The 57,380-nt window shown below is 53.2% G+C and carries 54 protein-coding genes and 1 riboswitch (1 of these 55 only partly in view); of the genes, 26 read left to right on the top strand and 28 right to left on the bottom strand.

Annotated features, from left to right (window positions below):
* Positions 1-396 precede the first annotated feature (396 nt).
* Positions 397-1,248 (bottom strand): glutamate racemase, encoded by an 852-nt coding sequence (gene murI / locus C7433_RS21525; protein ID WP_054632891.1) that lies wholly within the window; start codon positions 1,246-1,248, stop codon positions 397-399.
* Positions 1,193-3,079, bottom strand: a complete 1,887-nt coding sequence (gene btuB / locus C7433_RS21520) for a TonB-dependent vitamin B12 receptor BtuB (RefSeq protein WP_110268869.1) — start codon at positions 3,077-3,079, stop codon at positions 1,193-1,195. The genes murI and btuB overlap by 56 nt, the downstream gene beginning before the upstream one ends.
* A gap of 65 nt (positions 3,080-3,144) precedes the next feature.
* Positions 3,145-3,328, bottom strand: a riboswitch (cobalamin riboswitch).
* Between the two features lie 121 nt (positions 3,329-3,449).
* On the opposite strand from btuB, the gene trmA reads away from it, so the two are divergent.
* Positions 3,450-4,553 (top strand): tRNA (uridine(54)-C5)-methyltransferase TrmA, encoded by a 1,104-nt coding sequence (gene trmA / locus C7433_RS21515; protein ID WP_110268865.1) that lies wholly within the window; start codon positions 3,450-3,452, stop codon positions 4,551-4,553.
* Positions 4,554-4,587: 34 nt separating this feature from the next.
* Here trmA and C7433_RS21510 read toward each other — a convergent pair whose 3' ends face one another.
* Together C7433_RS21510 and fabR are read right to left on the bottom strand one after the other, a co-directional pair.
* On the bottom strand, positions 4,588-4,941 hold the full coding sequence (locus C7433_RS21510; RefSeq protein ID WP_006121168.1) for a YijD family membrane protein: 354 nt from the start codon (positions 4,939-4,941) through the stop codon (positions 4,588-4,590).
* Between the two features lie 14 nt (positions 4,942-4,955).
* Complete coding sequence (gene fabR, locus C7433_RS21505; RefSeq protein WP_006121169.1) at positions 4,956-5,603, bottom strand: HTH-type transcriptional repressor FabR; 648 nt, start codon at positions 5,601-5,603, stop codon at positions 4,956-4,958.
* 193 nt (positions 5,604-5,796) lie between these two features.
* On the opposite strand from fabR, the gene sthA reads away from it, so the two are divergent.
* Positions 5,797-7,197 (top strand): Si-specific NAD(P)(+) transhydrogenase, encoded by a 1,401-nt coding sequence (gene sthA, locus C7433_RS21500; protein WP_033738119.1) that lies wholly within the window; start codon positions 5,797-5,799, stop codon positions 7,195-7,197.
* Here the strand turns inward: sthA and oxyR are convergent.
* The 5 genes from oxyR to argC form a co-directional block, all read right to left on the bottom strand.
* Complete coding sequence (gene oxyR, locus C7433_RS21495) at positions 7,180-8,097, bottom strand: DNA-binding transcriptional regulator OxyR (protein WP_006121171.1); 918 nt, start codon at positions 8,095-8,097, stop codon at positions 7,180-7,182. The genes sthA and oxyR overlap by 18 nt on opposite strands.
* 352 nt (positions 8,098-8,449) lie before the next feature.
* Positions 8,450-9,823: an argininosuccinate lyase gene (gene argH / locus C7433_RS21490; RefSeq protein ID WP_054632888.1), complete on the bottom strand. Its 1,374-nt coding sequence runs from the start codon at positions 9,821-9,823 to the stop codon at positions 8,450-8,452.
* An 88-nt stretch (positions 9,824-9,911) separates the two neighbouring features.
* Positions 9,912-11,129, bottom strand: coding sequence for an argininosuccinate synthase (locus tag C7433_RS21485; protein ID WP_033738115.1), 1,218 nt, complete (start codon positions 11,127-11,129; stop codon positions 9,912-9,914).
* Between the two features lie 24 nt (positions 11,130-11,153).
* Positions 11,154-11,930 carry an acetylglutamate kinase gene (gene argB / locus C7433_RS21480; protein WP_110268864.1) on the bottom strand — a complete coding sequence of 259 codons (777 nt, stop codon included), beginning with the start codon at positions 11,928-11,930 and terminating at the stop codon, positions 11,154-11,156.
* A gap of 14 nt (positions 11,931-11,944) precedes the next feature.
* On the bottom strand, positions 11,945-12,949 hold the full coding sequence (argC, locus tag C7433_RS21475; RefSeq protein ID WP_039342537.1) for an N-acetyl-gamma-glutamyl-phosphate reductase: 1,005 nt from the start codon (positions 12,947-12,949) through the stop codon (positions 11,945-11,947).
* A 168-nt stretch (positions 12,950-13,117) separates the two neighbouring features.
* Here argC and argE point away from each other — a divergent pair, with 168 nt between their 5' ends.
* Both argE and ppc read left to right on the top strand, forming a co-directional pair.
* Positions 13,118-14,266, top strand: a complete 1,149-nt coding sequence (gene argE, locus C7433_RS21470; RefSeq protein ID WP_110268863.1) for an acetylornithine deacetylase — start codon at positions 13,118-13,120, stop codon at positions 14,264-14,266.
* A 350-nt stretch (positions 14,267-14,616) separates the two neighbouring features.
* Complete coding sequence (gene ppc / locus C7433_RS21465) at positions 14,617-17,265, top strand: phosphoenolpyruvate carboxylase (RefSeq protein ID WP_110268862.1); 2,649 nt, start codon at positions 14,617-14,619, stop codon at positions 17,263-17,265.
* 473 nt (positions 17,266-17,738) lie between these two features.
* On the opposite strand, the gene C7433_RS21460 is transcribed toward ppc, so the two are convergent.
* Positions 17,739-20,171: a bifunctional aspartate kinase/homoserine dehydrogenase II gene (locus tag C7433_RS21460; protein WP_054632886.1), complete on the bottom strand. Its 2,433-nt coding sequence runs from the start codon at positions 20,169-20,171 to the stop codon at positions 17,739-17,741.
* Positions 20,172-20,173: 2 nt separating this feature from the next.
* Complete coding sequence (metB, locus tag C7433_RS21455; protein ID WP_006121311.1) at positions 20,174-21,334, bottom strand: cystathionine gamma-synthase; 1,161 nt, start codon at positions 21,332-21,334, stop codon at positions 20,174-20,176.
* Between the two features lie 269 nt (positions 21,335-21,603).
* On the opposite strand from metB, the gene metJ reads away from it, so the two are divergent.
* Positions 21,604-21,921 (top strand): met regulon transcriptional regulator MetJ, encoded by a 318-nt coding sequence (gene metJ / locus C7433_RS21450; protein WP_006121309.1) that lies wholly within the window; start codon positions 21,604-21,606, stop codon positions 21,919-21,921.
* Positions 21,922-21,995: 74 nt separating this feature from the next.
* On the opposite strand, the gene rpmE is transcribed toward metJ, so the two are convergent.
* A complete protein-coding gene (gene rpmE / locus C7433_RS21445) occupies positions 21,996-22,211 on the bottom strand; it encodes a 50S ribosomal protein L31 (RefSeq protein WP_006121308.1) in 216 nt (71 codons plus the stop codon).
* Positions 22,212-22,435: 224 nt separating this feature from the next.
* Between rpmE and priA the strand changes: the two genes are divergently transcribed.
* From priA to rraA, 6 genes are all read left to right on the top strand, one after another.
* A complete protein-coding gene (gene priA / locus C7433_RS21440; RefSeq protein WP_110268861.1) occupies positions 22,436-24,631 on the top strand; it encodes a primosomal protein N' in 2,196 nt (731 codons plus the stop codon).
* Between the two features lie 164 nt (positions 24,632-24,795).
* The gene (gene cytR, locus C7433_RS21435; protein WP_006121306.1) at positions 24,796-25,830 is read left to right on the top strand and encodes a DNA-binding transcriptional regulator CytR; all 1,035 of its coding nucleotides are present in this window, start codon (positions 24,796-24,798) and stop codon (positions 25,828-25,830) included.
* A 156-nt stretch (positions 25,831-25,986) separates the two neighbouring features.
* Positions 25,987-26,928 carry a cell division protein FtsN gene (ftsN, locus tag C7433_RS21430; RefSeq protein WP_110268860.1) on the top strand — a complete coding sequence of 314 codons (942 nt, stop codon included), beginning with the start codon at positions 25,987-25,989 and terminating at the stop codon, positions 26,926-26,928.
* 88 nt (positions 26,929-27,016) lie between these two features.
* Complete coding sequence (gene hslV, locus C7433_RS21425) at positions 27,017-27,547, top strand: ATP-dependent protease subunit HslV (protein ID WP_006121303.1); 531 nt, start codon at positions 27,017-27,019, stop codon at positions 27,545-27,547.
* A gap of 10 nt (positions 27,548-27,557) precedes the next feature.
* Positions 27,558-28,895, top strand: a complete 1,338-nt coding sequence (hslU, locus tag C7433_RS21420) for an HslU--HslV peptidase ATPase subunit (protein ID WP_006121302.1) — start codon at positions 27,558-27,560, stop codon at positions 28,893-28,895.
* 160 nt (positions 28,896-29,055) lie between these two features.
* Positions 29,056-29,541, top strand: a complete 486-nt coding sequence (rraA, locus tag C7433_RS21415; protein WP_006121301.1) for a ribonuclease E activity regulator RraA — start codon at positions 29,056-29,058, stop codon at positions 29,539-29,541.
* Between the two features lie 54 nt (positions 29,542-29,595).
* Here rraA and zapB read toward each other — a convergent pair whose 3' ends face one another.
* A complete protein-coding gene (zapB, locus tag C7433_RS21410) occupies positions 29,596-29,835 on the bottom strand; it encodes a cell division protein ZapB (protein ID WP_006121300.1) in 240 nt (79 codons plus the stop codon).
* 418 nt (positions 29,836-30,253) lie between these two features.
* Here zapB and C7433_RS21405 point away from each other — a divergent pair, with 418 nt between their 5' ends.
* The 3 genes from C7433_RS21405 to glpX all read left to right on the top strand — a co-directional run bounded on the left by C7433_RS21405 (position 30,254) and on the right by glpX (position 33,748).
* Complete coding sequence (locus tag C7433_RS21405) at positions 30,254-31,102, top strand: MIP/aquaporin family protein (protein ID WP_033738104.1); 849 nt, start codon at positions 30,254-30,256, stop codon at positions 31,100-31,102.
* Between the two features lie 29 nt (positions 31,103-31,131).
* Complete coding sequence (glpK, locus tag C7433_RS21400) at positions 31,132-32,643, top strand: glycerol kinase GlpK (RefSeq protein ID WP_039342527.1); 1,512 nt, start codon at positions 31,132-31,134, stop codon at positions 32,641-32,643.
* A 94-nt stretch (positions 32,644-32,737) separates the two neighbouring features.
* Entirely contained in the window at positions 32,738-33,748 is a 1,011-nt protein-coding gene (glpX, locus tag C7433_RS21395) for a class II fructose-bisphosphatase (protein WP_110268859.1), read from the top strand.
* Here glpX and emrD read toward each other — a convergent pair.
* Positions 33,738-34,931: a multidrug efflux MFS transporter EmrD gene (emrD, locus tag C7433_RS21390; RefSeq protein WP_304593123.1), complete on the bottom strand. Its 1,194-nt coding sequence runs from the start codon at positions 34,929-34,931 to the stop codon at positions 33,738-33,740. The genes glpX and emrD overlap by 11 nt on opposite strands.
* A 270-nt stretch (positions 34,932-35,201) precedes the next feature.
* On the opposite strand from emrD, the gene fpr reads away from it, so the two are divergent.
* A complete protein-coding gene (gene fpr / locus C7433_RS21385) occupies positions 35,202-35,948 on the top strand; it encodes a ferredoxin--NADP(+) reductase (protein WP_033738099.1) in 747 nt (248 codons plus the stop codon).
* Here the strand turns inward: fpr and C7433_RS21380 are convergent.
* Positions 35,939-36,373: a DUF805 domain-containing protein gene (locus C7433_RS21380; protein WP_006121293.1), complete on the bottom strand. Its 435-nt coding sequence runs from the start codon at positions 36,371-36,373 to the stop codon at positions 35,939-35,941. The genes fpr and C7433_RS21380 overlap by 10 nt on opposite strands.
* Before the next feature lie 98 nt (positions 36,374-36,471).
* On the opposite strand from C7433_RS21380, the gene C7433_RS21375 reads away from it, so the two are divergent.
* Both C7433_RS21375 and tpiA read left to right on the top strand, forming a co-directional pair.
* A complete protein-coding gene (locus C7433_RS21375; RefSeq protein ID WP_006121292.1) occupies positions 36,472-37,062 on the top strand; it encodes a DUF1454 family protein in 591 nt (196 codons plus the stop codon).
* A gap of 120 nt (positions 37,063-37,182) precedes the next feature.
* Positions 37,183-37,950 carry a triose-phosphate isomerase gene (gene tpiA, locus C7433_RS21370; RefSeq protein ID WP_033738096.1) on the top strand — a complete coding sequence of 256 codons (768 nt, stop codon included), beginning with the start codon at positions 37,183-37,185 and terminating at the stop codon, positions 37,948-37,950.
* Positions 37,951-37,981: 31 nt separating this feature from the next.
* Here tpiA and C7433_RS21365 read toward each other — a convergent pair whose 3' ends face one another.
* From C7433_RS21365 to cpxP, 6 genes are all read right to left on the bottom strand, one after another.
* Complete coding sequence (locus C7433_RS21365; RefSeq protein WP_110268868.1) at positions 37,982-38,755, bottom strand: CDP-diacylglycerol diphosphatase; 774 nt, start codon at positions 38,753-38,755, stop codon at positions 37,982-37,984.
* Between the two features lie 108 nt (positions 38,756-38,863).
* Positions 38,864-39,853, bottom strand: coding sequence for a sulfate ABC transporter substrate-binding protein (locus C7433_RS21360; RefSeq protein WP_033738094.1), 990 nt, complete (start codon positions 39,851-39,853; stop codon positions 38,864-38,866).
* A gap of 138 nt (positions 39,854-39,991) precedes the next feature.
* The gene (gene pfkA / locus C7433_RS21355) at positions 39,992-40,954 is read right to left on the bottom strand and encodes a 6-phosphofructokinase (RefSeq protein ID WP_006121288.1); all 963 of its coding nucleotides are present in this window, start codon (positions 40,952-40,954) and stop codon (positions 39,992-39,994) included.
* A 205-nt stretch (positions 40,955-41,159) separates the two neighbouring features.
* On the bottom strand, positions 41,160-42,062 hold the full coding sequence (gene fieF, locus C7433_RS21350; RefSeq protein WP_110268857.1) for a CDF family cation-efflux transporter FieF: 903 nt from the start codon (positions 42,060-42,062) through the stop codon (positions 41,160-41,162).
* Positions 42,063-42,293: 231 nt separating this feature from the next.
* Complete coding sequence (locus C7433_RS21345; protein ID WP_028723167.1) at positions 42,294-42,458, bottom strand: KGG domain-containing protein; 165 nt, start codon at positions 42,456-42,458, stop codon at positions 42,294-42,296.
* 435 nt (positions 42,459-42,893) lie between these two features.
* Complete coding sequence (gene cpxP, locus C7433_RS21340; protein ID WP_033738090.1) at positions 42,894-43,403, bottom strand: cell-envelope stress modulator CpxP; 510 nt, start codon at positions 43,401-43,403, stop codon at positions 42,894-42,896.
* A gap of 148 nt (positions 43,404-43,551) precedes the next feature.
* On the opposite strand from cpxP, the gene cpxR reads away from it, so the two are divergent.
* The 3 genes from cpxR to trmL are packed head-to-tail and all read left to right on the top strand — an operon-like array spanning position 43,552 to position 46,135.
* Positions 43,552-44,250, top strand: coding sequence for an envelope stress response regulator transcription factor CpxR (gene cpxR / locus C7433_RS21335; protein WP_006121283.1), 699 nt, complete (start codon positions 43,552-43,554; stop codon positions 44,248-44,250).
* On the top strand, positions 44,247-45,626 hold the full coding sequence (gene cpxA / locus C7433_RS21330; protein WP_006121282.1) for an envelope stress sensor histidine kinase CpxA: 1,380 nt from the start codon (positions 44,247-44,249) through the stop codon (positions 45,624-45,626). The genes cpxR and cpxA overlap by 4 nt, the downstream gene beginning before the upstream one ends.
* 35 nt (positions 45,627-45,661) lie before the next feature.
* Positions 45,662-46,135: a tRNA (uridine(34)/cytosine(34)/5-carboxymethylaminomethyluridine(34)-2'-O)-methyltransferase TrmL gene (gene trmL, locus C7433_RS21325; protein WP_006121281.1), complete on the top strand. Its 474-nt coding sequence runs from the start codon at positions 45,662-45,664 to the stop codon at positions 46,133-46,135.
* Here trmL and cysE read toward each other — a convergent pair.
* The 5 genes from cysE to C7433_RS21300 form a co-directional block, all read right to left on the bottom strand.
* Positions 46,132-46,953: a serine O-acetyltransferase gene (gene cysE, locus C7433_RS21320; protein WP_006121280.1), complete on the bottom strand. Its 822-nt coding sequence runs from the start codon at positions 46,951-46,953 to the stop codon at positions 46,132-46,134. The genes trmL and cysE overlap by 4 nt on opposite strands.
* Positions 46,954-47,020: 67 nt before the next feature.
* Complete coding sequence (gene gpsA / locus C7433_RS21315) at positions 47,021-48,037, bottom strand: NAD(P)H-dependent glycerol-3-phosphate dehydrogenase (protein ID WP_199227875.1); 1,017 nt, start codon at positions 48,035-48,037, stop codon at positions 47,021-47,023.
* A complete protein-coding gene (secB, locus tag C7433_RS21310; RefSeq protein WP_006121277.1) occupies positions 48,037-48,501 on the bottom strand; it encodes a protein-export chaperone SecB in 465 nt (154 codons plus the stop codon). The genes gpsA and secB overlap by 1 nt, the downstream gene beginning before the upstream one ends.
* A 38-nt stretch (positions 48,502-48,539) precedes the next feature.
* Entirely contained in the window at positions 48,540-48,794 is a 255-nt protein-coding gene (gene grxC, locus C7433_RS21305; RefSeq protein ID WP_033738087.1) for a glutaredoxin 3, read from the bottom strand.
* Between the two features lie 16 nt (positions 48,795-48,810).
* On the bottom strand, positions 48,811-49,242 hold the full coding sequence (locus C7433_RS21300; RefSeq protein ID WP_006121275.1) for a rhodanese-like domain-containing protein: 432 nt from the start codon (positions 49,240-49,242) through the stop codon (positions 48,811-48,813).
* 252 nt (positions 49,243-49,494) lie between these two features.
* Here C7433_RS21300 and envC point away from each other — a divergent pair, with 252 nt between their 5' ends.
* Together envC and C7433_RS21290 are read left to right on the top strand one after the other, a co-directional pair.
* Entirely contained in the window at positions 49,495-50,796 is a 1,302-nt protein-coding gene (gene envC, locus C7433_RS21295) for a murein hydrolase activator EnvC (protein WP_110268856.1), read from the top strand.
* Positions 50,797-51,708, top strand: coding sequence for a divergent polysaccharide deacetylase family protein (locus C7433_RS21290; protein WP_110268855.1), 912 nt, complete (start codon positions 50,797-50,799; stop codon positions 51,706-51,708).
* A gap of 62 nt (positions 51,709-51,770) precedes the next feature.
* Here C7433_RS21290 and tdh read toward each other — a convergent pair whose 3' ends face one another.
* Positions 51,771-52,799, bottom strand: coding sequence for an L-threonine 3-dehydrogenase (gene tdh, locus C7433_RS21285; protein WP_058709102.1), 1,029 nt, complete (start codon positions 52,797-52,799; stop codon positions 51,771-51,773).
* Positions 52,800-52,808: 9 nt separating this feature from the next.
* Entirely contained in the window at positions 52,809-54,005 is a 1,197-nt protein-coding gene (locus C7433_RS21280; RefSeq protein ID WP_110268854.1) for a glycine C-acetyltransferase, read from the bottom strand.
* Positions 54,006-54,232: 227 nt separating this feature from the next.
* Here C7433_RS21280 and rfaD point away from each other — a divergent pair, with 227 nt between their 5' ends.
* The 4 genes in view from rfaD to C7433_RS21260 are tightly spaced (at most 16 nt apart) and all read left to right on the top strand, a layout consistent with a single transcriptional unit that may run on beyond the window.
* On the top strand, positions 54,233-55,165 hold the full coding sequence (gene rfaD / locus C7433_RS21275; protein ID WP_033738074.1) for an ADP-glyceromanno-heptose 6-epimerase: 933 nt from the start codon (positions 54,233-54,235) through the stop codon (positions 55,163-55,165).
* Between the two features lie 16 nt (positions 55,166-55,181).
* Positions 55,182-56,240: an ADP-heptose--LPS heptosyltransferase RfaF gene (gene rfaF / locus C7433_RS21270; RefSeq protein ID WP_033738072.1), complete on the top strand. Its 1,059-nt coding sequence runs from the start codon at positions 55,182-55,184 to the stop codon at positions 56,238-56,240.
* Positions 56,228-57,196, top strand: coding sequence for a lipopolysaccharide heptosyltransferase RfaC (rfaC, locus tag C7433_RS21265; protein ID WP_110268853.1), 969 nt, complete (start codon positions 56,228-56,230; stop codon positions 57,194-57,196). Before rfaF ends, rfaC begins: the two co-directional genes overlap by 13 nt.
* On the top strand, positions 57,193-57,380 hold the start of the coding sequence (locus C7433_RS21260) for a glycosyltransferase (RefSeq protein WP_110268852.1). 982 nt of this gene lie beyond the right edge of the window; the window shows 188 of its 1,170 coding nt (coding positions 1-188); its start codon is at positions 57,193-57,195; its stop codon lies off the right edge, out of view. Before rfaC ends, C7433_RS21260 begins: the two co-directional genes overlap by 4 nt.

The following is a 57,380-nucleotide window of genomic DNA, read 5'->3' as shown; positions in this document are numbered from 1 at the left end:
TAAAGTTTGATTTGCTGCAACCAGTGCAGCGATGCTCAAGGAAAACGTCGTAATGAATTTCAATACGTGTTCACTCTTAAGACTTGATATTTTTTACGTCCGGAGACGCGGATATCAATCCTGCGAGTGCCCACACAGATTGTCTGATAAATTGTTAAAGAGCAGTGCCACACTTCTCTGTGGCGCGGGCTGCATATATTACGCTTTCCGCTTTATGAGTCAAGCACTTATTTTTGCTAAACTCATCGGTTCGAATGATTCTGAACCTTACTCAACCCGGCGCTTCGTATTCCGTTGTGCCGTGTCAGTGGAGGCGCATTATAGGGAGTTCTTCGAAGCTGACAAGGGCTAATTTCAATTAATTTTCCGAGTGCTGTTTTTTTCAGCGAAAACCCGCTAAAGCGCCAGTTTTTCAAGCAACGGGAAGCCATAACGCTGTAAAACCGGCGATAATTGCGCCGCCTCTTCATCCAGCTCAGTGCAAAACGCCATGTTTTGATCCGGCGAGCGGACTTCGGGTGCTTCATTGTCCAGTAGCCAGGCAGTACGTCTGGCTATTGCGGCACCGGAGTCAATTAAACGCGTACCTTCAGGCAGGACGTGCTGAAGCTCATCGCGAAGTAAAGGAAAGTGCGTGCAGCCTAATACGACAGTATCCGGTGGCTCCGTCATACGTAACCAGGGTTGCACAATGCGCCTGACATCATCCAGTGAAACCTTATCGCCATGAAGCTTGGCTTCGGCTAACTCCACCAGCTCGGCTGAGCCCAGCATTTCAATCTTGCAGGTTTTAGCAAACTGCGACACCAGATCATGCGTGTACGAACGCCGGACCGTTGCGCGCGTCGCCAGCAGCCCGACCACACCGTTACGTGTAAGGCGTGCAGCCGGTTTGATTGCCGGTACAACGCCGACAACCGGAAAGGCAAATCGCTCACGTAATGCAGGCAAAGTGACGGTGCTGGCGGTATTACAGGCAATAATGACGAGAGAAATGGGATGACGGCGAGTAATGGCATCAACCATCGCAACAACACGCTCGACAATAAAGGTCTCGGTTTTCTCACCATAAGGAAAACCGGCGTTATCGAACGCATAAAGATAATGCAGGTCCGGCAGGAGTTGCCGAACCTCATCATAGACAGAAAGCCCGCCTACGCCGGAATCAAACACCAGCACAGTCGGGCGCAGGTCAGAAGCTGTAGCTTCCGTTGAGGTAATACTCTCTTCCTGGAGTCTGGTAGCCATACGCTGTCTCGTAATCTTTATCGAACAGGTTGGCAATTCTACCACGAACGGTCAGATGTGATGTGACAGGATACGATACGGCGAGATCAACGGTGCTGTAGGCCGGCAAACGGCGCTGCTCACTCGTGTACTGGCTCGTGTTATTGTCATAACGCTTGCCAAAATACTGGTAAATAACATCTATATCAGCCTCATAAACCGTTACACCCAACTGATATTTCATCTGTTGACGAGACCGGCGAGCCAGGACTTCATCATCCGAATCGCGTCGGGCATCAAGATAGCCTAAGGTGATTTGATGATGCAGGAAGGACGTATCAAAGTCCGCGGTGGCTTCAATACCTTTCATTGTCACCGCTTTCTGATTGAAATAGCCGCCCTGGAATGTCACCGGATCGGACGCATAGTCAATCAGGTTCGTGACATGATTATGGTAGGCCGCCAGCCGCCAGTTAACGGGGCCACTTAACCCTTCGAGCGCAGCTTCCCATTGTTTTGATTTCTCAGGCTGCAAATCGGGATTGGCGCTAATGCCAAAATGCTTTTGGCCATAAAGCTGCCCCAGCGTCGGTGCCTGGAAACCGGTGCCATAGGAGAGCGATGCCTTATAACCCGGCACAAACTCCCATCCAGCCGCCGTTTGCCAGGTACCATGACGGCCATAATCCTGGTTATCGTCTCCCCGGACAGCCCCTTCAAGCGTAACAGTGCCCAATTGCTGCTGCGTCGTCAGATATGCCCCGGTATTATCCTGCTTATAGCGGTCCGTTTCTCTGGGCTGGCCAGAAAAGAGTTGGCCTACTGAGCTCAACGCTTGCCGCTGCCAGTCAATCCCGGTACTCACCGTGCCATAACCGACTGCGAAGGCGTTCCCCCATTGAAGGTTGCGCTGATCCATATCATCCAGCGTATTGGAGTCTGCGTAACGTCCCTCAGCGCCAACATAATTATATATTTTGTACTTTTGGTAGCTGGCGACCAGTTGAGAAGAATAATCACCTTTAGTAAAGCGCAGGCCGGTATCAAAGGCGTGGTTATAAATCTGCTGCTCATCCGATCCGCCCAGGAAGCCAGCATCGTAGTCAGTATTCGCCGCATAACCATAACCACGAAAGAAACCAGAAAACATGTCATTGAACTTATGCTCAACCCCTGCCCAGAACGCTTTGTTGCGCCAGCCATCACGATCGCGATCGGCTGGAGACGTCGAATCAGGCTGGATGTTATAGCCATTGGTTGCCTGATAAGAACCGGCGACGGTAAGGCGGGTTTGGTCGGTCACATTCTGGTTTACGCCCCCGCTGTATTCCTGATATCCCTTTGACCCCATGCCTGCAGAAAGCACATTGTGATTTTGTGGATTTTGAGTAATCACGTTTACCACTCCGCCAATGGCATCAGCGCCATAGACGGAGGAGCGCGGCCCGCGAATGAATTCAACGCGTTGTATAAGGGAGATCGGGATCAGATTGAAGTCCGCTGCACCGGTGATGCCTGGTCTGGCAAAGGGCACGCCATCCACAAGAATCAACGTCTGGCGCGCTTCAGCGCCTCGCACAAACATTGACGCGCTTTGCCCAATCCCACCGTTCTGCGCAATATCCACGCCGGGCAGGCGACGAAGCACGTCTACCAGATTTTTTGCCTGCCACAGGTCAATCTCATCCCGTGTCACCACCGAGGTTGAAGCCAGTACCGACGAAACCGGCTGTTGAAAACGATTAGCCGTCACGATGAGCGCATCATCACTTCTCTGTGCAAAGCCATTTTGCGCCCAGAGGAAAATCGCCGTTGCACTGAAGGCAAACAGCGGGGTTGTTGTTTTACTCATTTTTATCGCATCCAAAAGAAAAAGGATGCCGCAGGCATACAGTCGATAGCACGCGATGACTGTACGCGTGGCGACGTCACACCGGCAGGTCTTCGGGCTGGGAATCATAGCAGGTGATGACTTCCCATCCCGCAGGACAGTGTCTGCAATTGCAATCACCCTGACATTCCTTACCGCTGCGCGTCAGCTCCAGATTCACACTGGATTCCCTGTTAACTCAAGGTTGAGGCCGGTGCCCGCAGTCTACGAAGCGCGCACGGGCAAGTCCAGATCTGCACACCCCGACGCTCTGCTCGCGCGCGCAGGACTGGACATCAGCAGGTGAATCCCTACAATCGCCCGGCAAGCAGGCTATTAACCAGGATTAAACATGACACCCGAACATCTCCCTGTTGAACAGTATGACGCGCAGCTGGCGGAAAAAGTCAGTCGGTTAGAAACGATGATGACGCCTTTCGCTGCCCCCGCCGTGGAGGTGTTCCGTTCACCGGTCAGCCACTATCGCATGCGTGCAGAATTCCGCATCTGGCATGATGGCGACGACATTTATCACATCATTTTCGATCAGGAGACGAAACAGCGCATTCGCGTTGACCAGTTCCCGGCGGCCAGTGCCCTGATTAACCAGATGATGCCGAAAATGATGGCGGTCATTCGCGATAATCGCATCCTGCGCCATAAGCTGTTCCAGATTGATTATCTGTCGACGCTAAGCAACCAAATCGTCATCTCCCTGCTCTATCACCGCAAGCTGGATGAGGAATGGCAGCAGGCCGCCACAACGTTACGCGATCAGTTGCGGGCGGAAGGCGTCGATGTGCAGCTGATTGGTCGCGCCACTAAGACCAAAATTTGCCTTGATCGGGATTACGTGGAAGAGCGTTTGACGGTCGCCGGTAAAGAGATGATTTATCGACAGGTGGAGAACAGCTTCACGCAACCCAACGCGGCGATGAACATTCATATGCTGGAATGGGCGCTGGATGTGACAACGGGTTCCCGTGGCGATTTACTGGAACTCTACTGTGGTAATGGCAACTTCTCGCTGGCGCTGGCCAGAAATTTCCGCCGCGTGCTGGCCACGGAAATTGCCAAGCCATCCGTCGCGTCGGCCCAGCACAATATTGCCGCCAACCAGATTGATAATGTCCAGATTATTCGCATGGCGGCCGAAGAGTTTACCCAGGCAATGAACGGCGTGCGCAGCTTTAACCGGCTGGAGGGGATCGACCTGAAGAGTTATGACTGCGAGACGATCTTTGTGGATCCGCCGCGCAGTGGGCTGGATGAGGAAACCGTCAGGATGGTGCAGGCTTATCGCACGATCCTGTATATTTCCTGCAACCCGCAAACCCTGTGTGACAATCTGCTGGAGCTGGCGCAAACCCATGATGTCACGCGACTGGCCCTGTTTGACCAGTTCCCGTATACCCATCATATGGAATGCGGTGTGCTACTGACGCGCAAAGCGTAAAAAAACGGGAACCCAGGGGTTCCCGTTTTTGTGATTACCGGTTGCGATTGCGCTTGTAACGCAGGGCAATCCAGAACACCAGCCCGACCATAAGAATCGTGGGGATGAAGTTAGATCCGATATCCGGATATTCGGCACGCACTAATGCGCTGTACACCAGGATTCCCAGCAGGAAGAAGGCCGCAGCCAGCCCCGGAACCCCATCGGGCATACTTTTATTCAGGTAGCGTTGATGCAGGCACCATGCCGCCAGCCCCAACGCAATCAACGGGAAAATAGAAAAAGGAACGAAAGCACTAAACAGCACAGAGAACGAGCCGTTCATAGCAAGGCCGGTAATAAAAGCCAGTAACATCGTGCCTTTATCACGGGAGCTTGGGTGGGTCATGGCAGGGTCCTTATTCATAGCTCTTCAGGTTTATCCAGGGTTACCGCCAGGCGTTCTTGTTCCCGGCGATACCAGTAATACGCGCCCTTCGCGATCATACGTAACTGCAATACCAGACGATCTTCCAGCTTACGACGCTGCGCTATATCAATATCCAGCGCCTCGGCACCGGCACTGAAGACAATAGTCACCATCGCTTCAGCCTGCGCTTCGGTGAAGCTGCGCGGCATGCGGTTTTCGACCTCAAGATAATCAGCCAGTTCAGCAATAAAATGTTGGATTTCACGCGCAACCGCCGCACGGAAAGCCGCAGACGTCCCCGAACGTTCGCGTAACAGCAGCCGAAACGCATTAGGGTTATTTTCGATGAACTCCATAAAGGTGGCGATAGAGGTTTTAATGATGCTGCCGCCTTTCGCAATACGTTGACGTGCCTGTCGCATCAACTGCCGCAGCATCAGCCCGCTTTCATCCACCATGGTTAAACCCAGCTCATCGACATCTTTAAAGTGCCGATAAAAAGAGGTTGGCGCGATGCCCGCCTCGCGGGCAACCTCACGTAAACTCAGACTGGCAAAACTGCGTTCGGCGCTGAGCTGACTGAAGGCAGCTTCAATCAGTGTACGTCGTGTACGTTCTTTTTGTTGCGCTCTGACGCCCATTCTCTCTGCCTTGTGAGGTTCTGAAACAGCACTATAACAAAATATTCAGCGTACAGTCCGGCAAACTTTGTGACGACGTGTTAAACCTCACTGAAAGCCAAAACGTGATGAAAATCGCTGTTAGAATTCAGAAGTGCGCGGCGAGATGTTAGAATCTCGTTGTAAAAATGTATAAATAATAGGACGTACCGGTATGCAAAAGTCTTACGATTACGATGTCATTGTGATTGGATCAGGACCAGGCGGTGAAGGTGCGGCGATGGGGCTGGTGAAGCAAGGCGCCCGAATCGCGGTTATCGAACGCTATCACAACATAGGCGGCGGCTGTACACACTGGGGTACGATCCCCTCGAAAGCCCTTCGTCATGCTGTGAGCCGCATCATCGAGTTCAATCAGAATCCCCTCTACAGTGACCATACCCGCCTTCTCCGCTCATCGTTTGCCGATATTCTCAATCACACGGAAAGCGTGATCAGCCAACAAACCGCAATGCGTCAGGGTTTTTACGAGCGCAATCGCTGTGAGCTGTTTCAGGGCGATGCGCATTTCGTGGATGCCAACACGGTTGAAGTGGAACATCATGATGGCACGCGCGAACAGCTGACCGCCGGGAAATTTATTATTGCCTGTGGTTCGCGCCCTTATCATCCGCATGATGTCGACTTTACCCATCCACGTATTTACGATTCCGATTCTATTCTCAACCTGCATCATGAACCCGGCCACGTCATCATTTATGGCGCGGGCGTGATTGGCTGTGAATATGCTTCCATTTTCCGTGGGCTCAATGTCAAGGTTGACCTGATCAACACCCGTGACCGCCTGCTGGCGTTCCTTGATCAGGAGATGTCTGACTCGCTGTCTTATCACTTCTGGAACAGCGGCGTGGTGATTCGTCACAACGAAGAGTTTGAGAAGATTGAAGGCGTGGATGACGGCGTTATCATGCACCTGAAATCCGGCAAGAAAGTCAAAGCGGACTGCCTGCTGTATGCGAACGGCCGTACAGGTAACACCGATTCACTGTCGCTGGAAAATGTCGGTCTGGAAGCGGATGGCCGTGGGCTGTTGAAAGTGAACAGCATGTATCAGACAGCGCAGCCGCACATTTATGCAGTGGGCGACGTCATTGGTTACCCCAGCCTGGCCTCCGCTGCTTACGATCAGGGCCGTATTGCCGCACAGGCCATCATTAAAGGCGAAGCCTCAGCGCACCTGATCGAAGACATTCCGACCGGGATTTATACCATTCCGGAAATCAGCTCTGTAGGCAAAACCGAACAGCAGCTCACGGCGATGAAAGTGCCTTACGAAGTGGGACGTGCGCAGTTTAAACATCTGGCGCGTGCGCAGATTGTGGGGATGAACGTCGGTAGTCTGAAGATCCTGTTCCACCGTGAAACCAAAGAGATTCTGGGCATTCACTGCTTTGGGGAACGTGCTGCGGAGATTATCCATATCGGTCAGGCGATCATGGAGCAAAAAAATGGTGGCAACACAATTGAGTACTTTGTGAATACCACCTTTAACTACCCGACCATGGCAGAAGCGTATCGCGTCGCCGCGCTAAACGGTTTAAACCGCCTGTTTTAACGTGGTATCGAAATAGCCTTGCATATGTGTGCGGATTGCCTCTGCCAGTTGTTCATAACGGCTGCGCAGAGGTGAGCCGGGACGGTAAACCAGCGCAATCGTACGCTGTGGTACCGGCTTATAACAGGGCAGATAACAAACCCCATCACGCACACGCTGTGGCGGGACAGCCAGAGCAGGCAGTAACGTAATACCGCTTCCTGCCGCGACCATATTGCGCAACGTTTCCAGGCTTGTCGCACGGAAATGGGTATCTTCGTCTGCACCCGCTTCAAAACAAAAACCCATGGCCTGATCGCGCAGGCAGTGGCCGTCTTCCAGCATCAGCAGTTTTTCACCAGCCAGATCGGACATTGGCACACGATCGCGTTCGCGCCACGGATGATCCTCATAAACCGCCAGCTTCATCGGTTCATCGAACAGCGGGACTTCAATAAAGGCTTCGCTTTCTTTGACCAGCGCCAGAATCGCGCAGTCCAGTTTGCCGCTGTCGAGCTGAGCCAGCAATTGCTGGGTCTGTGCTTCATGCAGGTACATTTCCAGCTTTGGAAAAGTCTGATGCAGCATAGGAATAATTTGCGGCAGTAAATACGGACCGGTGGTGGGAATCAGCCCAATATGCAGTGGTCCTGACATCGCTTCGCCCTGCTGACTGGCCATCTCTTTCAGCACTTTGACTTCACGAAGGACAGTACGCGCCTGGTCGACCAGCAGCAAACCGGCCTGCGTAAACAGTACTTTGCGGCTGGTACGTTCCAGCAGCATGACACCTAACTCATCTTCTAATTTGCGAATCTGCCCGCTTAAGGTCGGCTGACTGACATGACAGGCATCCGCCGCACGTCGGAAGTGACGATGTTCAGCAAGCGAAACCAGATATTCAAGATCACGGATATTCATTATTACCCTCCATTCCACGATAGCTCGTGGCGATAGATAGAATAGCAACCAACGATTGGCCCTATCAAGAGCGGATGGGAATAATGCCCACATCAAATTCAGACTCATCGCCACCCAGGGAAATGTTTTCTGAATCATAAAGACAGCGTTATCCGCTGTTTTTAGCTGACGCAAATCTTCTGGCAACGCTGATAAAACAAAAAACTGAACAGGCGAAGGCCAGACGACAAGCGTAACGAATCTGAACATCGGTCGGGAGCACCGATGGTCTGATGATGTGCCTAAAATAAAAGTAGTTTCTGAAGCTAGAGGTTGGCGGGCATGGTATGCCCGCTCTTTTTTTATCTGCGACTCAGGCTAAGCGCGCTTTGGCATCCGCAATGGCACGGGCAACCTGAGACGGTGAAACGCCTCCCTGCGCATTGCGCTTATCCAGGCAGGATGACAGGGCCAGCACCGGATAGACATCGTCTTCGATAACAGCACTGAACTGCTTAAGCTGAGATAACGACAAGGCTTCCAGTGCCACACCTTGCGCGATCGCTGCAACGACCGTTTCTCCCACGATATGGTGCGCTTCACGGAAGGGAACGCCTTTTGCCACGAGATAATCGGCCAGTTCCGTTGAGTTTGCGTAACCCTGTTCGGCCGCTTCCTGGCAGCGAGGACGTTTTACCTGCAAACCTTCCAGCACCAGCACGGACATATGCAGGCAGTCCAGCCAGGTATCCAGCGCATCAAACAGCCCTTCTTTGTCTTCCTGCATGTCTTTGTTATAGGCAAGCGGCAGGCCTTTCAGCGTCATCATCATGCCGGTTAACGCGCCCTGAACCCGCCCGCATTTTCCACGGATCAGCTCCAGTGCATCCGGATTTTTCTTCTGTGGCATCAGGGACGAACCTGAGGTGACTTTATCCGAGAGTTCGATAAAGCCGGCTTCGCCGGTATTGAAGAAAATCATGTCTTCCGCAAAACGTGAAAGGTGCACCATGCCGATTGACGCATCGGAAAGCAGCTCCAGCACATGATCACGGTCGGATACGGTATCCAGGCTGTTACGCGTTGCAGACGCGAAGCCTAACCAGCCTGCCAGTTGCTCACGGTCAATAGCGTAAGCCGTTCCGGCCAGTGCACCACAACCTAACGGGCTGACATCAAGACGCTTTAACGTATCCTGCAAACGGCTTTCATCGCGCGCCAGCATTTCAACGTAAGCGAGGCACCAGTGTGCAAACGTCACCGGCTGTGCACGCTGTAAATGTGTATAGCCCGGCATCACCGCGTCCTGATTGGCTTCGGCAGTCGCCACCAGCGCCTGCTGCAGCTCACGTGTGGCATCCAGCAGTGCGGCAACCTGCTCTTTACACCAGAGTTTCAGGTCGGTCGCCACCTGATCATTGCGGCTACGGCCGGTGTGCAGTTTTTTGCCCAGCGCACCGACTTTCTCAATCAACTGGCCTTCAACCCAGCTGTGAATATCTTCGGCATCGCTTTGCAGGATTTGCTCAGGATTGGCACGAACCTCCTCCAGCAGTGCGTTCAGTGCGGCTTCAAGCTGCTGCTGCTCATCACTGCTCAGGACATTTACCGTCACCAGCGCTTTGGACCAGGCCACTGAGCCAATGATGTCCTGCTCTGCCAGGCGGTAATCAAAACGCAGCGAGTCGTTGAACTGTTTGAAACGTTGATCTGCTGCCTGGGTAAAGCGTCCACCCCAAAGTGCCATGTGAATCTCCTTCAAGTCGTTAAACCAGGGGCGGCCTGAAAGCCGCCCCTGATGTCATACTGAGAGGCGAGGCGATCCCCGCCTGCGATTACTTTTTCTGCTCGTTCAACGCACGGATACGTGAAGAGAGTGAGAACAGACGAATAAAGCCGCCTGCATGACGATGATCGTAAACTTCGTCTTCGCCGAAGGTCGCGAACTCTTCGGAATACAGGCTGTTAGCTGAACGCTTCTGCGTCGCCGTGGCCTGACCTTTGTAGAGTTGCAGAACCACTTCGCCGTTAACCTCTTCCGCCAGCGACTCTGCCGCCGCCTGGATAGACTTACGCAGCGGTGCAAACCAGCGACCATCGTAAACCACATAAGACATTTCATGGCCCAACTGCTCACGCCATTTGAAGCTGTCGCGATCCAGAACCAGTTGCTCTACCGCACGCAGCGCGTTAACCATAATGGTGCCGCCAGGGGTTTCGTAACAGCCGCGTGATTTAATGCCTACCAGACGGTTTTCAACGATATCGATACGGCCCACGCCATGTTTTGCACCCAGCACATTCAGTTTTTCCAGACACTGGAACGGGCTCAGTCTTTCACCGTTCACCGCCACCACGCGGCCTTTTTCAACGGTTACTGTCACGTCTTCTGGCTGATCGGGCGCTTCCAGCGGATCGACAGTCCAGACCCAGCAATCTTTGTTAGGTGCATTAGACGGGCTTTCCAGCACGCCGCCTTCGGTAGAAATGTGCCAGGCGTTTTCATCACGGCTGTAGATTTTTTCCAGCGACGCGGTGGTAGGGATGTTGCGCGCTTTCAGATAATCCAGCAGCGCTTCACGCGAACGCAGATCCCACTCGCGCCATGGCGCCACCACTTTCAGCTGCGGCGCCAGTGCGGTGTAAGTGGTTTCGAAACGCACCTGGTCATTACCTTTACCCGTGGCACCGTGGCACAGCGCATCAGCACCCACTTTCAGCGCCAGCTCAACCTGGGCTTTCGCGATGATAGGACGCGCCATTGAGGTACCCAGCAGATACGTCCCTTCATACAGGGCCCCGGTCTGCAGCACCGGATAAACGTAGTCACTGATAAACTCTTCACGCAGATCGACAACGTGACATTCTGATGCACCTGACTGCAGCGCTTTCTTCTCAACGCCTTCCAGATCGCTACGTTCCTGACCGATATCCGCCACGAACGCGACCACTTCACAGCCGCCATAGTTTTCTTTCAGCCAGGGAATAATGGCCGAAGTATCCAGACCACCGGAGTAAGCCAGTACGATTTTTTTGATGTTTTGCGTTTGCATTTCGTAATCCTTGAATCTGAGTCGTTAAGCGAGAATCCGGGTGCCAATGGACACGCCGTTAAAAAGGGTAGGTAACTGCTCGGCATGACGCCAGCTGGCAATATCGACCGGACGGCCCAGCGTGCGTGCCGCATCCAGCGCAGCGTTCACTTTGACAATCATGCCATCGGTGATGATGCCCTGAGCGATCAGCTGTTCTGCTTTATCTGCCGTCATTTCTTCGATGCGCTGACCTTTGCCATCAAGAATGCCGCTGACGTCCGATAACAAGACTAAGTCAGCACTCAGCGTTGAGGCCAGCGCTGTGGCAGCCTGATCGGCATTGACGTTCATAAGCTCACCGCTGTCGGTGATGCCGATTGAACTGACAACGGGCATGTAACCTGCGCCCAGCAGCGTGTTAATTAATGCAGGATTGCCCGGCGTTGCGTTGCCCACATGGCCCAGCGCTTCATCTAACTGGGTGACATTGACCAGGCCCGCATCGCCCAGGCACAGACCGACGGCCTGAATGCCGTATTTTTTCGCCCAGGCCAACAGCGTTTTATTGGCGGTACCAGCCAGTGCGCCGGTGATGATGTCAATCTGATCGGCAGGCGTAACACGCAAACCGTTCTTCTTTTGCACCGGCAGCGCCAGTTTTTTCATCAGTTCATCGACCAGGCAACCGCCACCGTGAACGATAATCAGGGGGCGCTGATGAGCAGAACGGTAGGCCAGCAACGCGTCAAATAAACGGGCCAGTGCTTCTTCGCTGTCTAACAGCACACCGCCCAGCTTGATAATTAATGGATTAGTCATGGTTTAGTCGTCCGTTAAATCAGTGACTGCGTTTCAGGGAAACCGAAACGAATATTAAGACACTGTACTGCCTGAGAGGCTGCCCCTTTAAGCAGGTTATCTTCAGCAGCCACCACAATCAGGTGTTCGCCCTGTACGGCAAAGCCAATATCGCAGTAAGGCAGACCGACCACGGCTTTCAATGCCGGTACGCCTTGCTCGTAAACGCGTACCAGCGGCTTATCGTGGTAGGCATTGTGAAAGACCTCAGCGACATCATCACGGCTGACGCCGGCATTAAGACGGCAGGTGATCGTGGCCAGGATGCCACGCGGGAAACTGCCCAGGTGCGGCGTAAAAATTACCGGTGTGCCCAGGTGCGCCACAATTTCAGGATGATGACGATGATTAAAAATACCGTAAGGCTGCAGACTGACTTCACAGAAGCTGGTACCAACATTCGCTTTGCGCCCTGCTCCACTGACGCCACTGGTGGCATTGATGACCGGCCACTGCGCCTCATTCAGTAAACCGGCATCCACCAACGGCTTGAGTGCCAACTGAGAGGCGGTGGGATAGCAGCCAGGGACGGCAATCAGCTGTGCTTCTTTGATTTTTTCCTGCTGGAACTCCGCCAGACCGTAAACGGCTTTATCCAGCCAGTCCCCATGCTGGTGCGTGAAGCCATAAAACTGCGTGTAAAACTTGCCGTCGTTGACGCGGAAAGCGCCGGACAGATCGAACACGACGCAGCCAGCTTTCAGAAATTCAGGCGCCAGGTCGTGGCTGACTTCGTGGGCCGTCGCCAGAAACACCACATCAACTTTATCTGCCCATTCGTCGGCGCGGCTCAGTGGCTGCAGCGGCAGATCCACCACACCTTTCAGCTGTGGATGAAGATCGGACAAGCGCTTACCCGCATCGGGACTTTGCGCAGACACCGCCAAAGCGGTTATGTTGATATGTGGATGGCGATTAAGGAAGGTGGCAAGCTCTACGCCAGCGTAACCACTGGCACCAACGATCAGCGTATTCAACATCAGGCTGTATACCTTTATTACAGTCACACGTTCCGGGTCGCGGCCTTGCCCCGTTGCCCACGATGTCGTTTGCAGCGATTTAAGGTTCACATGCACACGACGTTAATGTATTTTTATTCACTATTAATGCATGAATATTGATACATCCTAACTCAAGGACCGTCAACAGTGAAGACAAAATTACCGCCTTTTATCGAACTCTACCGCCAGTTGATCGCAACACCGTCTATCAGCGCAACCGATGCCGCTCTCGATCAGAGCAATGAAACTTTAATCAATTTACTGGCTGGCTGGTTCCGTGACCTGGGTTTTACCGTGGAAGTCCAACCCGTGCCGGGCACGCGGCATAAATTTAATATGCTGGCGCGCACCGGAAGCGGTGCGGGCGGTCTGCTGCTTGCCGGGCACACCGATACCGTTCCGTTTGATGATGGTCGCTGGACTCGCGATCCCTTTACCCTGACCGAGCACGACAACAAGTTGTACGGTCTGGGTACCGCCGATATGAAAGGCTTCTTCGCGTTTATTCTGGACACGCTCCGTGATGTGGATGTGACAGCCCTGAGTAAGCCGCTTTATATTCTGGCCACCGCTGATGAAGAAACCACCATGGCGGGCGCGTCATATTTTGCCGCATCCACACAGCTTCGCCCTGACTGCGCCATTATTGGCGAACCGACGTCGCTGAAACCTGTTCGTGCGCACAAAGGACATATCTCGAATGCGATTCGCATTCAGGGTCAATCCGGCCATTCCAGCGATCCGGGTCGCGGCGTTAATGCCATTGAGCTGATGCATGAGTCGATTACCGAACTCATGCAACTGCGCAATACGCTGAAATCCCGTTACAACCATGATGGTTTTGCAATTCCTTATCCCACAATGAACTTTGGTCATATTCATGGCGGTGATGCAGCAAACCGTATCTGCGCCTGCTGCGAATTGCACATGGACATCCGCCCTTTGCCGGGGCTGACGCTGAGCGATCTTGACGCGCTGCTGAATGAGGCACTGGCGCCGGTGAGCGAACGCTGGCCGGGACGGATTACCATCGAAGAATTGCATCCGCCGATTCCGGGCTATGAATGTCCGGTTGACCACGAGCTGGTCAAGGTGGTGGAAAAACTGCTGGGTACACCGACAGAAGTGGTGAATTATTGCACTGAAGCCCCGTTTATCCAGCAACTTTGTCCAACGCTGGTGCTGGGCCCCGGTTCTATCAATCAGGCGCATCAGCCGGACGAATTTATCGATACCGCATTTATTCAGCCTACGCGCGCCTTAATCGCTCAGGTTGTGCAGCATTTCTGTCACTAATTATCATCAAACGGGGCATTTCACTGTATTAACAGCAAAATGCCCTGCCAATCTGTGGGATTTGATAATAAGAATAACTTATCCCGCTTCGCCGCTATCAAATTCCATGAATTTCCGTCAGTTAGCTGCACGTTTCCCTCACTTTAAGTCATTTGACGAACGCCTGATTACGTGGCTAGATAAAAGACGATGTTATACCCACTGGGCAATCATCCCACTTTATTCAGCTTGCGACGGGCAGCAACTGAAGAACCCCGGTCAGAGCCGGGAGGACGACGTTGCTGGCTTTTCTGCTGCCTGAAAAGGCCGGGTATAGCGGTTTATCAAGACGATAAGGGTGTCAGGGTCACATGAACGAACAATATTCCGCAATGCGAAGTAATGTCAGTATGCTCGGCAAACTGCTCGGGGATACGATTAAGGATGCGCTGGGAGAGAATATCCTGGGCCAGGTGGAAACCATCCGTAAGCTCTCTAAGTCATCCCGTGCAGGAAATGACACTCATCGTAAGGAATTGCTGAATACGCTGCAAAACCTGTCAAATGACGAGTTATTGCCCGTGGCGCGTGCCTTTAGTCAGTTCCTCAACCTCACTAACGTGGCTGAGCAGTATCAAACGATTTCCCGCAGCGGCGATGGCGCAAACCACCCTGAACTGTTGAAAAAAACATTTGAAACTCTCAAGCAAAATAATCTCAGTGAAAGTGCGATTCATAAAGCCATTGAATCACTTTCCCTTGAACTGGTTTTAACCGCGCACCCTACTGAAATTACACGCCGCACGCTGATTCACAAACTGGGCGAGGTCAACAGCTGTCTTGAACAACTCGACCACAGCGATATCTCTGAATACGAAAGCAACCAGATTATGCGCCGCCTGCGCCAACTGGTCGCGCAGGCCTGGCATACGGATGAGATCCGTAAATACCGTCCCACGCCGGTTGATGAAGCCAAGTGGGGATTTGCCGTCGTTGAAAACAGCCTGTGGGAAGGTGTACCTGCATTTTTGCGTGAGCTGAATGAGCAGGTAGAAGAGACGTTTGGCATTAAGTTACCGGTTGATTTTGTGCCGGTGCAGTTCACCTCCTGGATGGGCGGAGACCGTGACGGTAACCCGAACGTCACCGCCGCCATTACCCGCCATGTTATGCAGCTCAGCCGCTGGAAAGCCACCGATCTGTTTCTGCGCGATATTGGCGTGTTGATTTCGGAACTGTCGATGTCCGAATGCAGTCAGGAAGTTGCCGAGCTGAGTGGCGATCCTGAGGCGCTGGAGCCGTATCGCGTGATCTTAAAGCGTCTGCGCAGTCAGCTAATGTCTACCCAGGCTTACCTGGAGCGCCGCCTGAAAGGCGAGCGCTTGCCCCGCCCGGCAGACCTGCTGGTCTCCAACGCGCAGTTGTGGGATCCGCTTTTCGCTATCTATCAGTCCCTGCAGCAGTGCGGCATGGGCATTATTGCCAACGGTCAGTTACTGGATACGCTGCGCCGTGTGAAATGCTTTGGCGTGCCGCTGGTTCGCATCGACGTCCGTCAGGAAAGCACCCGTCACACTGAAGCTATCGCTGAAATTACCCGCTATCTGGGCCTGGGCGATTATGAAAGCTGGTCGGAAGCCGACAAGCAGGCTTTTCTTATCCGTGAGCTGAACTCCAAGCGCCCTTTACTTCCACGCAGTTGGGAACCGAGTGACGAAACCCGCGAAGTGCTGGAAACCTGCAAAGTAGTGGCAGAAGCGCCCCAGGGCTCTATCGCAGCCTATGTCATTTCGATGGCGAAAACGCCGTCTGATGTCCTTGCCGTCCATCTGTTACTGAAAGAGGCTGGCATTCCGTTCGCTATGCCGGTTGCTCCCCTGTTTGAAACCCTGGATGACCTGAACAATGCCAATGATGTGATGAGCAAACTGCTTAACATCGACTGGTACCGTGGTTTTATTCAGGGCAAACAAATGGTCATGATTGGCTATTCCGACTCGGCGAAAGATGCCGGCGTGATGGCCGCCAGCTGGGCACAATACCAGGCACAGGATGCACTGATTAAAACCTGCGAAAAGGCGGGCGTTTCCCTCACGCTATTCCACGGACGCGGCGGCACCATCGGCCGCGGTGGTGCACCCGCGCATGCCGCACTGCTGTCCCAGCCGCCAGGCAGCCTCAAAGGCGGCCTGCGCGTGACGGAACAGGGCGAAATGATTCGCTTCAAGTACGGCTTGCCGGAAGTCACTATCGCCAGCCTGTCGCTTTATACCGGCGCGATTCTGGAAGCCAACCTGATGCCGCCGCCGGAACCCAAACCGGAATGGCGTAATATCATGAACCAGCTTTCTGCCGACTCCTGCGCCATGTACCGGGGTTATGTGCGTGAGAATAAGGATTTTGTGCCTTACTTCCGTTCCGCAACCCCTGAGCAGGAACTGGGCAAGCTGCCCCTGGGCTCTCGTCCGGCGAAGCGTCGTCCGACGGGCGGTGTGGAATCCCTGCGCGCCATTCCCTGGATTTTTGCCTGGACGCAAAACCGCCTGATGTTACCCGCCTGGCTGGGCGCGGGCGCCGCCCTGCAGCAGGCGATGCTGGCAGGCCATCAGGATCAGCTTGAGGCCATGTGCCGCGACTGGCCCTTTTTCTCAACCCGCCTTGGTATGCTGGAAATGGTGTTTTCGAAAGCAGACCTGTGGCTGGCGGAGTATTACGATCAGCGACTGGTTGATAAATCGTTATGGCCATTAGGTAAACAGCTGCGTGACCAGCTGGATGCCGATATTAAAGCGGTGCTGACCATCGCCAACGATTCCCATCTGATGGCGGACCAGCCGTGGATTGCCGAATCGATTGCCCTGCGTAACGTTTATACCGATCCCCTGAACGTACTCCAGGCAGAGCTGCTTCACCGTTCACGTGCACAGGAAGCCCGTGGTGAAGAACCGGATGCGCGCGTCGAACAGGCGCTGATGGTAACGATTGCCGGTGTCGCTGCAGGGATGCGTAATACAGGTTAACTCACAGAAACAGGGCGGTTGATACCGCCCTGTTTCGTATCAGTTAACGCCATCCTCATATCGCCATTACAGGTCGCCCAACTGACGCGGGGGCAAAAGGTATCGCACCTTTCAGATTGTAGAAATGCCGGTCTTTTACCCTTTCGCGTGACAGAATATTCACCCTGCTCGTAGCAGGCTCAGGTGACCAATGGCATGCCATAGCTTCTCTGCCATTTCGCTGATCCGGGGCGGGAAGAATGAAGAGTAATCTGTCCGTTTAGCGCTGACCGGCAAAAAAACGCATCCTGCCACCACCACCCAACGCTTCCCCCCAACATAGTGAGACGTTCAGACATTCAACGTGATCGATGCTCCCCTCAGCGCCAGTCAAAATGGCGCCACAGGCAGGCAAACGTTACCGCACGTTATGACATCGGCGAGCAGAAACAGGGCAAAAAAACAGGTGCCGGAGCACCTGTGTTGAAACCTGTTTAGAGGAGTTGCGCGAGGCGATTGATATCAGACTGTATCGCGCCTGCCGTGACGTCACGACCCGCGCCAGGTCCGCGAATCACCAGAGGATTATCGCGATACCAGCGGCTGTCGATGGCAAACACATTATCGCAGGGCAGTAAGGCTGCCAGAGGATGCTCAGGACGAACGGCTTCCACACCCACACGTGCTTTGCCATTGGCATCAAACCGTGCCACGTAACGCAGGACCAGCCCCATTTCCTGAGCGGCTTCAAACCGTTGCAGCATCTGCTCGTTAAGTTCGTCACCGTTCTCGAAGAAATGGTCGACGGATTCATCACAGTTCTGGGGCACCAGTGACTCGACGCGTACCTGATCGGGTTCAATGTTATAGCCCGCTTCACGGGCCAAAATGACCAGCTTACGCATCACATCCTCGCCAGACAGATCAACACGCGGATCCGGCTCGGTTAAGCCCTGCTGCCATGCCTGATCCACCAGTTCGGTAAAGGGCACCGTCCCGTCAAACTGCAGGAACAGCCAGGACAATGTGCCTGAGAAAATACCGCTAATCGACAGAATGGTATCGCCACTTTCACGCAGATCCCGCACCGTATGGTTGATGGGTAAACCTGCGCCTACGGTGGCGTTATATAACCAGTGACGCCCGGTTTTTTCGAAGGCATCGCGAATCTCACGCCAGGTTTGCGTGTCGGACGCGCCCGCAATCTTATTAGCGCTAATCACGTGGAAGCCATGACTGGCAAAATCCAGATACTGCTGTGCCAGTGGTTTACTGGCGGTGACGTCCAGCACCACAAGATCATCGTAAGGATGCGCCCGCATCCACAGAAACAGCGATTCTTCATCACGTGTTTCCGCTTCATCGTCAAAGAAGGCCAGCGCGCGGCTGGCATCAAGCCCGTCATAGTTCAGCAGGCTGCGTTGACTGTCGACCACACCCGCGAGCACAAATTCAAAACCGGTTCGTGCTGACAAGGTTTCCTGCTCACGCGCAAACAGTTCCAGCCAGCGTGAGCCGATATTGCCTTTGCCAAACAGCATCAGGCCAATTCGCTTTTCGGCACGGAACAGGGAGCTGTGTAAGCCCTGAATTAAATGCTGCGTCGGCCCCACGCGCAGGACCGCCACCACGCTGATATGTTCTGGCGACTGACAAACAAACTCAACCGGCTGATCTTTCAACTGCTGCCAGAAACGGTGCGTATGCAACGGATTACGAGTTACGCCAGCTCCGACCAGCGCTACCAGCGCTAAGCCATCACGTAACTGTAAATGTCCGGGTAAGCCTGCGTCCTGCAACAACGTGAAGGCGCTGTTAACCACTTCAGAGGTGTAACAGAGTTGCAGCAGCTGACGATCAGGATGAACGCCCATTGCCAGTGGGCGCATCTGCGCGCGCGTGAGCAACTGATCGATCTCTTTGCGCAGGAGCGTAAAATCGTGCTGCCCGGGAAGCTGGATTTCGACCAGACACACATCATCGTGACTGGTCACAATGCGTGCGCCCGTTCCGGAAGCGAGGACGCGCTCAATACGGGTTGAGCCCTGTTCTGGCTGATAGCTACAGCGCAACTGCAAATCGATGTCGCTGCCGGAAACGGGCTGTAAGGTGCGGGTATGCAGCACCGGTGCGGCGAGACGCGCCAGTTCACTGGCCTCATCAAGACGCAGCAGCGGCAGCAGACAGGCATCAGAAACTTTACGTGGATCAGCACTGTAAACACCCGCCACATCACTCCAGATAGTGACGCGTCCCACACCGGCCAGCGCACCAATTTGTGTGGCGGAGTAATCAGAGCCATTACGCCCCAGCAACACGGTTTCACCCGCATCGTTGGCGCAGATAAAGCCCGTCACCACGATACGTTTATGAGGATGCTGGGCCAGCAGCGTTTGTAACAACGGCCAGGATTTTCCTTCATCAACCTGAGGCTGCGCGGCACGTTCTGCACGCAGAAAATCGCGCGCATCCAGCCAGCAGGCCTGCAGGTCGTGTTGATTCAGCACGGCGGACATTAAACGTGCCGACCAGACTTCACCATGGCCCACGACTTCCGCATAAACCGCGTCGGTAACGGTACCATCGAGTAATCCGGCAAGCTTCTCAAGATCGCGAATAAAGGCCGATATTAAAGGTTCGGCGATTTCGGCAGGCAACAGGGCACTGATGAGCTCACTCTGATAACGACGTAATGTCTGCTGCACCTGATGCGCGGACAAGCGGTCACTCTGGCTCAGTTTCAGCCAGCTAATCAGCTGATTGGTCGTTGAACCTGCGGCTGAGACCACCATCATGTCGCCTGGCTGGCTGTAATCCGCCATGATGCTGGCAACACGCTGGTAGCAGCGTGCATCGGCAAGGCTGCTGCCACCAAACTTGTGGAGCTGTCTGTTGTTTGGCGTTCCTGCGCCTGCTGAAATCGTCATGGTTAATCCTCTGCTGCGATCCGGAATGCATTATCCAAATCGGCAATTAAATCTTCGTGGTCTTCAATCCCCACAGAAATACGGAGCAATGTTTCAGAAATACCTGCTGCGGCACGGGCTTCTGCAGACATGCCAGCGTGTGTCATGGTCGCGGTATGCGAGATTAAGCTCTCAACGCCACCCAGTGATTCAGCCAGCGTAAACAGTTCAAGCGCTTTCAGGAAACGACGCAAACGCGCTTCATCGCCATCCAGTTCGAAACTGAGCATGGCGCCAAACCCACGCTGCTGACGCGCAGCGACTTCATGCCCGGCATTTTCTGGCAGAGAAGGATGATACAACTTTTTCACCAGGGGCTGCTGCTTCAGATAAGCAACAATTTCTAACGCATTACGCTGAGCAGCGGCCATACGCGGACCCAGCGTACGCATACCACGTAACAGCAGGTAGCTGTCAAAAGCGGAACCGGTCACGCCAATATTATTCGCCCACCACGCCAGATCGGTCGCGACCTGAGGATCTTTGGCAATAACAGCGCCAGCCACGACATCGGAGTGCCCGTTTAAATATTTGGTACAGGAGTGAATAACCAGATCCGCGCCCAGCGCCAGCGGGTTTTGCAGCGTCGGACTCATAAAGGTGTTGTCCACAACGCTTACTGCGCCTACTTTGCGCGCGGCGTCGCAGATGGCCGCGATATCGACGACACGCAGCAGCGGGTTACTGGGGCTTTCTACTAATACGAGCTGAGGTTTCTCGTCCAGCGCAGCCTGTAGCGCGGCACTGTCGCCTTGATCGACAAACTTCACCCGATAAGCACCGCGCTTGCTTAAACTATCGAACAGACGGTAGCTGCCGCCATAGCAGTCGTGCGGCGCCACCAGCAAATCGCCAGGCTTCAGGAAAACCGTTGTGACCAGATGAATGGCGGACATGCCGGTATTAGTCAATACCGCGCCCGCCCCGCCTTCCAGCTCTGCCAGCGCACGTTGCACAACGTCGCGCGTAGGATTACCACGACGAGAATAATCGTGGGCTCGCGGTTCATTGAAATCATGGAAGTTATAGGTGCTGGAAAGGTGGATGGGCGGGACAACGCAGCCATATTGCTCGTCGTCATTCAAACCGCTGCGCACTGCGATGGTTGCCTGTTTACGCGTCATAGGGCTAACTGTTCCTGAAGTGAGAGATAAACTGACCACAGGATATCAGCTTACATTTAGACGTCAATACATCTGGACATCCAAATGTCTTTGCGTATAGATTGAGCATGGCCGCAATAACCGCTAAAATTATGCGCCCATGCTGGCGTTCAACCCATTTTCTTCCTGTGTTGGACGAAGAAACCCGCCAGAGAAGGGGTCCGGTAGAAGAAAATCAGGCATAATCGGCTGATTTCGTAACTTTTAACTTTTATTGATTAAGGTATCCCATGGCTGAATGGAACGGCGAATATATCAGCCCGTACGCTGAGCACGGCAAGAAGAGCGAACAGGTTAAAAAAATCACGGTTTCTATTCCGTTGAGCGTGTTAAAGATTTTGACTGACGAACGGACACGTCGTCAGGTGAATAACCTGCGCCATGCGACCAACAGTGAGCTCCTGTGCGAAGCCTTCTTGCATGCTTTTACCGGACAACCGTTACCAAATGATGTCGATTTGCGTAAAGAACGTAACGACGAAATCCCGGAAGAAGCGAAGAAAATTATGCGCGAGATGGGCATTGACCCGGACACCTGGGAATACTGAGTCAGCCAGACATAAAAAAACCCAGCCTGAGCTGGGTTTTTCTTGCCGCCGAACAAATGTTCGAATGCCGTTTCTTATTTTTTGGTGCCTGGCACGCTGAAACGCTTGTTGAAGCGGTCAACGCGGCCACCAGTGGCAACTTCACGCTGCTTACCGGTGTAGAACGGGTGGCACTTACCACAAACGTCCAGGTTCAGTTCGTGAGTCAGCGTAGAGCGAGTGTGAATCACGTTACCGCAAGTACAGTTGATGGTAACTGCTTCGTATTTAGGGTGAATACCTTGTTTCATGGGAAACCTCATAGAAGGCCGTGTCGCTCTCCGCGCCAGGACGAAACCTGCGCAGCACCACACGCGATTGAACATTAATGGTGTACTCCGGTAAGGTCTTTCCTACCGAAGGCGGCATATTATACAGGCTAATGTTTGCTGCTGCAAATGTCGCCTGAGATATCCGTCCTGTGCGCCAGCGTGTACACTAATCGCCCTGTCAGATGAACCGGAAAGAGAAAGTTATGCCCGTTGTTCAGGTTGCCCTGCCCGTTCCCCTTCCCCGCCTTTTTGACTATCTGCCGCCTGAGGGTGTGCAGCCGGTGACTGGCGGTCGCGTGATCGTGCCATTTGGTAACCGAAAAATGATCGGCATTGTGGTGGCGTTCTCTGACAGCAGCGATCTGGCGACCTCACAGCTTAAACAGGTGCTTACCGTTCTGGACAGGGAATCCCTGTTTCCGTCCTCTCTGTGGCGTATTCTTCACTGGGCAGCCGACTATTATCACTCTCCGCTGGGTGAGGTGCTCAGCCATGCCATTCCGGTACTCCTCAGACAAGGTAAACCGGCTCAGGATGATCCCCTGTGGCGCTGGGAAATCACCGAACAGGGCCGCGCGACGTCCCCGGAAAGTCTTAAACGCGCGCCCAGGCAGCAGCAAGGTCTGGCGGTGCTGCGCCAGCAACCGCTCTATCGTCATGAAGTCAGTGAACATGACCTGACCGAGGCGGCTATGCAGGCGTTGCGCGCGAAAGGGCTTTGCGAATTGCACGAGCACCAGCCGCAAATGCATGACTGGCGAACCGCGTTTGCGGTAAAGGGTGAGCGTCTGCGCCTGAACACCGATCAGGCGACTGCGGTGGGCGCCATTCGGGGAGAAGATGAGCACTATGCCGCCTGGCTGCTGGCAGGAATTACAGGTTCCGGTAAAACCGAGGTGTATCTCAGCGTACTGGAAAATGTGCTGGCGCGGGGGAAACAGGCACTGGTGCTGGTACCGGAAATTGGCCTGACGCCACAAACCATTGCCCGTTTCCGTGAACGTTTTGACGCGCCGGTGGATGTCCTGCATTCGGGACTTAATGACAGCGAGCGTCTGTCCGTGTGGCTGCGGGCGCGACGGGGGGAAAACGCCATCATTATTGGTACGCGTTCCGCGCTCTTTACCCCCATGGCGCGACCGGGCGTGATCATTATTGATGAAGAGCACGACAGTTCCTATAAGCAACAGGAAGGCTGGCGCTATCAGGCACGGGATCTGGCTGTTTTCCGCGCGCATGAAGAAGACATTCCTGTTGTCATGGGATCCGCAACGCCGGCACTGGAAACCCTGTATAACGTGCGTAACGGTAAATATCGCCAGCTTGATCTGATGAAGCGTGCCGGCAATGCTAAACCGGCACTGCAGCAGTTGATCGACCTGAAAGGGGCACAACTTACTGGTGGCCTGGCACCTGCCCTGATCTTCAAAATGCGTCAGCACCTGAAAGCCGATAACCAGGTTCTGCTGTTTCTGAACCGCCGCGGTTTTTCGCCGGCTCTGCTCTGTCACGATTGCGGCTGGATCGCCGAATGCCAGCGCTGCGACCGTTATTACACGCTGCATCAGCATCACCGCCAGTTGCGTTGCCACCACTGTGACAGTCAACGACCGCTGCCGCATCAGTGCCCGCAATGTGGTTCAACACATTTACTGCCGGTCGGTGTGGGCACGGAACAGCTGGAGCAACAGCTGGGCACCCTTTTTCCCGGCGTCCCTGTCTCACGCATTGACCGTGATACCACCAGCCGAAAAGGCGCTCTTGAACAGCACCTCGCCGACGTTCATCGCGGGGGCGCGCGTATTCTGGTTGGCACGCAGATGCTGGCAAAAGGTCATCATTTCCCGGATGTCACCTTAGTGTCGCTGCTGGATGTAGACGGTGCCTTGTTCTCAGCCGATTTCCGTGCCGCGGAACGCTTTGCTCAACTGTATACCCAGGTGGCAGGACGTGCCGGACGTGCCGGTAAGCAAGGTGAGGTTTTACTGCAAACCCATCATCCTGATCATCCCCTGCTGCAAACGCTGCTGCATCAGGGCTACTTCGCTTTCGCACAACAAACGTTGCTGGAGCGCCAGTCGGTCTTTTTACCTCCCTGGACGCACCATGCCTTATTCCGGGCAGAAGACATGGATAATCATCAGGCTGCAGAATTTCTGCAACAGCTACGCAATATGCTGGAAGCCAGCCCGCATAACGATGCGTCAATGTGGTTTATGGGCCCGTTACCTGCCTTGCAGCCCAAACGCAGTGGCCGCTGGCGCTGGCAGTTACTGGTTCAGCATCCCTCGCGTAAACGCCTGCAACAGTTGCTGAGCAGTTCGTTACCGCTGGTCACAACCTTGCCCGCCTCACGAAAGGTGAAGTGGACGCTGGATGTCGATCCTACCGAAAGTTAAGGCCGGCCAGGTTGCGAGCGGGATCGAAATACGTCGCATAAGTCACAATTTTTATGCAAATTAAGTAACAGCCTTGTTGGCCAATCGATAACAATAGTGCCCGGCTTGTTTTTATACCCGTCGATACGAACGTTGAATGCGCGATTACGCATCAGGAGCATGTGTTGGATCAGAATCAACCGCCGGCCGCCGCCACCATGAAAGACGTCGCAGAAAAAGCCGGCGTCTCCACTGCTACCGTGTCGCGTGCGCTGATGAATCCCGAAAAAGTCTCTTCGGCCACTCGCCAAAAGGTGGAACAGGCCGTCGCGGCCGTAGGCTATGCGTCGCAAAGCATGACACGACATTCCCGGCGCAACGACACACAAACGATTTTGTTGATCGTCCCCAATATCTGCGATCCCTTTTTCAGCGACATTATTCGCGGCGTTGAAGTCGCCGCCTCAGAAGCCGGTTATCTCGTGCTTATCGGCGATTGTGCGCATCAGAAACCGCAGGCGTGGACATTTCTCAACCTGATACTGACACGTCAGATTGATGGCATGGTGCTGCTGGGCGCGCAGTTGCCTTTTGACGTCAGCCCGGACGAACAACGTAATCTTCCGCCCATGGTGATGGCGATTGAGTTCGATCCCGAGATGTCGTTGCCGACGGTGAATATCGACAATCTTACCGCCTCATTTGTTGCCGTTAACCATCTGCTGGAGTTAGGCCATAAACGCATCGCCTGCCTGGCCGGTCCGGAAGATGTCGCCCTGTGTCAGTATCGTCTGCAGGGCTACGTACAGGCGTTACGACGCAGCGGGATTAGCGTCGATCCGACCTGTATTGTTCGGGGAGATTTCACTTTCGAATCAGGTGTGGCCGCGATCAATCAGCTCATGACCTTAGCCGAGCCCCCGCAGGCCCTGTTTTGTCACAGCGATATCATGGCCATCGGTGCCATCAGTCAGGCAAAAAAACTGGGCTTACGTGTGCCGGAAGACCTGTCCGTGGTGGGATTCGATGACATCGAGCTGTCGCGCTACTGCGAACCGCCGCTGACCACGGTGAAACAACCCTGTTTTGACATTGGCCGGGAAGCGGTGCTGCTACTGCTGAACGAACTTCAGGGGAAAGGCACGCGGAGCGGGTCAAAGTTACTCGACGCAGAATTAGTGATACGCGGTAGCACAACATTGGCAAAAATGGGGCGTTGATACAGAAAATGTTCCGCTATTTTCAGGAGATTCTTAGGGCTATCATTGCTGGTCAAAGTTCCAGCCCTTAAGTAACATGGCGGGCTCCTTGCCGGGCGTGTGGTAACAACGGATTCGCCCACATGGCATCATATTTTGAAGGGTATCAGGACGAGAGTGGCACAAAAAGATTATGTAGGCCGCGGGCGTTCAACAGGGACGCGTCGCAAGAAAAGCCCCAGCCGTGGTAAAAAAACGAAAAGCGGTTCAGGCACCTCTAAACTTATGATTGTACTGGCGGTGGCTGTATTAGTGACCTTTGCCGGTGGTTTATGGTTCCTTGCGCATCATAAGAAGGAAGATGTGCCGGTCATTACGGATCATAAAGCCAACGGTAATGGCTTGCCGCCCAAGCCTGAAGAACGCTGGAAATACATAAAAGAGCTTGAAAATCGTCAGGTTACCGTTCCAACGCCCAGCGAACCAACCTCGGGTGGCGAAGTCCAGTCACATACCCAGTTGACGGATGAGCAACGTCAGTTGCTGGAACAAATGCAGGCAGATATGCGCCAGCAGCCTACCCAGTTGAACGAAGTCCCGTGGAACGAGCAAACCCCGGCACAGCGGCAGCAAACGCTGCAACATCAACAACAGGTTCAGCAATACCAGCATCAACAACAGGTGCAACAATTCCAGCGTCAGCAACAGCAGGTGCAGCAACGTCAGCAGCAGGTACAACAGCCGCGCCAGCAGATTCAGGAACAACATATGCAGCGCCAGCAACAGCAGAATACCCAGCAGCAGTCACAACCTGCGCCGGTGACACGCGAACCTACCGCCCAGCCTAAGACACAGGATACGGCGAAAACGAAACCTGCTGAAAAAGCGGCATCGCAACGCTGGATGGTGCAGTGCGGTTCGTTCAAGGGAACAGAACAGGCTGAATCCGTGCGTGCTGCCCTGGCGTTCGAAGGTTTTGAAAGTCGCCTCACCTCCGGCGGCGGCTGGAACCGTGTGGTGGTCGGGCCCTTTAAAGATCGGGCCAGTGCCGACAGTACGCTGAAACGTCTGCGTGCGTCAGGCCATTCCGGCTGCATTCCGCTCGCCATTGGGGGTTGAAACCCGTCAAACCCGCCCCATATCTGTCTGCATGATCCTCCGCGCCTTGTGCGCGGAGCTTTTTTCCGACAGTAAAAGGGGTCTGCCCGTGACAACAATAGTAAGTGTTCGACGCAACGGCCAGGTAGTGATTGGCGGTGATGGCCAGGCTACGCTCGGTAATACCGTAATGAAAGGCAACGTTAAAAAAGTGCGTCGTCTTTACAACGATAAAGTCATTGCTGGCTTCGCTGGCGGTACCGCCGATGCCTTTACCCTGTTTGAACTCTTCGAACGTAAACTTGAAATGCATCAGGGCCATCTGGTGAAAGCGGCCGTTGAGCTGGCGAAAGACTGGCGCACCGATCGGATGTTGCGCCGTCTTGAAGCGCTACTGGCGGTGGCCGATGAATCCGCCTCGCTGATTATCAGTGGTAATGGTGACGTCATTCAGCCTGAAAACGATCTTATTGCCATCGGTTCAGGCGGTCCCTTCGCCCAGGCGGCGGCGCGCGCACTCCTGGAGAATACAGAGCTGGGCGCACGTGACATCGTTGAGAAATCGCTGAATATCGCTGGCGATATTTGCATCTACACTAACCACAACGTTAATTTTGAAGAATTAACGTCTAAGTCGTAAGGATTTAACCATGTCTGAAATGACTCCACGCGAAATCGTCAGCGAACTGAACCGCTTTATCATTGGTCAGGACAGCGCCAAGCGCGCCGTGGCCATCGCGCTGCGTAATCGCTGGCGCCGTATGCAGCTTGATGAAGAGTTGCGTCACGAAGTGACACCGAAAAACATTCTCATGATCGGCCCGACCGGTGTGGGTAAAACGGAAATTGCTCGCCGACTGGCAAAACTGGCTAACGCCCCCTTCATCAAGGTGGAAGCCACCAAGTTCACCGAAGTGGGTTATGTCGGTAAAGAAGTCGACTCCATCATTCGCGACCTGACGGACTCCGCGATTAAAATGGTGCGCAGCCAGGCCATTGAGAAGAACAAATACCGCGCAGAAGAAATGGCGGAAGAGCGTATCCTGGATGTCCTCATCCCGCCGGCAAAAAATAACTGGGGACAGGCTGAACACACCAGTGAGCCCTCATCTGCGCGTCAGTCTTTCCGTAAGAAGTTGCGTGAAGGCCAGCTCGATGATAAAGAAATCGAGATCGACTTAGCTGTAACAGGGCCGGGTGTAGAAATCATGGCACCGCCGGGCATGGAAGAGATGACCAGCCAGCTACAGTCCATGTTCCAGAATCTGGGTGGTCAAAAGCAAAAGCCACGCAAACTCAAAATCAAAGAAGCGATGAAGCTGTTGATTGAAGAGGAAGCGGCTAAGCTGGTTAACCCGGAAGAACTGAAACAGGATGCTATCGACGCGGTTGAACAGCACGGCATCGTCTTCATCGATGAGATCGATAAGATCTGTAAACGCGGCGGCCAGAACGCCGGTGGCCCCGATGTTTCGCGCGAAGGTGTCCAGCGCGACCTGCTGCCACTGGTAGAGGGCTGTACCGTGTCGACAAAGCATGGCATGGTTAAAACTGACCATATCCTGTTTATCGCCTCGGGCGCATTCCAGGTGGCCAGCCCGTCTGATTTGATTCCTGAGCTACAGGGCCGTTTACCGATTCGCGTTGAACTGCAGGCGCTGACGGTCAATGATTTCGAGCGCATTCTGACTGAACCGAATGCCTCCGTCACCGTACAGTACAAAGCGCTGATGAATACCGAAGGCGTGAACATTCACTTCACCGACGATGGTATTCGCCGTATCGCGGAAGCGGCCTGGCAGGTCAACGAAACGACCGAAAACATCGGTGCGCGTCGTCTGCATACCGTGCTGGAGCGCCTGATGGAAGATATTTCTTACGATGCCAGCGATCGCAGTGGAGAGTCCGTAACCATCGATGCTGATTACGTCGGCAAGCATCTGGATGAACTGGTTGCAGATGAAGATTTAAGCCGCTTTATTCTGTAACACTCCGCGTCCATGCGTTGTATCAAAGCCCAGACATTACGTCTGGGCTTTTTTCTGCATGCGCTTGATGCAGGACCGTTTTTTTACGGTTGATGATTTTGCCAACAATTAGCATAAAGCGATATACTTAGCGCTCCTGTGGCAAACAGACGAAACCCTTATGAAATACGATACTTCTGAACTCTGCGACATCTACCACGAAGAAGTGAATGTTGTTGAACCGCTTTTCTCAAATTTCGGTGGGCGGACCTCATTCGGCGGTCAGATAACCACAGTGAAATGCTTTGAAGATAACGGCCTGCTTTACGATCTGTTGGAAGAGAATGGCCGGGGTCGCGTACTGTTAATTGATGGCGGCGGTTCAGTGCGCCGTGCGTTAGTGGATGCACAACTTGCGCGTCTGGCAGCACAGAATGAGTGGGAAGGCATCGTCGTTTACGGTTCAGTTCGTCAGGTTGACGAACTGGAAGAGCTGGAAATTGGTATCCAGGCCATTGCAGCCATTCCGGTGGGCGCAGCGGGCGAAGGGATTGGTGAAAGCGATGTGCGCGTGAATTTTGGTGGTGTCACTTTTTTCTCCGGCGATCACCTGTATGCAGACAACACCGGTATGATTTTGTCGGAAGACCCGCTTGATATTGAATAATGTCTGCAAACGAAAACGGGTGCCAGTGGCACCCGTTTTTGTATCAGCAGAGGCTTAAACCTCTTCCATTTTTCCCAACAAGGCACGCAGGCGTTCTTGCCAGACATGCTGCTCCTCTTTCAGATGCTGATTTTCACGCATCAGAGCTTCGTGGTTGCCGGCTGCGTTCTGCGCCTCATTGCGCAGGTTGTTGTTCTGCTCTTTCAGCTCTTCAATTTCCATTTGCAGCAAGGTGATAGTATCAATCGCCTGCTGTACTTTCGCTTCCAGTTTCTCAAACACTTCAAATGACATCTTTCTGACCTCTCCTAAAATCCTGCAAGGCGTTGATGATGCCAGCTTTCGCACACAAGGCGTTTACCAGCAACGTTGTCCCGATTGTATGTAGCCTCATCCCGCAAGTCCAGCAACGCAGGCCTGCAGTCCACTGTCAGTACCACTTTTCAGCCTATCCCTAAAAACCACTTTTTGCTGCGCGCATTACTGTCAGAGCCTGAAGAAAGCCCGCAGAAAGGCACTCAATGGTGCTTAAAGAAAACTGAAACACGCGAAAACGCGCATTTTTTTGACGCGCCACACAAAAATCAATTTCGCTATTTCTCGTTTATGCTCGTTAACGATAAATTAACATCAGCCCTACAACGAAGATGGGTGACTCACGGACTGAGAACAAAAACTGATAAAATTTAACCTCGCTTCAGGAACAACTATCATGAGTCAGACTACAACCACACTCAAAGGTCAGTGTATTGCCGAATTTCTGGGTACCGGTTTGATCCTGTTTTTCGGCGCGGGTTGTGTTGCCGCGCTTAAGCTGGCTGGCGCCTCTTTTGGCCAATGGGAAATCTGTATCGTCTGGGGTTTAGCCGTTTCAATGGCGGTCTACCTCAGTGCTGGCGTATCAGGCGCCCACCTCAATCCAGCCGTTACGATTGCACTTTGTCTTTTCGCTAATTTTGAAGGCCGTAAAGTCGTGCCTTATATCCTGTCTCAGGTCGCAGGCGCATTCTGTGGCGCAGCGCTGGTATATGGTCTTTACTACAGCTTGTTTATCAATTTCGAACAAAGTCATAACATAGTGCGCGGTTCAGTTGAAAGCCTGAGTCTGGCCGGCATTTTCTCTACCTATCCAAATCCACAGATTTCCGTGGGCCAGGCGTTCCTGGTAGAAATGGTCATCACCGCGGTATTGATGTCTGTGATTATGGCGCTGACGGATGACGGCAACGGCGTTCCACGTGGTCCAATGGCACCCCTGTTGATTGGCCTGCTGGTAGCGGTGATTGGCGGTTCAATGGGTCCACTGACCGGTTTTGCGCTGAACCCGGCTCGTGATTTCGGACCTAAAGTTTTCGAATGGCTGGCTGGTTGGGGCTCCGTTGCCTTTACGGGCGGCCATCAGATCCCTTATTTCCTTGTGCCAATTTTTGGTCCACTGGTCGGTGCTTGCCTGGGTGCCTTTGGTTATCGCGCCCTGATTGGTCGCCATTTGCCCGGCGCGGTGATTGCCTCACCCAGCACTGACAAACCGATTGCGTCCGCGCATGAACGTAAAGCGTAAGTTCCACTTTTATCATCAGGAATGAATTTATGACTACCACCGATAAAAAATACATCGTCGCTCTGGATCAGGGCACAACCAGTTCACGCGCTGTTGTGCTGGATCATGACGCTAACATTGTGGCGGTATCGCAACGCGAATTTACTCAAATCTATCCCAAAGCGGGCTGGGTAGAACATGACCCTATGGATATTTGGGCGTCCCAGAGTTCAACGCTCGTAGAAGTGCTGGCCCATGCTGATATTCGTTCTGATGAAATCGCCGCTATCGGTATTACGAACCAGCGTGAAACGACCATCGTCTGGGATAAAGAAACGGGCAAGCCGGTTTATAATGCCATTGTCTGGCAGGATCCCCGTACCGCTGACTACTGTCACAAGCTGAAGAGTGAGGGGCTGGAAGAATACATTCAGCACACCACGGGTCTGGTGATTAACCCCTACTTCTCCGGCACCAAAGTGAAATGGATTCTTGATAACGTTGAAGGTGCGCGTGAGCGTGCAAAACGTGGCGAATTGCTGTTCGGTACTGTGGATACCTGGCTGGTCTGGAAAATGACTCAGGGACGTGTGCATATCTCCGATTACACGAATGCCTCACGTACCATGTTGTTCAACATCCACACACTTGAGTGGGATCAACGCCTGTTGGATGTTCTTGATATCCCGCGTGAAATGTTACCCGAAGTGAAATCTTCGTCTGAAGTATACGGACAGACTAACATCGGTGGTAAAGGCGGTACGCGTATTCCTATCGCCGGTATTGCAGGCGACCAGCAGGCTGCGCTTTACGGTCAAATGTGCGTGCAGCCGGGAATGGCGAAAAACACCTACGGCACCGGCTGCTTTATGCTGATGAACACCGGTACCGAAGCGGTGACTTCAACGCATGGTCTGCTGACGACTATTGCCTGCGGCCCGCGTGGAGAAGTGAACTACGCGCTGGAAGGTGCCGTCTTTATCGGTGGCGCAGCCATTCAGTGGTTACGCGATGAGATGAAGTTGATTAGCGATGCAGCTGACTCTGAATACTTCGCGATGAAAGTGAAAGATTCTAACGGCGTATATATGGTGCCAGCCTTTACCGGTCTGGGCGCACCTTACTGGGATCCCTATGCGCGTGGTGCGCTGTTCGGTCTGACACGTGGTGCGAATGCAAACCACATCATCCGTGCAACGCTGGAGTCCATCGCTTACCAGACGCGTGACGTCCTGGAAGCCATGCAAAACGATGCTAACACACGTCTTCAGTCACTCCGTGTCGACGGTGGTGCGGTTGCCAATAACTTCCTGATGCAGTTCCAGTCTGACATTCTGGGTACGCGCGTTGAGCGTCCTGAAGTGCGCGAAGTCACAGCACTGGGTGCCGCGTATCTGGCGGGTCTGGCCGTTGGCTTCTGGAAAGACCTGGATGAAGTCCGTGCTAAGGCTGTCGTTGAGCGCGAATTCCGTCCAACGCTTGAAACCACAGAGCGTAACTTCCGCTACGCCGGCTGGAAAAAAGCCGTTGCGCGCGCGCAAGCGTGGGAAGAAAAAGAGTAATCTGCCCTATGCCCGTGACCTCGGCTGTCACGGGCCTTTTCCCCGCCTTCTCCCTCCGCTACACTGCCTGCCTGTTTTTTGTCAGGTGCCTACAATGAAACGAGAACTTGCCATTGAATTTTCCCGCGTAACCGAAGCTGCCGCGCTGGCAGGCTATAAATGGTTAGGACGCGGCGACAAAAACGCGGCCGACGGTGCGGCGGTCCATGCCATGCGTCACGTCTTAAATACCATCCAGATCGATGGCCAGATTGTGATTGGCGAAGGGGAAATCGACGAAGCCCCGATGCTTTATATCGGCGAGAAAGTGGGAACCGGCCAGGGTGACGCGGTAGATATTGCGGTCGATCCCATTGAAGGCACACGCATGACGGCGATGGGACAAGCCAATGCGCTTGCCGTCATGGCCGTAGGCGATAAAGGCACCTTTCTTCATGCGCCTGACATGTATATGGAGAAGCTTATCGTGGGTCCAGCGGCGCGCGGCCATATAAATCTGGACCAACCGCTTGAGCTTAACCTGCGTAATATCGCGATCGCCATGAATAAACCGCTCTCAGAGCTCACCGTATCGATTCTGGCCAAGCCGCGCCATGACGCTGTCATCCAACAGCTTAAAGCGCTGGGCGTACGCATTTTTGCCTTTCCCGATGGCGACGTTGCGGCATCCATACTGACCTGTATGCCGGACAGTGAAGTTGACGTGATGTACGGGATTGGCGGCGCGCCTGAAGGCGTGGTTTCAGCCGCCGTTATCCGTGCGCTGGATGGTGATATGCAAGGCAGATTACTGGCACGTCACCATGTGAAAGGTGACACGGAGGAAAACCGCCGCATTGGCGAATATGAGCTGAAACGGTGTGCTGGTATGGGAATCGAAGCAGGAAAGGTCCTGCCACTTCAGACGATGGCGCGCAATGATAATGTCATTTTTGCGGCTACCGGCATCACCAGCGGCGACCTGCTGAAAGGTATTACTCGTCAGGGCAATATGGCCACCAGCGAAACGCTGTTAATACGCGGCAAATCGCGCACGATTCGCCGCATTCAGTCTGTACATTATCTCGACCGTAAAGATCCAGCTCTGCACCCTTTTATCCTGTAACCGCCTGATTGTCACCTGCTGGCTGGCGCGAAAGCGGTAGCCAGCAGAGCAGCATCACCAGCGCCGTGACGAACATCAGCATGCCAAGACTGAACTGATCGCGCTGTGGCATCAACGCCGACAAAGAAGCGACCAGCCCGGACCCCAGGTTCTGCATACCACCAATCAATGCACCCGCGCTTCCTGCCAGCCAGGCATAGGGTTCCATGGCACCCGATGTCGCCAGGGGAAACAGCATCCCCGCGCCAAAGAAGAACAGCGATGCCGGTATCAATAACGTCCAGATAGTCATGATGCCAAACCAGGCAGGCACCCACATCAGCACTGCTGCCAGCAGGCAACTGTTGACGCCAAACCACATCAGGCTGTGCCAGGAACTCTGCTCACGCCCGGCAAACCATGCCCCAAAGAAGGCGGCCGGGATGGGCAGAATGAACAAGATACTGACGGTAAAACTGTTCAGACCCAGTACGCCGCCCAGCAGCACACCACAGCTGGCCTCAAAGACGGCAATGCCTGACAGCGCACCAATCAGCAGTACCAGATAGCGGACAAAATTCGGATCGCGTAACAGACGAATGTAACGTTTAAGGAACGGCGTTACTTCGGCGCTGACCGGGCGTGTTTCCGGCAACCAGCACGCCATAGTCACCGTCACGATCATGCATAACAGCAGTAAAAAAGCGAAACAGGCATGCCAGCCAAACAGTTGTGTCAACGCTGCGCCAATCACTGGCGCGACTAACGGGCTGGCAAGCACGCCCATGTTGAGCCAGCTGTTCGCCTGACGTAACGCATGGCCATTATAGAGGTCGCGCGGCATGGTCCGCGCCATCACCCCGGCCACGCCAGTGCCCGCGCCCTGAATCGCACTGCCAACGACCAGCATATCCAGTGATGAGGCCAGTAAGGCAATTATTGATCCGATCATAAAGATCGCCATGCCCGCCAGGATCACCGGACGGCGTCCCACGCTGTCAGACAACGGGCCATAGATCAGCTGCGATCCACCATAGGTCATTAAATAGGCCGCCATGACATGTTGCATCATGCCGTTACGCACCTGCAGTGCGTCCGCCATTGCCGCCATTGCCGGCACATAAATGGTCTGAGCCATCTGCCCTACTGCGACCAATGCGATGAGCATGATCAACAACGGGCGATTTTCTATCTTCTTCATCATCATTGAACAAAAATTCTGTATGAAAAGGAACGTTTAAACAGCACAACTAACGGCTGAAACAGGTTGTGGCAGGAAAATATCAGGATTACGTGACAAAGCGAGTGATTCACACAAAGTGGGTGCGCCATTCACGTCAATAAATGCAACCAGGATGTAAACTTAATATTACAGTTTGTCGATTAGAGCCTTTGCCCCGTTACCGACTGGTAATCTGTCAGAGCAGTAGCGAAGATGTTTATCCGCCTGACTATCAACGCTTAAGGAGTCACTATGGCCGAGTGGATCAATGCGCAAGTGAAGGAAGTGAAAAACTGGACCGATGCGCTGTTTAGCCTGCGGGTTAAGGCACCGATTGCCCCCTTCCATGCCGGACAGTACGCAAAACTGGCACTCGAAATTGAGGGCGAACGTGTGCAGCGAGCTTACTCTTACGTCAATGCACCCAATGACGACCTGCTTGAGTTCTACTTAGTCACCGTACCCGACGGCAAATTAAGCCCGCATCTGCAGGCGCTGCGCCCCGGTGATCAGGTGATGATCACCAAAGATGCGGCGGGCTTTTTTATTCTGGATGAAGTCCCTGAGTGTCAAACATTATGGATGCTGGCGACCGGTACCGCCGTGGGCCCTTACCTGTCGATCCTGCAACAGGGCGAAGGCCTGGATCGCTTCGATAATATCGTCCTGGTCCATGCCGCCCGTTATGCCGCCGACCTGAGCTTTTTACCGCTGATGCAGCAACTCCAGCAAATCTATAACGGTAAGTTGCAGATCATCACGGTTGTCAGCCGTGAGGAAAGTCTGGGGTCGCTGACGGGACGCATTCCGGCCCTGATTGAGAATGGCAAGCTGGAGCAGGCAGCAGGGTTAGCCATTGACGCAGAGACCAGCCATGTCATGGTTTGTGGTAATCCACAGATGGTACGTGATACGCAGCAGTTACTGAAAGAGACGCGCGGTATGCGCAAGCACCTTAAGCGCAAACCCGGCCATATCACCAGCGAAAACTACTGGTAAGGCGCGCGTTTCAGACGCAAGGGCACCGGCGCGGCACCAAAGCGGTTGTCGCCGACGGTGCCACGAAACACCCCCAGATCCAGAATCAATCCGGCCAAGATAATAAAGGGCAGTACGCGCCCGATGAGCCACTGTAAGACCTCTCCCGTCATGCTCCAGTTGCCTGCCATCAGTAGCCAGGCGGCAATCAGCAGGAGGGCCCAGTAGCCCCGGCGATCGCGATCGTGCAGGCGTTTAACCACAATCGCGCTGGCAGGCCACAATAAGCAGACGATGCCAAACGCAGCCATCTGTGTGTCCAGCAGATCGTTACCTGCCAGGAAAAACAGCAGGCTGGTTAGCAGTACCCAGATTGCCTGCCAGAGCCAAAAATCCCGACGCCCTACGCGCCCGCGAAAAGAGAAAAACCATTGCTGGATTATCATGCACTTTCCTTAGACAAAATTTTACGCTGCACACTTTTGACCTTGAAGATAAAAACCGTTCTAATTTGGCATCGAGTTTATTGGTCAGAGCCGACAAAATGAAGAATTTGCCAGGCGTACTGTTGCTGAGCGTCGCGCTGACGGTTCCGGTATTTGCCGCCGATCCGCAACCCCTCGACAAGGCTGAACACATGCCAACCGCACCCTATCTGTTACCGGGCGCACCCACGCTGGACATGACCATTGGCCAGTTTCGTGAAAAATACAACCTGGCCAATCCCCAATTGCCGCTCAGGGAATACAGTGCCATTGATACGCGCGATGAAAAGAGCGATCTGACACGCGCCGCCACCAAAATTAATGAAACCCTTTATTCTTCTACGGCGCTTGAGCCGGGCACGGGCAAAATCAAAACGTTGCAGATCACGTGGCTGCCGATTCCGGGGCCTGACCAGAGCGCCTCGCAGGCTAAGGCGCTTGATTATATGACCGCCATGTTACGTTTTTTTGTGCCGGGACTCACGCAGGAAGAAGGGCGAAAAAAGCTGGAAACGCTGCTTAAAGCCGGTAAAGGCTCACGATACTATGAGCACGTTGAAGGCGCACTGCGTTTCGTGGTTTCAGATAACGGGGATAAAGGACTCACCTTTGCCATTGAGCCGGTAAAACTGGCGCTGGCTACGCCCTGATGGACGGGGCAAAAATGACGAAAAGCAAAGCCATGGCATTATTTGATCTCTATACTGTCTGGCAGACAACGTTGCCCCAGGGCAGCGCCATTTCATGTATCGCGTTATGCGGAGGATAGAATGCGACATCCACTGGTTATGGGTAACTGGAAGTTGAATGGCAGCAAGCATATGACAGCCGAACTGATCGACGGTCTGCGCAAAGAACTGTCGGGCGTGGAAGGCTGTGGCGTTGCTATTGCCCCCCCTGCGCTCTATCTTGATCAGGCTAAACATGCTGTCTCCGGTAGCCATATTGCACTGGGTGCTCAAAACGTTGATGTAAACCTGTCTGGCGCATTTACCGGCGAGATTTCCGCTGAGATGCTGAAAGATATTGGCGCGAAGTACATCATCATTGGTCACTCAGAACGCCGCACTTACCATAAAGAAAGCGATGAATTCATTGCGAAAAAATTTGCCGTCTTAAAAGCAGCGGGTCTGGTGCCGGTTCTGTGCATCGGCGAAACCGAAGCCGAAAATGAAGCAGGCAAAACCGAAGAAGTGTGTGCACGTCAGCTTGATGCTGTACTGACCACTCAGGGTGCCGAAGCATTTAAAGATGCGGTTATCGCTTACGAACCCGTCTGGGCGATTGGCACGGGTAAATCAGCCACCCCAGCGCAGGCGCAGGCCGTTCACAAATTCATTCGTGACCATATCGCGAAAAAAGATGCTGCTGTCGCTGAGCAAGTGATTATTCAGTACGGTGGTTCAGTCAACGATAAAAATGCAGCCGAGCTGTTTACGCAGCCGGACATTGACGGTGCCCTGGTTGGCGGTGCGTCACTGAAAGCCGATGCATTTGCGGTCATCGTTAAAGCAGCCGCGGCAGCCAAACAAGGCTGACCTGGCGCTTAGTCCATTCTGAGCGGCCAAATCAGGCCGCTTTTTTTATGGGTTGCAGTAACGCGCAGTCGTGATCCTGCACTTCCTCAGCGGAACCTTTATTTAACAACAGCCAGTTGCGCTCCACTGCCATCAGTATCAACCGCCCATCAGACAAGCGCGCTAACGCGAGGCCGTAGCGGCCCATCTGATCGCGTGCATGCGGTATCTCAGCGGCCAGACGGATAAATACGCTTTGCTCTGCCAGCTCGGCTTCACTCAGCGTACGCACGTGATAAGTATGACTGAGAAAGGTGACGGCTTTCCATTCCGGTGTGAACGTGGGTGTCAGCGCATCCAGTTGCTTTCTCACATCAGGCCGAAGGCATGAAAGATGAATATGAAGCTGATTCTGGGTACGGCCGTACTGGGAATTGATGGCCAGTGACAGCACACTGTCGTTGATGGGCTTGCCATATTTTTGCGCCACGACGCCTCTGTCCTGCCAGGCCAGGTCAAAATAATTCGGCGTGTCTGAACGGAGCAACTGTGGGCTTTCGATTCCGGTGATTTTATCAATGGGGATGAGCAGATACTGAAGGGGGCCGTTTCGGTCTTTCAACAGCGCGTAGCGGTGCTGCAGATCAACGTGCTGACACGGCGCGGGTTGACCATGCGTGAGCTGATCGGGCAGACACTTTTCACTGACGATTTGCCAAAGCGCATCCGCATTCGTTTTAACATGCGTAGCCGCAACCAGGATCCCTGCGCCAATCAATACCAGCAGAAGCGCAATGATGATGAAGGCCCGACGATTTGCCTGCATTGTTATCTTCCCCTGACTGTTTTCATTCGCATCCTCACCTGACAGCGCGTAAATGTCACGCATAAAAAAACCAGCGTTTCCGCTGGCTTCAAGAATAACCGGTAAGGATTACGGCTTCATGATCTGATCATAGGTGCCGCCATCAGCGAAGTGCGTTTTTTGCGCCTTCGCCCAGCCGCCAAACTTATCGTCGATGGTAAACAATTTTACCGGCGCAAACGTACTGGCGAACTTCTTCGCGACCTCTTCATTGCGCGGACGATAATAGTTTTCAGCCGCAATCGTCTGCCCTTCCGTCGAGTAGAGATATTTCAGATAGGCTTCCGCCACCTGACGCGTTCCCTTCTCATCGACCACCTTATCCACGACGGACACAGTTGGCTCCGCGAGAATCGATTCACTTGGCGTCACAATTTCAAATTTGTCTTTACCCAGTTTATTGACCGCCAGGTAGGCTTCGTTTTCCCAGGCGATCAGGACATCACCAATACCACGCTCTACAAAGGTATTGGTTGCGCCGCGCGCACCGGAATCCTGCACTTCAACATGCTTAAACAGATCTTTCACGTAACGCTGTGCTTTTGCCTGATCGCCGTTGTTATGATCCAGTGCCCAGCCCCAGGCAGCCAGGTAATTCCAGCGAGCGCCGCCTGACGTTTTAGGATTTGGAGTAATCACCGAAACGCCGGGCTTGATAAGATCGCTCCAGTCATGGATGCCTTTAGGATTGCCTTTACGCACCAAAAAGACAATCGTGGAGGTATAAGGCGCGGAGTTGTCGGGCAGACGTTTAATCCAGTCTTTATCAATGCGACCGCGATCAGCAATTGCATCAACATCCGACTGCAGCGCCAGCGTCACCACATCAGCACGAATACCGTTGATGACAGAAGTCGCCTGTTTACCTGAACCGCCGTGCGACTGGCGGATGACCACGTTGTCGCCCGTTTCCTGTTTGTAGTGCGCGCTAAAGGCCTTGTTGTACTGCTCGTAGAGTTCCCGGGTAGGATCATAAGAAACGTTTAGCAGCTGAATATCCTTCGCCAGAACACTGCCAGATGCCAGTAACAACCCTAAACCCACGGCCCATTTATTCATTGCGCACTCTCCCCATTCATGATGAGACAAGCGTGACATAAACGCGATTATAGCTAAAAGAATTAAAAATAAGCGGTTATAACTTTGGGGAATATGAGGAAGGCATAAGGGCATGCCGTTAAGCATGCCCGGTAATACTTAGTACAGCTGCTTAGCCGTATCCATCCAGTCACGCTTAAAGGGACGTTTCATATTTTCAATGGCATCAATGATATCGTGATGGACCATCTTGTCATTCTGGATACCTACACACCGGCCACCGTAGCCCTGCATCAGCAACTCAATCGAATAGGCACCCATGCGCGACGCAAGAATGCGGTCATAAGCGCAGGGCGCGCCGCCGCGCTGAATGTGACCAAGTACCGTGGCGCGCGTTTCGCGTTTGGTTTCTGTTTCGATGAAACGCGCCAGGTCGTCGATATCACAGATGTGCTCCGTAATAGCTACGATCGCGTGCTTTTTACCTTTCGCAATACCGGCTTTAATCTCTGCCACCAGTTCCTCACGAGTGTAAGGAATCTCAGGTAACACGATAAATTCACATCCCCCGGCAATAGCCGCAGCCAGCGTCAGGTCGCCACAGTAACGGCCCATGACTTCAACAATCGAGATGCGCTGATGCGATGACGACGTATCACGCAGGCGGTCAATGGCTTCGACGACCGTTTCCAGCGCCGTAAAGTAGCCGATGGTGTAATCTGTCCCGGCCACGTCGTTGTCAATCGTGCCTGGCAGACCGATACACGGAAAGCCCATTTCGGTGAGCCGCTTGGCCCCCATATACGAACCGTCGCCACCGATCACTACTAAGGCATCAATGCCCCGCTTTTTCAGGTTCTCGATTGCTACCTGGCGGACATCATCATTGCGAAACTCAGGAAAACGTGCAGAACCCAGGAACGTGCCGCCGCGATTGATCATATCTGACACACTGTAGCGGTCGAGGTTGATCATGCGATCTTCATATAAACCCTGATAGCCGTCATAGATACCAAAAACTTCCAGCCCTTCGCTTAATGCGGAGCGAACTACACCGCGAATGGCTGCGTTCATGCCTGGGGCGTCACCGCCGCTGGTCAGTACACCAATTTTTTTGATCATGACAACCTCTGGATTGTTCAAAACTAAGGGTTAATCCGGCCTGTGCAACGCTGATGAACACTGATGTGGTAAGCGCGACATATGATGGCAGATAGTATATCAAAGGCCTGATGCTGAATTGATTCAGGTCAGACAACTTTTCACTAATTTTTTTAGCAATGTTAGCTGCATGTCATTTTCATCTTTCTAACGTCTTTCCTGTGCGTCAGAAATTGAATGCATCCTGTTTCTCTGACGGTACCACAGAACAGGGATCCTGATGAATAATGACGTCCGACCCGGGAAAGGCTTCGCGTAATGCTTTTTCAACCTGATCGGCGATTCGGTGTGCCTGCACTAACGGTAATTGATCTTCCAGCTCTACGTGAAGCTGAATAAATTTCGTCGGGCCAGACTGACGCGTCCGCACATCATGAACGCCTTGCACACCGGGCCAGTTTGATGAAATCGCAATAATATGTTGTCGTTCTTCATCGGGTAAGGCTCTGTCCAACAGGGACTGAACGGCTTCATAGCCCATCCAAAGTGCGCTGACGAGAATATACACGCCAATGCCCAGCGCAAACAGCGCATCGGCACGAGCGAATCCGTAGCTGGTTAACACCAGCGCGACCAAAATTGCCCCGTTCATGAAAACATCGGATTGATAATGCAGCATATCGGCCCGAATCGCCTGACTGCGTGTTTTTCGTACGACCCAGCGCTGGAAAGCCACCAGCAGTAATGTCGAAATGAGAGCCAGCACCGTCACGATAATGCCCATACCGGGCGATCGCAGTTCATTCGGGGAAGCGAGATGCTGAATACCCGTCAGAAAGAGGAAAAGTGCCGAACCTGAAATGAACATGCTTTGCGCCAGGGCGGCCAGCGATTCCGCTTTACCGTGGCCAAAGGTGTGATCGGCGTCAGCGGGCTGAAGGGAATAGCGCACCACCAGCAGGTTTGTCAGGGAAGCGGCAATGTCCACCAGCGAATCAACCATGGCAGCCAGCAGGCTAACCGATCCGGTATACCACCAGGCAAAAATCTTGATAATTAACAAGGTTGTCGCCAGCAGCGTCGCCGCAATCGCCGCAGATTTAACCCACTTTCCATACGAAGCCTGCATGCCACACTCCATGAACATCATGACTGAAGAGGTAAAATAACAGCAGAGAAGGGCTAAGTTTAACACTGACGCAGGCGATGCGCCCGACTGATACCGTTCGGACAGCGTGATGAGGGATAAGACGGGAAGAGATAATACGACTTCGCCCCATCGGGTAACGATGGGGCGAAGGATTGCTTACCTAAGTAAGCGCCAAATCAACGTGCAGATTTGGTTCAGTGCTCAGCAAAATTATTTTTTGCCGCCTTTCTTGCCCGCTTCGGAGGCTTTTTCGGGGTTATTTTTGAAATTACCGCCGCCGCCGTTGCCGCTGCTCTTTCCGCCTTTTTTACCGGCTTCAGAGGCTTTTTGCGGGTTGTCTGCGAAATTACCTGAACCACCACGATGCTCTGCCATAATTTACTCCATTAATAGATTAATTCGGACTACATGATGTGGTTGCTGCTCTCCGTTAATTTCAGAAGTGCATCGGCTTCCTTGCTGAGACAATATAAGTGTAGGCGAGGCCGGATAAGGTGCAAGCGGAGCGGGATAATTACAGCCCCTTGAAAAGAAAGGAAAATGCACAAATAAATTAATGTAATCTTTATATTTATCAATCGATTGGAAATAACTCACGACCTGTAAAACAGATCGGCAAGACAGTAATAACAGACAGGAAAGCGTGCGTAAGAAAAATAAAAAAACGTTGCCATTCAATCGTCCAGATCATTTTTTCGCGCACTGTAAAACTACAGTAAATAATGGCGAAAAACAGATAAAAAAAACCCCCTCATCATGAGGGGGAAGACAGGGATGTGTCTATGGCAAGGAAAACAGGGATACTATTTACTACTGGTTACTACTGGTACGACTTACGGGTTGCAGCGTCGAAGCTGGCTGCAAACTTGAGAGCTTACGCATGGCATTCAGGCGCTGCTCATAATTCTTCTGTAACGCGGCCTGCTGCTCGGGCGTTAACAGGTGGTACATCTGATTACGCACTCTCGCCATCTCAACTTGCTGTTCAACCTGAACTTTGGCGATGGCCTCTGCCTTGTCACGTATGGCCGCTTCGTTAAATTTATCTGCCGTCACCAAATCGTGCATAGCTGCGATATCATCAATATTCGTTGCCGGACGGTCATGTCGGGCTTGCTGCATAAGGTCACGCATTTGTTGTCGTTGATGTTCCGTCAACTCAATGCCGTCGAACATGTGACTTTGCGAATTTTGCGTCATACTGCCTGTCGTAAATCCGCCGTGATGCACCTCGTCAAGCGCCATCGACTCTGCTGCTCCTGCGCTGGCGTGACTGAGAACCATCGCTGAGGCAAGAACGACGGCGGTTAATTTGCGCATCGTTTACTCCAGTTCGTTCTGTTTTGCGATTCAACGATAGCCAGTGTACGGCGATAGCTGCAAACATCCGTCAGGGGGTGTAAAAGTACGTAAAGCGATGGATTGGTATCATAGGAACACGCTATTTTGCCTGCGGAGGGCTACAAAAATGAATAAAATCCTGTTGGTAGATGATGACCGCGAATTGACTTCGCTTTTAAAAGAACTGTTAGAAATGGAAGGGTTTGAAGTGGTGGTTGCCAGCGATGGTGAGCAAGCACTGAATCTGCTCGATAACTCAATTGATTTGCTTTTACTGGATGTCATGATGCCCAAGAAAAACGGTATCGACACCCTGAAAGAATTACGCCAGCAGTATCAAACACCTGTGATTATGCTTACCGCCCGCGGAAGCGAGCTTGATCGTGTGCTGGGCCTTGAGCTGGGCGCCGATGACTATCTGCCTAAGCCCTTTAACGATCGGGAGCTGGTTGCGCGCATACGCGCTATCCTGCGCCGTTCGAACTGGAGCGAACAACAGCAGCAGCACGATAACAGCTCACCTACGCTGGAAGTGGACTGCCTGCGCCTGAACCCGGGCCGTCAGGAAGCCAGTTTCGATAACGAAACGCTGGATCTCACCGGCACAGAATTCACCCTGTTGTACCTTTTGGCTCAGCATTTAGGTCAGGTTGTCTCGCGCGAGCATCTTAGCCAGGAGGTGCTGGGTAAACGCCTGACGCCTTTTGACCGTGCCATCGATATGCACATCTCGAACCTGCGCCGTAAACTCCCTGAACGTCGCGATGGGCATCCGTGGTTCAAGACCTTACGTGGCCGCGGTTATTTGATGGTTTCGGCATCATGATAGGCAGTTTGACTACCCGCATCTTTGCTATTTTCTGGCTGACGCTGGCACTGGTATTGATGCTGGTGCTCATGGTACCCAAGCTTGATTCACGCCAGATGACGGCGCTGCTGGAAAGCGAGCAGCGCCAGGGCACGATGATCGAGCAGCACGTTGAAGCCGAGCTGTCACGCGATCCGCCTAATGATTTGATGTGGTGGCGGCGCTTATTTCGCGCTATTGAGAAGTGGGCTCCACCCGGCCAACGTTTGCTCCTGGTCACCAGTGAAGGCCGGGTCATCGGCGCACAGCATAATGAAATGCAGGTCATTCGTAACTTCATCGGTCAGTCAGATAACGCCGATCACCCACAGAAGAAGAAATATGGCCGGGTAGAGATGGTAGGTCCTTTCGCCGTCCGGGACGGAGAGGATAACTATCAGCTGTATCTGATCCGCCCCGCCAGCAGCTCTCAGCTGGATTTTATTAATCTGTTGTTTGATCGCCCTTTGCTGCTGCTCATTGTTACCATGCTGATCAGCTCACCGCTTCTGTTGTGGCTGGCATGGAGCCTGGCGCGTCCTGCACGGAAACTTAAATATGCCGCGGACGAAGTCGCCAGCGGTAATCTGCGCCAGCATCCTGAACTGGAATCAGGCCCACAGGAATTTCTGGCGGCAGGTTCCAGCTTTAACCAGATGGTCAGTGCGCTGGAACGGATGATGAACGGTCAGCAGCGCTTACTGTCTGATATCAGCCACGAATTACGCACGCCATTAACGCGATTACAGCTGGCGACTGCGCTGCTGCGCCGCCGTCATGGTGAAGGCAAAGAGCTGGAACGTATAGAGACGGAAGCACAACGCCTCGATGGCATGATTAATGACCTACTGGTGCTGTCGAGGACCCAGCATAAGAACGCGCTGGTCAGCGAGGCCATGAAGGCAAATCAGCTGTGGAACGGCGTGCTGGAAGACGCCCGATTTGAAGCGGAACAAATGGGTAAGACACTGGAGATCCCTTATCCTCCGGGGCCATGGCCTTTGTATGGTAACCCCCATGCGCTTGAAAGTGCGCTGGAGAATATCGTGCGGAATGCGTTGCGCTACTCTCATACCCATATCAGCGTCAGTTTTTCCGTTGATATTTCAGGCATTACCGTTCACGTTGACGACGATGGTCCCGGCGTGAGCCCGGAAGATCGTGAGCAGATATTCCGACCGTTTTACCGCACTGACGAGGCGCGCGACCGAGAGTCCGGCGGCACCGGCCTGGGGCTGGCCATTGTGGAAACGGCCATTCAGCAGCACCGTGGCTGGGTAAAAGCAGATGACAGCCCACTGGGTGGTCTGCGTCTGACAATCTGGCTGCCACTTTACTCCTCTGGCAGACAATAATTTGCTATGCTTCGGCCCTCGTTACCGGGGGCCTTATGCTTAACATCGTACTCTTTGAACCAGAAATTCCACCCAATACAGGTAATATTATTCGCCTGTGCGCCAATACCGGCTTCCAGCTTCACCTTATCGAACCGCTGGGTTTTGCCTGGGACGACAAGCGCCTTCGTCGCGCGGGACTGGATTACCACGAGTTCACCGCCATTAAGTTCCATGCTGATTTTCAGGCGTTCATGACGACCGAGCAACCTGCGCGGCTGTTTGCGTTGACAACGAAGGGGACGCCCGCGCACAGTGCCGTCGCCTGGCAGCAGGGAGATTATCTGCTGTTTGGTCCAGAGAGTCGGGGCTTGCCCGCAGAGGTGCTACAGACGCTGCCTGCAGAGCAAAAAATACGGATTCCCATGCGGGCGGAAAGCCGCAGTATGAATTTATCAAATGCGGTATCCGTGGTGGTATACGAAGCCTGGCGCCAACTCGACTACGCTGGCGCGTTGATTAAGTCCTAAATTCCGTCACCAAACTGAAAACCTGCGCCATTGCCGCTGAAATGCTGGTCCATATCCATGGACGGCTTTTCACTGCCGGGCTTGCCAACGATGCGCGCAGGCACGCCAGCGGCGGTGGTGTGAGGCGGAATGGGTTGCAGCACAACAGAGCCAGCACCAATCTTGGCACCGCGACCAACTTCAATATTGCCCAGAATTTTTGCACCTGCGCCAATCATGACGCCTTCGCGAATTTTCGGATGACGGTCGCCGCTGGTTTTACCGGTCCCGCCGAGCGTCACCGACTGCAGGATGGACACATCGTTTTCCACGACGGCCGTTTCACCGATCACAATACCTGTAGCGTGATCCAGCATGATCCCGTGTCCAATTTTTGCGGCCGGATGAATGTCCACAGCAAAGGAAACGGACACTTCATTTTGCAGGTAAACGGCTAAGGCGCGTCGGCCTTCATTCCAAAGCCAGTGCCCGATACGATGGGCCTGAAGCGCATGAAAACCTTTCAGATACAGCAGCGGCGTCGAATATTTATCAACCGCAGGATCGCGCTGGCGCACGGCCTGAATATCGCAGGCAGCGGAAGCAATCATTGAGGGATCTTTTCGGTAGGCCTCTTCGACAACTTCACGAATCGCGATAGCAGGCATGATTGGATTCGCCAGCTTATTGGCCAGCATATAGCTCAGGGCGCTGCCCAGATTCTCATGCTTAAGCAATGTCGCATGATAAAAGCTGGCCAGCATTGGCTCGCAGTCTGCCAGCGCGCGTGCTTCTGCCTTAATGTTGTTCCAGACCAGTTCTAACTCATCAGACGACATGCTGTTTTCTCCCGATAAAAAAAGCGCCTTGACCGGCGCTACAGGTGATGACGCTTGGCTTCCTGCTTTAGTTTGTGCTGTTTTCGTCCTTCCGTGAACGCCCCAGCAGGCTTAATGCTGCATCTCGTGCCGGTTTTCCGCAATAGAGCACCTGATAAATCTGTTCGGTGATAGGCATTTCAACCCCTGTGCGTGCAGCCAGCGCTTTGACTTCTTTGGTATTTCTGTAGCCTTCTACAACTTGTCCGATAATGCGTTGTGCGCTATCGACATCTTCACCCTGCCCGAGCATCATGCCAAAACGACGATTACGCGATTGGTTATCAGTACAGGTCAGCACCAGATCGCCCAAACCGGCCATGCCCATAAATGTTGTGGCATCTGCGCCTAATGCCGCACCCAGACGACTCATCTCGGCCAGCCCGCGCGTAATTAACGCCGTGCGTGCATTCGCACCAAAGCCGATGCCATCAGACATGCCAGCACCGATAGCAATGACGTTTTTCACCGCGCCGCCCAGTTGAACCCCAATAAAATCGGGATTGTTATAGACGCGAAAGCTTTTGCCGCAGTGCAGTCGCTGTTGTAAATCTTCTGCGAACTGCGCGTCAGTAGCCGCCAGCGCAATCGCTGTTGGTAAACCCGCTGCCAGTTCTTTTGCAAAAGTGGGGCCGGAGATGACGGCCAGTGGAATCGTTTCGCCCAAAATGTCGCGGGCAACATCCTGCAGCAGACGACCCGTTTCCTTCTCCAGTCCTTTCGTTGCCCAGACGATGCGTGAGTCATCACGTAAACCGGGCTTTATCTGCGTCAGCACATCGCCGAAAACATGACTCGGTACAACAACCAACAAATCGCGGCTGGCGGCTATAACGGTATTCAGGTCAGGTTCAACAGTCAGATTATCGGGAAACGTTACATCTGGCAGGAAAGCACGGTTGCAGCGGTCGGACTGAAGTTGTGCCATATGGGCAGGATTGTGCCCCCACAGCAGCACCGGGTGGCCATTGCGGGCCAGCGTAATCGCCAAAGCGGTGCCGTATGAACCGGCACCGATGACGCTAATCGAAGCGTGAGTGGTCATCAGGCATCCTGATGTTGCGCTTCTTCGCCTTGCTGCTGCTGCAGATAATTCATAAACAGCGCATCAAAGTTCACTGGCGCAAGGTTAAGCTGCGGGAAGGTACCACGTGAAACCAGGCTGGTGATGCATTCGCGGGCATAAGGGAACAGGATATTTGGGCAGTAAGCGCCAAGGCAATGCGCCATCTGGGTACCTTCAATGCCACCGATGGTGAAAATACCTGCCTGCTGAACTTCACACAGGAAAGCGGTATCTTCGCCAACGGTTGCCGTAACGGTCACACGCAGCACCACTTCATACACTTCATCAGCCAGCTGCGAAGAGGCAGTATCCAGATCCAGCTTAACGTCTGGCTCCCACTCTTTCTGAAACACCTGCGGCGCATTGGGCGCTTCAAAAGAAATATCCTTCGTGTAAACGCGCTGAATCTGGAATTGCATTTCGTTAGTGTTATGTTCTGACATGTGACTAAGTCCTGTAAGTTAAAATGTCTGGCGTAAAACTACGCCTGAAGTAACGGATCTAAACCCTGACGATCGTTAAGTGCCATCAAATCGTCGCAGCCACCAATATGCTGGCCATCAATAAAGATCTGAGGCACTGTCGTGCGGCCGCTGCGCTTAATCATCTCTTCACGTTTTGCCATGTCCCCATCAATGGGGATCTCCTGGAACGCCGCGCCTTTCTCATTCAGCAGCGCTTTTGCGCGATGACAATACGGACAGGTTGGTTTGGTATAAATCTCAACGTTTGCCATAGGGACCTCAGGATGGTTATTTACCGCGAACTAACGGCAGATTTTCGCCGCTCCAACCGCTAATACCGTCTTTGAGCACGCTCACCTGATTGAAACCTGCCGCGCTCAGATGTGCAGCAGGATCGGCCGCGCTCTGCCCGGTAGCGCATACCACAATTATGGGCTGTGTTTTATGCTTTTCCAGCTCGCCAAAACTGCCTTTCTTGATATCAGCTGCAGCGACGTTGACCGCGCCCGAAATATGCCCCTTGCGGTAATCGTCGCGCGAACGCACGTCTACCACCACCGCATCCTCTTTGTTAATAAGTCGGGTTGCTTCGCCTCGACTGATCGTTTTTACTTTAGAGAACATCCCTTTAACGGTGGTCACAATCACCAGTATAAGTAAAACGACCCATGCCAGACTCAGGATGGGGTGATTGCTTGCAAACTGCATAATTTCTTGCATGAGGGGTAACGACTCCAGACCGGGCTAATAAGCTAAAACAAGGCTTCTGAGTATACCTGCGCCACTTCGCATGTACAGACGCTAAGCGGGCAGAGTGATAATTTGTGCGTCATTTTCCAAAAAAATTCACCGAATGGCAAAAATGTCGTGACGCTTATGCCTTGTACTGTTGAAAATGGTCACGTTTAGGGAAGCAAAAGCCGGTCGGCAATGCTGGTAAGCAACTGTTCATCGTGGAATAATCATCGACCTATGAAGGGAAAGACACCTGCTCTGCCAACATGGACCCGTCACAACGGCGTTACCGTGCCGCTGTTTACACGCTTGTCCGTTCTGTCTTTTAGCCTGCTTTATGCGGGCCTGTTGTCATTGCCCTTACCCGGGCTGGCCGCTGATGATAACAAAGCGCAACTGAAATCCATTCAGCAGGAAATTGCTGAAAAAGAAAAAAGCGTTAAGGCGCAAAAAGCCCAGCGCAGCCAGTTGCTTAATCAGCTGCAAAGTCAGGAAAAAATCATTGCGCAGGCCAGCCGGCAGTTGCGTGAAACGCGCAATAGTCTGTCCGTCTTAAACAATGACATCGCGCAGGTCACCGCCTCCGTTGCCCACCTTGAGAAACAACAGGCTCAGCAGGAAAAACTGCTGGCAGAGCAACTGGATGCCGCTTTTCGTCAGGGCCAGCACAAGGGCCTGCAACTGCTGTTAGGTGGTGAAGAAAGTCAGCGCAGCGAGCGCATCCTGGCCTACTTTGGTTACCTGAACACGGCACGTCAGGAAAATATCACCGCCCTGCAAACTACCCGCAAGGAACTGGCTCAACAGCGCGCATCGCTGGAACAAAAACAGCAGCAGCAAAAATCGTTGTTAACTCAGCAGCAAGCACAGCAAGACAAACTTCAGCAAGCCAGTGCCGCCCGCAAAAAAACGCTAACCTCTCTGGAAAGTGCGCTGCAGAAAGATCAGGCTGATTTGGTCGAGATGCGGCAGAACGAAAGCCGCCTGCAAGACAAAATTGCCCGTGCCGAGCGAGAAGCGCGTGAACGCGCCGCACGGGAAGCGCGTGAGGCTGAAAAAGTCCGCCAGCGTCAGGTGCAGGCAAAAGCGAAAGGCTCCAGCTATCAGCCAACCCAGAGTGAACGCGAACTGATGGCGCGCACAGGCGGGCTTGGGCGGCCAAATGGTCAGGACATCTGGCCAGTAAGAGGACGGATTGAGCATCGCTTCGGTGAGGAGCTTCAGGGCGAATTACGCTGGAAAGGGCTGGTCATTAACGCGCCTGAGGGCACAGAAGTTAAAGCCATTGCCGATGGTCGCGTGTTGATGGCTGACTGGTTACAGGGTTATGGCCTCGTCGTCGTGATTGAACATGGCAAAGGGGATATGAGCCTCTATGGTTACAACCAAAGCGCACTGGTCAGCGTCGGCGCTCAGGTAAAAGCAGGTCAGCCTATTGCCCTGGTCGGCACCAGCGGTGGCCGTGGTACACCTTCGCTCTACTTTGAAATCCGGCGTCAGGGTAAAGCGGTTAATCCACTTCCGTGGTTAGGAAAATAAGTGTTACGTCAGCGAAAGACCCTGGTTGCGCTGCTGAGTGGATTGCTGCTCAGTTTCGCAGCCCAGGCCGGTAAGCTCGCCATTGTTATTGATGATGTCGGCTACCGGCCTACAGAAGAGAATAAAGTGTTGCAGATGCCGCAGGCGATATCGGTTGCCGTCCTCCCCGATGCGCCCTATGCACGTCAAATGGCAATCAAAGCGCATCAGGGCGGACACGAAGTCCTGATTCATCTGCCCATGGCCCCTCTCAGTAAGCAACCCCTTGAAAAAAACACGTTAACGCCCGAGATGAGCAGCGCCGAGATTGATCGCATCATCCGCAGTGCAGTAAATAACGTGCCTTATGCGGTGGGGCTGAATAACCATATGGGCAGCAAAATGACGTCCAGTCTGCCGGGTATGCAAAAAGTCATGCAGGCCCTTAACCAGTACAATCTGTACTTCCTTGACAGCATGACGATTGGCAACAGCCAGTCTGTACCCGCCGCCCAGGGCACGAATGTCAGAGTGCTAAAGCGCAGGGTCTTTCTGGACGACAGCCAGGACATCAACGCCATCCGTCAGCAATTTAGTCGGGCAGTGAAACTGGCCGAGCGGGATGGCTATGCGATTGCGATTGGTCACCCGCACCCGAACACTGTGCGCGTGTTGCAACAAATGCTGCCCACTTTGCCTGCGGATATTACGCTGGTGACACCGGGTCAGTTATTAAATGAGCCGCTGCGTAACGGCAGTGCTTCGCCGGCAAAAACCCTGCCGCGCAATAAACCAGTGCAAGGCTTCCAGCCGCCAGGCGAATGTAAAGTAAAGCAACCACTGTCACCTGTGCCTGCTACACGCGCACTGGGCGTGATTGGTGAGAGCATCGCTGAGAGCCCGCTGTATCGCCGTATTAATGCACTTTTTTGACACACTCAGCATCGGCCTTAAACCCGATGCTGAGCGTCAACGTTAAAAAACAAAGGGCAACATTACGTCCAGCTCAGAATCACCTTTCCTGATTGCCCCGACCGCATATCATCAAAACCTCGCTGAAAGTCATCTATATCGTAGCGATGTGTAATGATCGGGGTGAGATCCAGACCTGACTGTATCAGTGCGGCCATCTTGTACCAGGTTTCAAACATCTCCCGCCCGTAAATGCCCTTAATAAACAGCCCTTTAAAAATCACCTGATTCCAGTCGATGGCCATTTCACCGGGCGGAATGCCCAGTAAGGCAATACGACCGCCGTGATTCATGACGTCAAGCAGGGTCCGAAAAGCAGGCGGTGCGCCCGACATTTCTAAGCCCACGTCAAAGCCCTCTCGCATATCGAGCGTATGCATGACCTCACGCAAGTCCTGTTTCGCCACGTTGACCGCACAGGTCACGCCCATTTTACGGGCCAGTTCAAGGCGATAATCATTAATGTCTGTGATGACGACATTTCGTGCACCCACATGACGACATACCGCCGCCGCCATGATTCCAATCGGCCCTGCCCCAGAGATCAGAACGTCTTCTCCCACCAGATCGAAGGACAAAGCGGTATGAACTGCGTTGCCAAACGGGTCAAAAATCGACGCCAGTTCGTCTGAAATATTGTCGGGAATTTTGAAGGCATTAAAGGCAGGGATCACCAGATATTCAGCAAAGCATCCCTGCCGGTTGACACCTACACCTTGCGTATTGCGGCATAAATGTGTCCGCCCTGCCCGGCAGTTACGGCAGTGCCCGCAGGTAATGTGACCTTCACCCGAAACGCGATCGCCAATCTGAAACCCTTTCACTTCCTGCCCCACAGCCACCACTTCGCCTACATATTCATGGCCAACAATCATGGGCACGGGGATCGTTTTACGGGACCAGTCGTCCCAGTTGTAAATATGTACATCGGTGCCGCAGATCGCGGTTTTGCGGATTTTGATCAGCAAATCGTTGTGGCCAGGCTCCGGAATGGGCGCATCGTTAACCATCCAGATACCCTGCTCTTTTTTCAGTTTCGCAAGTGCTTTCATGGTCTGTCCTCAGGCGATCACACCAAGTTGCTTACCAATCCGCGTGAAAGCGGCCACAGCGGTATCGAGCTGCTGCTGGCTGTGCGCGGCTGAAATTTGTGTGCGAATACGTGCCTGACCTTTTGGCACTACCGGATAGAAAAATCCGGTCACATAAATCCCCTCCTGCTGAAGCAGATGTGCAAACGCCTGCGCTACGCTGGCTTCGCCCAGCATGACCGGAATGATGGCGTGATCGGCCCCCGCCAGCGTAAAGCCCGCTGCCGTCATTTTTTCACGGAACAGGCGTGCGTTTTCCCAGAGGCGCTGACGCAGTCCGTCGCCTTCGCTTAACAGATCCAGAACGCGCAATGAGGCAGCCACGATTGCGGGTGCCAGTGAATTAGAGAACAGATAAGGTCTTGAACGCTGACGTAGCCATTCTATAACCTCGGCTTTGGCTGCCGTATAGCCACCGGAAGCCCCCCCCAGCGCCTTACCCAGGGTGCCGGTGATGATGTCTACCCGCCCCATGACATCACAATACTCATGCGTTCCCCGCCCTGCCTTTCCCACAAAACCCACCGCATGGGAATCATCGACCATGACCAGGGCTGAGTATTCGTCTGCCAAATCGCAAATGCCTTTCAGATTGGCAATTACGCCATCCATAGAGAAGACGCCATCGGTTGCAATCATGATGGTCTTTGCGCCGTTATCTTTGGCTTCCTGCAGGCGGGCACGTAACTCGGTCATGTCATTATTGGCGTAACGGTAGCGTTGTGCTTTACACAGACGCACACCATCAATAATCGACGCGTGATTAAGTGCGTCAGAAATGATGGCATCCTCAGCCCCCAGCAGTGTTTCAAATAATCCGCCATTCGCATCGAAGCAGGAGGAGTAAAGTATGGCGTCTTCCATACCCAGAAAATCAGCCAGTTTTCTTTCCAATTGTTTGTGCTTATCCTGCGTACCACATATAAAGCGCACCGATGCCATCCCAAAACCGTGCGAATCCATTCCCTCTTTCGCGGCCTGAATCAAAGCAGGATGGTTAGCCAGCCCAAGGTAATTATTTGCACAGAAATTAATGACAGCGTGATGATGCCCAACGTCGATTTCAGCCTGCTGCGCGGAAGTGATAATACGTTCTTTTTTGAACAGCCCTTCTTGCTGGGCGATAGCCAGTTGCTGACGAATATGCTGATAAAAATGCGCTGACATTATTACACTCCTGAAAAGGTAGGTAGGGGCAAATACGACTGAACATATCGCCTTTTAACGCCTAATCGACCAAAATAATGTGAATTATGTAGCACAGTTCACGTCACAGGCATTTTGGGTCCTGACCTTACGGAGTCATCTGGCTGTCTGTGACGGGATGAAATGTTATGATGGTGACATTACGCGTGAGACGTCCCGTTTCACCACAAAACGTTAAAGGTAGCAATATGATTATCGTAACCGGTGGCGCAGGTATGATCGGCAGCAATATCGTTAAGACGCTGAACGATCGTGGCCATACAGATATTCTGGTCGTAGATAATCTGAAAGATGGCACCAAGTTCGTGAATCTTGCCGATCTGGACATCACAGATTACATGGATAAAGAAGAGTTCTTAACCTACATCATGTCGGGTGAAGATCTGGGTCCGATTGAAGCGGTGTTCCATGAAGGTGCCTGCTCAGCCACAACGGAGTGGGATGGTAAGTACATGATGGATAATAACTATCAGTACTCAAAAGACCTGCTGCACTTTTGCCTTGAGCGTGAAATCCCCTTTCTGTATGCCTCTTCGGCAGCCACCTATGGTGGACGCAATGAGAATTTCATCGAAGAGCGTCAGTACGAGCAGCCGCTAAACGTTTACGGCTACTCAAAAATGCTGTTTGACCACTATGTACGCCAGATTCTGCCAGAAGCAACGTCACCAGTCTGTGGTTTCCGTTACTTCAACGTTTACGGACCGCGCGAAGGCCACAAAGGCAGTATGGCGAGCGTTGCCTTCCATCTGAATACGCAGATCAGTAATGACGAAAATCCAAAACTGTTCGAGGGCAGCGACAGCTTTAAACGCGATTTTATTCATGTTGATGATGTTGTGTCAGTCAATCTGTGGTGCTGGGAGAACGGCATTTCCGGGATTTATAACTGCGGCACAGGCCGCGCCGAATCGTTCCAGGAAGTTGCGGACGCCGTGCTTAATTTCCATCAGAAAGGTGAAATTGAATACATTCCTTTCCCGGAAAAACTGAAAGGCCGTTATCAGGCTTATACCCAGGCTGATCTGACGAAACTGCGTGAGGCAGGCTACGACAAGCCTTTTAAAACAGTGGCACAGGGCGTGTCTGAATATATGGCCTGGTTAAACCGCAACGTCTAAGGAACGGATACCGGTAATGAAAATTCTGGTGATCGGCCCGTCGTGGGTCGGCGATATGATGATGTCGCAAAGTCTCTATCGTACGCTCAAGGCCGAACATCCTGATGCGGTGATTGATGTGATGGCACCTGAATGGTGCCGTCCTTTACTTTCCCGAATGCCTGAAGTGAATCAGGCGCTGGCCATGCCACTCGGCCATGGTGCGCTGGCGATAGGCGAGCGCCGCCGTTTGGGTAAATCACTGCGCGATCAGGGTTATGATCGCGCTTACGTGTTGCCCAACTCATTCAAATCGGCATTGGTGCCCTTTTTTGCGGGTATTCCTCGCCGCGTCGGCTGGCGCGGAGAAATGCGCTATGGTCTGTTGAATGATGTGCGGGTACTGGATAAGGCCGCGTTTCCTTTAATGGTAGAGCGTTATGTTGCGCTGGCCTATGACACGCCTTTCCGTTCAGCCCGTCAACTGCCACAACCCTTGCTGAAACCGCAGTTACAGGTCAGCGAAGCGGAAAAAAGCGTAATGGCTGCGCAGTTTCAACTTTCCTCTGAGCGCCCGGCTATTGGCTTTTGCCCCGGGGCCGAATTTGGTCCGGCAAAACGCTGGCCGCATTTTCACTACGCCGCACTGGCAGAACAGTTAATTCGCGAAGGGTTTCAGATCCTGCTGTTCGGTTCAGTAAAAGATGGCCCCACTGGCGAAGAAATCATCGCGTCGCTGCCCGAGACAAGTCGTAAGCATTGCCGCAATCTGGCAGGTCAAACCCAGCTGGAACAGGCTGTCATTCTGCTGGCCCAGTGCCGGGCGGTAGTGAGCAATGATTCTGGTCTTATGCACATTGCCGCCGCGTTGAACCGCCCACTGGTGGCTTTATATGGTCCCAGTAGCCCGGACTTCACCCCGCCGCTGTCGGATCAGGCGCGTATCATCCGTTTAATCAGCGGTTACCATCGCGTCCGTAAAGGGGATGCTGAGCAGGGCTACCATCAAAGCCTGATTGACATCCAGCCTTCACAAGTCCATGAAACATTACGCAGTTTGTTGCGTGAAGCCCAGGAGAGTTCATGCACGTCCTGATTGTTAAAACCTCGTCAATGGGGGATGTGCTCCATACGTTACCTGCCCTGACTGATGCTATGCATGCCCTTCCCGGTATTCGTTTTGATTGGGTGGTAGAAGAAAATTTTGCCCAGATTCCTGCATGGCATCCCGCCGTTGATAAGGTCCTGCCCGTTGCAATCCGTCGCTGGCGTAAGCACTGGTTCGGCAGCGAGCAGCGTGAAGAACGTGTTCGATTTAAACGCGATTTACAGTCTCGCCACTATGATGTGGTGATTGATGCTCAGGGGCTGATTAAGAGTGCCGCACTCGTGACGCGTCTGGCTAAAGGTGTCAAGCACGGTCTGGACAGCCGCAGTGCGCGTGAACCCTTTGCCAGTTGGTGGTACGACAAAAAGCACGAGGTCAGTAAGCAGCAACACGCAGTAGAGAGGACCCGGGAACTGTTCGCGAAAAGCCTGGGTTATGAGAAGCCGCAAACGCAGGGAGACTATGCTATTGCTGGCCATTTCCGCAATGTGGCATTACAGGGTGAAAACGCTTATCTGGTCTTCCTGCATGCCACGACCCGTGATAACAAGCACTGGCCGGAATCCCACTGGCGCGAGTTAATTGAACGGCTCCAGCCGACAGGTTTGCGCGTAAAACTGCCCTGGGGCGCTGAGCATGAGCATCAGCGTGCGATCCGGCTGGCTGAGGGTTTAGAGCATGTAGAGGTATTGCCCAGGCTCACTCTTGAAGCGGTTGCTCAGCAGCTGGCAGGTGCGAAAGCTGTTGTCTCAGTAGACACAGGTTTGAGCCATATGGCAGCAGCACTGGACAGACCCAATATAACGTTATACGGTCCGACCGATCCCGGCTTGATTGGTGGTTACGGACAAAATCAGCATGTTTTGCGTCCTGCAGAGGGCAGCAAATTGGCAGATATTAGCGCTAAGGACGTGGCAGATATGGTTTTTGAGATTACCGCATGAAGAAACTTCATATTATTAATCTCGGCAAAATGGGTGGCGTTGAGCGTCTTTTCCTACAGTACATCAACGATTTTTCTGACGGGCGTGACGATGTTATTTGCATCAGTAACGAGATCGATGATGACATTCGCCGTCACATCCCTCAACAAAAAATCATCTTCGCCAATCGATGGTTAAATAACCT

It is taken from the genome of Pantoea sp. PNA 03-3 (assembly GCF_003201175.1).
Taxonomy (GTDB): Bacteria; Pseudomonadota; Gammaproteobacteria; order Enterobacterales; family Enterobacteriaceae; genus Pantoea; species Pantoea stewartii.
This window is presented reverse-complemented; position numbering and strand designations above follow the sequence as displayed.

Coding starts and splice junctions, on each gene's coding strand:
- murI (WP_054632891.1), bottom strand. CDS start 1,248: ATGGCTACCAGACTCCAGGAAGAGAGTATTACCTCAACGGAAGCTACA.
- btuB (WP_110268869.1), bottom strand. CDS start 3,079: ATGAGTAAAACAACAACCCCGCTGTTTGCCTTCAGTGCAACGGCGATT.
- trmA (WP_110268865.1), top strand. CDS start 3,450: ATGACACCCGAACATCTCCCTGTTGAACAGTATGACGCGCAGCTGGCG.
- C7433_RS21510 (WP_006121168.1), bottom strand. CDS start 4,941: ATGACCCACCCAAGCTCCCGTGATAAAGGCACGATGTTACTGGCTTTT.
- fabR (WP_006121169.1), bottom strand. CDS start 5,603: ATGGGCGTCAGAGCGCAACAAAAAGAACGTACACGACGTACACTGATT.
- sthA (WP_033738119.1), top strand. CDS start 5,797: ATGCAAAAGTCTTACGATTACGATGTCATTGTGATTGGATCAGGACCA.
- oxyR (WP_006121171.1), bottom strand. CDS start 8,097: ATGAATATCCGTGATCTTGAATATCTGGTTTCGCTTGCTGAACATCGT.
- argH (WP_054632888.1), bottom strand. CDS start 9,823: ATGGCACTTTGGGGTGGACGCTTTACCCAGGCAGCAGATCAACGTTTC.
- C7433_RS21485 (WP_033738115.1), bottom strand. CDS start 11,129: ATGCAAACGCAAAACATCAAAAAAATCGTACTGGCTTACTCCGGTGGT.
- argB (WP_110268864.1), bottom strand. CDS start 11,930: ATGACTAATCCATTAATTATCAAGCTGGGCGGTGTGCTGTTAGACAGC.
- argC (WP_039342537.1), bottom strand. CDS start 12,949: ATGTTGAATACGCTGATCGTTGGTGCCAGTGGTTACGCTGGCGTAGAG.
- ppc (WP_110268862.1), top strand. CDS start 14,617: ATGAACGAACAATATTCCGCAATGCGAAGTAATGTCAGTATGCTCGGC.
- C7433_RS21460 (WP_054632886.1), bottom strand. CDS start 20,171: ATGACGATTTCAGCAGGCGCAGGAACGCCAAACAACAGACAGCTCCAC.
- metB (WP_006121311.1), bottom strand. CDS start 21,334: ATGACGCGTAAACAGGCAACCATCGCAGTGCGCAGCGGTTTGAATGAC.
- metJ (WP_006121309.1), top strand. CDS start 21,604: ATGGCTGAATGGAACGGCGAATATATCAGCCCGTACGCTGAGCACGGC.
- rpmE (WP_006121308.1), bottom strand. CDS start 22,211: ATGAAACAAGGTATTCACCCTAAATACGAAGCAGTTACCATCAACTGT.
- priA (WP_110268861.1), top strand. CDS start 22,436: ATGCCCGTTGTTCAGGTTGCCCTGCCCGTTCCCCTTCCCCGCCTTTTT.
- hslU (WP_006121302.1), top strand. CDS start 27,558: ATGTCTGAAATGACTCCACGCGAAATCGTCAGCGAACTGAACCGCTTT.
- rraA (WP_006121301.1), top strand. CDS start 29,056: ATGAAATACGATACTTCTGAACTCTGCGACATCTACCACGAAGAAGTG.
- zapB (WP_006121300.1), bottom strand. CDS start 29,835: ATGTCATTTGAAGTGTTTGAGAAACTGGAAGCGAAAGTACAGCAGGCG.
- C7433_RS21405 (WP_033738104.1), top strand. CDS start 30,254: ATGAGTCAGACTACAACCACACTCAAAGGTCAGTGTATTGCCGAATTT.
- glpK (WP_039342527.1), top strand. CDS start 31,132: ATGACTACCACCGATAAAAAATACATCGTCGCTCTGGATCAGGGCACA.
- glpX (WP_110268859.1), top strand. CDS start 32,738: ATGAAACGAGAACTTGCCATTGAATTTTCCCGCGTAACCGAAGCTGCC.
- emrD (WP_304593123.1), bottom strand. CDS start 34,931: ATGATGAAGAAGATAGAAAATCGCCCGTTGTTGATCATGCTCATCGCA.
- fpr (WP_033738099.1), top strand. CDS start 35,202: ATGGCCGAGTGGATCAATGCGCAAGTGAAGGAAGTGAAAAACTGGACC.
- C7433_RS21380 (WP_006121293.1), bottom strand. CDS start 36,373: ATGATAATCCAGCAATGGTTTTTCTCTTTTCGCGGGCGCGTAGGGCGT.
- C7433_RS21375 (WP_006121292.1), top strand. CDS start 36,472: ATGAAGAATTTGCCAGGCGTACTGTTGCTGAGCGTCGCGCTGACGGTT.
- tpiA (WP_033738096.1), top strand. CDS start 37,183: ATGCGACATCCACTGGTTATGGGTAACTGGAAGTTGAATGGCAGCAAG.
- C7433_RS21365 (WP_110268868.1), bottom strand. CDS start 38,755: ATGCAGGCAAATCGTCGGGCCTTCATCATCATTGCGCTTCTGCTGGTA.
- C7433_RS21360 (WP_033738094.1), bottom strand. CDS start 39,853: ATGAATAAATGGGCCGTGGGTTTAGGGTTGTTACTGGCATCTGGCAGT.
- pfkA (WP_006121288.1), bottom strand. CDS start 40,954: ATGATCAAAAAAATTGGTGTACTGACCAGCGGCGGTGACGCCCCAGGC.
- fieF (WP_110268857.1), bottom strand. CDS start 42,062: ATGCAGGCTTCGTATGGAAAGTGGGTTAAATCTGCGGCGATTGCGGCG.
- C7433_RS21345 (WP_028723167.1), bottom strand. CDS start 42,458: ATGGCAGAGCATCGTGGTGGTTCAGGTAATTTCGCAGACAACCCGCAA.
- cpxP (WP_033738090.1), bottom strand. CDS start 43,403: ATGCGCAAATTAACCGCCGTCGTTCTTGCCTCAGCGATGGTTCTCAGT.
- cpxR (WP_006121283.1), top strand. CDS start 43,552: ATGAATAAAATCCTGTTGGTAGATGATGACCGCGAATTGACTTCGCTT.
- cpxA (WP_006121282.1), top strand. CDS start 44,247: ATGATAGGCAGTTTGACTACCCGCATCTTTGCTATTTTCTGGCTGACG.
- trmL (WP_006121281.1), top strand. CDS start 45,662: ATGCTTAACATCGTACTCTTTGAACCAGAAATTCCACCCAATACAGGT.
- cysE (WP_006121280.1), bottom strand. CDS start 46,953: ATGTCGTCTGATGAGTTAGAACTGGTCTGGAACAACATTAAGGCAGAA.
- gpsA (WP_199227875.1), bottom strand. CDS start 48,037: ATGACCACTCACGCTTCGATTAGCGTCATCGGTGCCGGTTCATACGGC.
- secB (WP_006121277.1), bottom strand. CDS start 48,501: ATGTCAGAACATAACACTAACGAAATGCAATTCCAGATTCAGCGCGTT.
- grxC (WP_033738087.1), bottom strand. CDS start 48,794: ATGGCAAACGTTGAGATTTATACCAAACCAACCTGTCCGTATTGTCAT.
- C7433_RS21300 (WP_006121275.1), bottom strand. CDS start 49,242: ATGCAAGAAATTATGCAGTTTGCAAGCAATCACCCCATCCTGAGTCTG.
- envC (WP_110268856.1), top strand. CDS start 49,495: ATGAAGGGAAAGACACCTGCTCTGCCAACATGGACCCGTCACAACGGC.
- tdh (WP_058709102.1), bottom strand. CDS start 52,799: ATGAAAGCACTTGCGAAACTGAAAAAAGAGCAGGGTATCTGGATGGTT.
- C7433_RS21280 (WP_110268854.1), bottom strand. CDS start 54,005: ATGTCAGCGCATTTTTATCAGCATATTCGTCAGCAACTGGCTATCGCC.
- rfaD (WP_033738074.1), top strand. CDS start 54,233: ATGATTATCGTAACCGGTGGCGCAGGTATGATCGGCAGCAATATCGTT.
- rfaF (WP_033738072.1), top strand. CDS start 55,182: ATGAAAATTCTGGTGATCGGCCCGTCGTGGGTCGGCGATATGATGATG.
- rfaC (WP_110268853.1), top strand. CDS start 56,228: ATGCACGTCCTGATTGTTAAAACCTCGTCAATGGGGGATGTGCTCCAT.